Origin of the sequence: Mucilaginibacter flavidus (genome assembly GCF_024055575.1) — a bacterium.
GTDB lineage: Bacteria > Bacteroidota > Bacteroidia > Sphingobacteriales > Sphingobacteriaceae > Mucilaginibacter > Mucilaginibacter flavidus.
In genome coordinates this window covers 1-57671 of the sequence record NZ_JAMXOE010000020.1, presented here as the reverse complement: position 1 = coordinate 57671, position 57671 = coordinate 1, and the positions used below count along the sequence as shown (strand labels likewise).

Below are 57671 nucleotides of genomic sequence, written 5' to 3'. Positions count from 1 at the left end.
TCAACGTAATCCTGTATAACGTTCTGAATTGGCTCCGTCCAGTATTTGTGGAACTGGTAAATCAATTTCGAATCAAATGGCGGACCGAATGGTTTAAAGTTGCTGTCCCACTGTGCACCGCCCAATATCACGATATGGTTTTTATCAACCAGTCGGATGGATTTGGTTATCTTCTGATAAAGCGGCTCAAGATATTGGTTAAATTCGTCAGCCTTAAAATAAGTGGCGATTGGCTCGTTCAGTAAATCATAGCCCATTACGGTTGTCGAGTTAGCGTAGTGAGCAGCTATGCGGTGCCAAATGTCAATGGTTAGCTGCTGGCTGGCCTTACTTTTGAACAGGAAGGGGTAGCCATAGCCATCATCAATATTGTCGCCGGTTTGGCCGCCGGGTGCGGCATGCATATCCAAAATAACATACAGGCTTTCTTTTTTGCACCAGCCAATCACCCTGTCGAGCAATTCAAAGCCACGATTGGGATTGTTTTCGCCCATATAACTTTCGGCAGTAAAAAGCCGGTAATTAAAAGGGATGCGGATGGAGTTCATTCCCGAGGCTTTTAAAAAATGGATATCAGCGGCGGTGATATAGGTATCCTGGTATTTTTTCCAGAAGGCCTTTACATCCTCGGGGCCCATTATTTCGGACAGGGCCTGGTTTATCAGCTTTGGAGAGTTTACGCTTTTAAACTTAAACATATAGCCCTCGGGCACCAGCCAGTTGCCCAGGTTGGTCCCCCGCATTAAAAACGGTTTGTTGTCCGGGCCGATTACCTGCTTGCCTTTAACAGTTATAAATTTCTGTGTTTGGGCTTTTATAACTGCCGGGCCCATTAATACCGAAAGCAACAAAACTAAAACTAACTTTTTCATGGTTTATAACGGTTCTAAAAACTAAGCAAATCCTAAAATTTTCCTTCTCTTGATTCCTATCTCTTGGCTCTTGACTCTCCCTCATCACCATACATAAGTAGCGGCAGCACCGCCCGGCAATGTGCTGGTAACTATCTTATTGTAAAATTGTATATTAAAAGTTGCATTGCTGCTGCCGGTGTTAAATACAATCAGCACCTTGCTGCCATCTCTATTTTTAAAGGCCACGTTAGGCGTTACCGACAGTTCTGATGATGCAATCCGTACTGCGCCCGGCCTTACAAATTTTGATGCATGTGCGATGATGTAATAGCTAACGTTACGGGTTACGCTTGAGCCGCTAATAGTTAAAGCGCCCTGGCAGGTGGTACAGCCGCCATTGGTATGCGGACCATATGATGCATCGGTAGCCATGTTCCATTCCAGCACGTTGCGGCTCCAGTTTTTTGGCGCGCCAATAATCAGGTTTACCAAATGCCAGTTAAGGTCGCCGGCAAAGCTGCCCGTAGACGGTGTGTATTGCTCAGTAAAATATAGGTTTTTGGCAGGGTAAGCATTGTGCACGGTTGTTAAAGCGCTAATGTTGCCGTTATAAAGGTGAAACGCGGAGCCATCAACATAGGGGTTAGCGGCAGGGTCGTTTAAAATAGCTATCGGGTATTCGGGGCGGTCAGCATTGTGGTCCCAAACTATAATCTTGGTGGTTAAGCCAGCGGTATGCAATTGAGGGCCTAAGTTGTTTTTTACAAAATTGGCTTCCTCATCGGCCTGCATTACCATGGCCGGGTTGTTATTGGCGTTTAGCGGTTCATTTTGCGGCGTAATGGCATCTATTGTTATACCTTCGGCTTTCATGGCCTGTATGTATTTGATGAAGTATTTGGCGTAGGCATCATAATACGATGTATTTAAGCTGCCGCCGGTATAGCCATTGTTGCCAAGTGTGTTTATCTTCATCCAAACAGGCGCGGTCCAGGGGCAGGCCAATATCTTTATCTGCGGATTGATAGCCAAAATACTCTTCAGCACAGGAATCAGGTCGGTTTTTTCTTTATCAATGCTGAATTGAGCTAGGCTTTCATCGGTGCCCGATACCACATCGTCATAAGTAAAATCGCCGGCACTCATATCCGAAGCACCGATTGAAATACGGATGTAGCTAACGCCGATGTGTGTATCATCGGTTGCAAAAAGTTCTTTCAGCAAGGCGTCCTTTTTATCAGCAGGCAAGCTGTTTATTACACTGGCGCTGCCGCCGGTTAGGCAAAAGCCAAAACCATCGATACTCTGGTAGGTGGTGGTGGTATCAACTGCGATGGTGGTGTTTGAGTTGGTTGCCGTGCTAAACAAAAGCGCAATATTCTGTTTGGCCAAAAGGGCGCTTTGATCGCCTTTGGTAAGCCACATAGTCACGTCTGTTTTTGCATCGACAGGGGGTATTACGGGTGGATCTACTATTGGGTTGCCAGTTTGGCCTGGCGTATCTTTTTTGCTGCACCCAGTCATTAAAAAAAGGCCTGCTGCTAACGTTAAAATGAGTGCATTTTTTATCCTTGTATTTTTCATAATATTAAAGCAGCGGTATTATAAATTGTTAATAAATTTAGCAACCGGCCGCTGTTGGTTTTTATTGGTGATGGTATATTGCTAATATAATACTAACCAGTACGTTTTGCATACATTTGGTTAATTTAATATCAGTGCTTTTTTAATTTTTTTTGATACGCTTTAATAACAAGTTAAATCAACGTTGTGTTACTTGTACACTATTGAAATGGAACAAGTTCCAACCAATTTAATACCATGCCAATGAAAAAAATAAATTTACTTTTAGTGCTCATCTTGCTTTTTACAGCGCCGATTTTTGCGCAAACCGTAAAAATTGCTGTCGCCGCCAACCTGCAGGCTGTGATAAAAGAGTTGCGCGCCGACTTTAAAAGCAAAACCGGGATTGCGATTGAACCGATTATTGGCTCATCAGGAAACTTAACAACCCAGGTAAAAAACGGGGCGCCTTTTGATGTGTTTTTATCGGCCGATATGAACTTCCCGGAAACGCTTTTTAAAGACGGATTCAGCAGCAAAAAGCCGGTGGTTTACGCGCAAGGAAGTCTGATTATTTGCAGTAACCAGGATATAGGCTTTGAAAACTGGGAGCGTTTATTGCTAACGGAGAGGGTGAAAAAAATTGCTATTGCTAACCATGCCATTGCCCCTTATGGCAAAGCAGCGCAGGAAGCACTGGGTAAAAAGGGTATACTGGGTGATGTAAAATCGAAAATTGTTACGGGCGAAAGCATATCGCAGGTAAATACCTACATAACTACCGGCGTGGTTGATGTTGGTTTTACCACCCAGGCGCTGGTTGATGACCCGGCGAACAAAACTAAACTTTACTGGAAAGTTATCGACTCCAAATTATACGCCCCTATTGAACAGGGAATGGTATTGCTGAAGCATGCCGCAGATAATGCTGATGCAGAGAGGTTTTACCAATATGTGCTGAGTGCGCCTGCGAAGGCGATATTTAAAAAGTTTGGTTATAAGGTGCAGTAGAACAAGACAAAAGAACTTTTTTTAATGGATCTCACTCCCATCTACCTCACTCTAAAATTGGCAGCAATCACCACACTGCTGTTGCTGGTTATCGGTTTGCCGGTGGCGTGGTGGCTATCGAGGGGAAGGTCGTTTTTTAAGATTGCACTGGAGGCTATTATTACCATGCCTTTGGTTTTGCCACCATCGGTGCTGGGCTTTTATTTGTTGCTGGCTTTTAGTCCCCAGCATGGCATAGGGTTGTGGCTGCAAAAAACGTTCGACGTGCAGTTTGTATTCTCCTTTAAAGGACTGGTACTGGCATCTATTATTTATAGTATGCCTTTTATGATAGGGCCCATAAAATCGGCCCTCCAGCAGTTGCCGGCTTCGCTGTCGCAGGCATCGTATAGTTTGGGTAAAAGCAGGTGGCAAACGTTTACAAGAGTGTTGCTGCCCAATATAAAGCCATCCTTGCTGACAGCTATTGTGCTCACATTTGCCCACACACTCGGCGAATTTGGGGTGGTACTAATGATAGGGGGTAATATTCCTGGAGTTACACGCGTAGCTTCAATAGCCGTATACGACTCGGTTGAGCAAATGGATTATCATGCGGCCAATGTTTATTCGCTCATCCTTTTTGCTATTACTTTTGTTTTGGTGATAGCGGTGTTCATCTTCAATAAATACCAGTTAAAAAGCCCGTTGGAATGATTAGCATTGATATTAAAAAAAAGCTAAAAGCCTACAAGGGGCAACACATATTGCAAATAAAACAGCAGTTTGCAGCGGGTAGCGTCACCAAAATTTATGGGCCATCGGGTGGGGGTAAAACCACGTTGCTGAAAACCATTGCAGGCTTTACCGAACCCGAAAGCGGCAAAATTATCGTCAATGATGTCGTTTGGTTTGATACCGAAACCAAAATCAATCTGCCACCTCATAAACGCATGGCCGGTTTTGTTTTCCAGGATTATGCATTGTTCCCGAATATGACAGTACGGGAGCATTTAGCATATGCCACAACCGATACTGAATGGATAACCCGATTACTGGCCATAGGCAAACTTGAGCCCTTTGCAACGCATAAACCCGAATACCTCTCGGGTGGGCAACAACAGCGTTTGGCTATATTAAGAGCTTTGGCCATCAAACCAAAACTTTTACTGATGGATGAACCGTTTTCAGCGCTTGACCCGGAGAGTAAATCAGCTTTAATTAATGAACTGAAGGTGGTTTTTGAAGCGCTTAAAACAACAGTTTTGATAGTTACCCATAACCCGCAGGAGTTGGATGGGTTAACAAAAATGGAAATAAATATTAGCTAAGTATTAATGTATCTCCATCGCCACATTACTGCCGTTAATTGAAAGACTGATGATTTTTGATTTATCGAACATGTTTTGCAGCACGACGTTAGCCTTGGTTTTAACTGCATCAGCAGCACCGTCATCGGTCACCGCAGTCCAGCGGCTGCCTACGCCGTAAGCGAAGTTTACATAATATTTGTTGTACATGGCTATGGCTTTTGCCTTATCGGTGCTTGGTCCGGACAAATCCAACCGCACATAATAATGCCGTGTTTTATCAGTGCTGATGTATGCCCCATACATACCGCGGAACAACACCTTGCTTTTATATCCCTCGGCGCCCATTAATTTCAGCATCTTATTTTCTTCGCCGCGTATTTGTTTATAGCCAGTTGCCCTATACCCATAAAACTCTTTTAATGCTTTGACAAAGGCTTGCAGCTCAATATAATCTGCGCCTGTATTCTCAGTAAACGCGGCATCCTGCATGTGCGCCCATGTGCCCGATTTTATCAAAATGTTATCTTCGTCAAATAAGCTGCCTTTGCCGGTTTCAGCATTTGCCTCTTTTGATGTTTTGTTGATGTAATCCCATTCAAACTCGCCGGAGAGCCTTCCCTTCTTATAGTCGCCAAAAATATAGTCACCCTCCTTGTTAATCAATATTCCTTTGCCGTTGGTTTGGTTGGCTGTAAAATTGCCATAGTAATAGGTTTTATAAAGCACCAGTTCGCCCAGTCCATCCAACAGGCTATTTTTAAAATTCCCCACATAGTAACCACCATCCATAACTTTTAGCCCAAAGCCGTTTTCACAATTTCCAAACTGGCAGCCCTTTTTAGTAGTATCAACAGCCACCACCTGTCCTTTAAAAAATATACCCGATTGAACCAATTCATTTTTTTCGTTGTAAACGCTTCCATAGCCGGCAATTTGATCATCGATAAACGAGCCCTGGTAGGTACTGCCATTGCTATAAAATTTCATGCTGCCCATGCCGCTTACGCCGCCTTCTATAAAAGTGCCGCTGTATACATCTTCATTAAAAAATTGCTTCGCACCAAAGTTGCTATCGCAGTTTCCTAAAATACATTCATCGCCTTTTTTACTATCATTATACAGTTCGACAAAATCATTGTCGTCTGACGCATAAATTTTTATCACCACAAAATCAGCCGGACTTTTTAAATAGTATACGGAGTCGCCGAGCCTGTTAACATCGTTTTTTAAAACCCAGTTGTTACCCAGGCATTTTCTAAATTCGGCAAGCATGCCCCTGGCTTCCCCTTTGCCTGATGTACCTTCGGTCATAACCATAGTGTTGTATGCAAATGTGTGCCGGTCATCATCGTACTTTATAAATTCACTCGAAAATTCATTTGATTTAACCCAAAGGCTAACTAAAGGGGCGTAGTGTTTGGCTTTATCGTATTTATAAGCAACCTCGGCTCCCCTTATGGCGGTTAAAGCTGAGTCGGAAGCAACCACTTTAATAATTCGTTGCAGGTTATCACAACTTAATTGTTGGGCATTGGCTTTAAATATAATAAGAGAAAATACGAACGTTACTGCTAAAGCAACAGGTAAACGATTAGGGGCTATCATAATTACGGCATTTATACAGCCATAAAGTTCCAGAAAAGTTTAGGCAATGAATGTTGCAAAAAGTAGTAAAAAAGTAGTAATCTGGATCGCACGAAAATTCACGAATTGGATTAATAATGATGGAATCCAATTCGTGAAATTAATGGCCATTATAACGCTGCAGCAATAGAGGCAATTGATGCCCGTTTGGTATAATCCTTATCAAATTGTACAAAAACAATTTTGCCCGCGCTATTGATAACATAGGTAGCGGGGACTGGCAGCACGTGGTCTTTATTGCCATTGTTTTTCTCAAGGTCGACGCCGTAATTTTTAAGCTTGGCATTCAGTGCGTCGTCAACCCGGTAATTAACATCATACGCTTTCATTATTTTGTAGCCTTTGTCTTCTATAATTGAAAACGAAGCGTGTGTTTTCTCGATAGTTTTATTGATATTTTCGCCTGTTTCAGAAGTTACACCGATTACATAGGCGCCTTTGGCAGTTAACAGTTGTAACGAATCCTGCAATTGCTGAATGTGCTTGTTGCAATAAGGGCACCACTGGCCCCGGTAGAAAAACAGCACTACCGATTTATGTTGTTTTAGTAATGCAGGCAGGCTAATTGATTTGCCTGCGTTATCTGTAGCTATAAATTTCGGGGCCTTTTCGCCCGCTTTAAGTCCGTTTTGTGCCGAGGCTTGTAGCATAAAAAACAAGGTAACGGTTATGAGTAAGTATCTTTTCATTTTAGTAACGATATAATTTTTTTAGAATAAAAGTAAAAAGGGGGATTACCCCCCTTTTCAATCAAAAACAAAACAACTCACATTTTGCCTGAAGTGTCTTTCTTCATCTTCATTTTCTTTTTGTCCATCTTATCCATTTTGTCCATTTTCTTTTTGTCCATTTTGTCCATCTTCATCTTGTCTTTCTTCATTTTGTCCATTTTGCCGGTATCGCTAAGGGCAACGGTTGTTGAAGATAAATGGATAACCGGTTTTGCCTGGCTGGTTAATGATAAGCAAGCTACAATGGCGGTTGCTAAAACCGCGCCCGAAATAATTGATTTCATACTTTGTTTTTTTAGTTTTTTATGTATTTCCCGGTTAGTCGGGCATAAATTATAAACCTTACAAAGTATTTTAAAAAAGGCACAAATGGGCTCGAATTTTAATGATACGAATGGTCACGAATTATTTCGAATTACACGAATTGAGAAAGCCGTTTTAACCAGGCATGGAAAGTGACGGTCACCTGGCTCATGCGCAACACGTTGAAAACGGGCACGACAAAATGGGCGGGCAGACCGCCTTTTTAGAAATTCGATTTGAATCGTGTTCTTCGACTTACATTCGCGCCAATTCGCCTTAATTCGTGAAATGCGTGTCTCCATTAGTTTTTATTCAGTTCTTCTTCAATCCGGCCCTGTAACTCGTTCTTGAAATTTTCGTCGAGCTTATAGTCCCGGTGCATCGAACTGCGGAACAGTTCCTGCACCATCTGGTTGATGACACGGCTTTGCTTTTTGTAGATGCGGCAAAACGAGCAGCCAAATAAATGCACACGCAACTCGAAAGATTCGCGGAGTGTGATTTTTCCTATGGACTTTTTTTCTATCAGGAAAGTGGCCTGTTTACAGTTATATATAACTTTTTTCAAATAGCTCATAGTTTTAATGTTTAAATCCAGTTTCGTTGCAGGCATGCGCGCAGGTTAACTTTGGCGCGGTGGATAATTACCCAAAAATTTGCCTGGCTAACCTTCAGTTCGGTGCAAATTGTTTCCGTTGGTTCCTCGTCAATGTGCTTCATGGTAAATACCGACATCCACAATGCAGGCAGCTTTTGCAGGCAACGTTTCATTATCTGTTCAAACTCTTTGCTTACCAGCTTGTCGCTGTCTTCTATGCCAAACTCTTTAGGGCCGCTGCTTTTTGTCCAGTGCCCGTCATCGGCGTTAAAGAAATCGTTTTGCTCGTCATCAGCTTCTTTTTCGGTTATGTTCTGCAGTCCCGACGATTTTTTCCGGTACACATCGATTATCTTATTTTTAAGGATAGCTGTAAGCCACGTTCGTTCGGAGCTTTTGCCCTGGAAGCCTGCTGTTTTTTGTAGGGCGGCTAAAAAAGTGTCCTGTACAAGATCGCGGGCAAGTTCGTCGTCATTAATACGGGTTATTGCGAAGCCGTAGAGATAGTCGGCATGGGCGGCAACCCATTGGTGCGGATTTAGTTGATGCTGCATATATTAAAACACAATTTGCGCTAATCAATTCAAATTTAACGAATTGATTAGTGTACAATTGATGCTTAGTCGGTAATATAGCTAAATGCTTACAAAAAAAATAAAAAGGCGGAAACAGGTGCCTGATTTGCGTTTAGCGCAGTACAGCGACCTGCGCCGATGGGGCCGATCCTTGGGGCTGGATGTATAGTATTCGCCCGCAAAGCGTTCCATTTTTCTACGCGGAACACCCGGAACGCTGTGGAACATGCTGATTGTCAGCAATTTAATTTTGTGCAAAAAATATATACCCGATTAACTTAATGACATTGGCTGATGGCTCTTTTGCAAGCAGATTCCCATACAAGTTCATACAAGTTGATACATCTGGAATTCTTAAAATAAAAAAATCTAATTTTATTGTAAGGAATTAAAACCACGTCCGACTAACCCATAAAATCGTAATTAAAAACATCTCATACATCATGAAATCAATTAAAATATTTAGCCTGGTTGCCTTGGTGGCAATAGCCGCAGGGCTAACTGCCTTCGTCCGTTTAAAGGTGTCAACCCCAATAAAAGCCGATGATAAGGGCTTTGCTGTTATAGAATTATTTACTTCAGAAGGCTGCTCCAGTTGCCCGCCTGCTGATGCACTGGTTGCCAAAATTGAGAAAGAAAGCAACGGCAAACCTGTTTATATCCTGGCTTACCATGTTGACTATTGGAACAGGTTGGGCTGGAAGGACCAGTTCAGCAGTGCCGATTTTTCGAAACGGCAAAATGAGTACGCACATTACCTGAACCTGCAGTCGGTTTATACACCTCAGATAGTAGTAAACGGTAAAACCGAGTTTGTGGGTTCGGAAGAAGGAACCTTGCGAAATGCCATTCACGCTGGCCTGCAAAAAACATCAACAACGCAGGTTGAGCTAACTATTGCAGGGATGGAAGCAAAGCAAGCCGTTCTAAAGTACGCTGTTGAAGGGGCCGACAAAAACACAGTGTTGCAGGTTGCCGTGCTGGAGAAAGCCGCCGTATCAAAAGTTGGCGCCGGCGAAAACGGAGGGCGCACGTTGTCGCACGTTCAAATTGTGCGCAAGCTACAGCAGCTTACATTAGCCGGCAACAGCGGCACTGCAAGTATTTCGCTGCCAAACGGTTTTGATTCCAAAAGCTGGGAAATCATCGGCTTTTTGCAGAACCGGGCCAACGGAACTATTACAGGCGCGGCAAGGGTAACATTTGCAAGCGACAATAGCACAGCTGCTGTAAAGTAAGTTACGAGATTCCAGACACCAGGAAGCAAGAAAGAATAGGTTTTCTCCGTTCTCCATCTTGACTCTTGGTCTTTTGGTTCTTGATTCTATCTTTATTATCTTCACGTCACCATTAATCGCAATATGAAAACCATAAAAGAAAAGCACTCCTTAGCCATGCGCTGGTGCCATTGGGTAAACTTTCCCATACTCACTATCATGATATGGAGCGGCATGCTTATTTATTGGGGAAACGATACCTATACGTTCAGCTTGTTCGGGCATACGTTTTTCCGTTTTTTCCCCGATTGGTTTTATAGCGCTTTAAAAATACCGGCGCACCTGGCCGAGGGGATGGCCTTTCACTTTTTATTTATGTGGTTTTTTACACTGAACGGGGTGCTGTATGTTTTGTACACCATTATATCGGGCGAGTGGCGCGAGTTGGTGCCGAAAAGGAACTCGTTTAAAGAAGCCTGGCTGGTGCTGTTGCACGATTTGCATATCCGCAAAATGGCGCCACCGCAAAAAAAATATAATGCTGCGCAACGCATAGCCTACACAGCTATAATTATTATGGGCATAGGCTCGGTAGTTACAGGGTTGGCCATTTATAAACCCGTGCAATTTTATTATTTAACCTGGCTTTGCGGCGGCTACCATTTTGCCCGCATTATCCATTTTATATTGACTTTGGGCTACGTTTTCTTTTTTGTAATACATATTGTACAGGTAATTTTGGCGGGGTGGAAAAACTTCAGCTCCGTTATTTCGGGTTTTGAAGTAGTGAACGAACCTGCAAAACCGGCTATTCAACACACCAACGATGAGCAAGCAAGCTAAAAAACCGAAAAAGGAGCTCACCATTGAGCAAAAGATAAACCGGCGCAATTTTATTTCGTTTGCCAGTTTTACGGTGTTGGCCGGCGGGGCATATGGTGGCTGGCGATGGCTGTATAAGTCGCCGGAGGAAGTTGCCGGTGGCATTACAGGGGGCACCCGTAAACCGTTGCGCAAGGCACTCAACAAGACTGAACTGTTTTTTCGCCGGGTATTCAGTGATAACCACCTGGTTAAAACCTACCCAAAAGAATTGGCAGTAAAAGGCGCGAGGGTGAACAGCGACATCGGGTTGGAAGCCAAAAAGAAATTCGACCCGGCGACGTGGAAGCTGCAGGTAGTAAAAAAAGGTGGCGAAGTATTACAGGTAAGCCTGCAGGAAATTATGGCCCTGCCGAAAACCGAGATCGTTTACGATTTTAAATGTGTTGAAGGTTGGGACGAGATACAGCACTGGGCGGGGGTAAAATTCATCGACTTTATCAAGCATTTCAAATTGGACGAATACATCAAAATGGAGTACCTGGGTATGGAAACACCCGACAAGGCCTATTATGTAGGCCTTGATATGCCGAGTGCGATACATCCGCAAACCCTGCTGGCTTACGAAATGAGCGGCAAACCACTCCAGCTTCAGCACGGGGCCCCGCTGCGTCTTATCATTCCCGTTAAATATGGCATTAAAAATTTAAAACGCATAGGGACTATTACTTTCAGTAACACCCGGCCAAGAGACTATTGGGCCGAGGAAGGGTATGATTATTATTCGGGACTGTAGGAATGAAGTCGGAAGTCTAAGTGCCGACGTCGGAATTTAAAAATGAGCAGTATAACGTGTTTTGATGCGGCGGATATTATCCAACCATCGATGATAACGTTAAAAGCACTCCAAAACCAGCGGCTATCACTATACTTTTCGGGTTGATATTATAAATCTCCCGTACATCTTTTTTAAACATAAAATACAGGCAGCCGGCATTAAAAATGGCCCAGCCAAATAACGAACCAGGCGCTGAAGGCAGCGGTTGTGAAATCCGTCCGCCGGGCTCAAAGGGGTGTTTCAAAGCAAAATAAAGCAGGGCCATGGTGTTAAAGGCCAGATAAATTAAATAGCCTGACAACAAAACCCAACCGTATTTTTCGCGCAGGACAAATAAAATCGCGGCAACCGGCATTACTATCAACGGACGGAAAAAGTACATTACCATCGCAAAATTCCATTGAGCTGCATCGTAAGTAAGCATATACTTCAACAACCCAAATTGCGAATACAGCTGGTACAGGAACAGCATAATCATCAATATACTTACCCATAATATAGCTTTCGGGGCCGATGGTTTTTCTGATAGGATGGGATTTAATGTATCGCTATTGGCCTGGTTATTCATTTGAGATTTATAATTAAATCGAGTGTTTTATTTAAATTGCGGGTATGCTTAAAAAAATAGCCCGAAAGAAATTTCTTCAACAAAACCCTGAATATCCACAATCTAATAATTACAAAAATAAGGACACATTTCCTGAAACATACAATTCCTACATTTTATATATTGAATCTAATTCAACCGTCGGGCTTTGTAATAATCTTTCGATGGCCATTACTAATCTTACTTGTGCCTTAGGGTATAGTTATCTGGCCTTTCTTGGGGACGCTAGTACTCCATGGTTATTCCGAAATCATGATTACAGCCCTGTAATAAGAGGTCTGAACTATCTTGCCGAAAACAAAATCAGCAAAAGTTTTAATGGTGCCATCCAAATAAGCAATGTGGATTTACCCGTTTTTCTAAAACACCTGTTTTGGCTGGTAAGATGCAATGGCGTTTTATTTTATCCTTATTTTAGTGATGAGGGATTCAATATTATAGCCAATATATGCCAATATGGCAACCTGCACTTAAGCACCCTGAATAGGGAAACAGACGAGATGTTTAATAAAGTATTAGTACAAACATCATTTCGCATTTTGGAAAGCAGTAGTTGCGGCGGCGGAATAATTTCAGGCAGAACCGTATCAATATAAAAGCACAGTGCCGCCACTTGTTGAAAACCTCCCCTTGAAAATCCCCTCAATTCTGCTCAACTTCGCAATCCAAATTTGATTATGAGTATCCACTATAAAAAAATTGCCGCCGAGCTTTCCATCGCCGAAAAACAAGTTAGCGCCACCAGTGCCTTGCTTGATGAAGGCGCCACCGTTCCGTTTATTTCGCGTTACCGCAAGGAAGTTACCGGCGAGCTGGACGAAGTAGAGGTAGCCGCCATCCGCGACCGCATGCAGCAACTACGCGATTTGGATAAACGCCGCGAAGCAATCCTTAAATCGCTTACGGATATGGGCAAGCTTACACCCGAACTGGAAAAGCAGGTAAACGAAGCCGAAACCATGGTATCGCTGGAAGATATTTACCTGCCTTACCGCCCAAAACGCAAAACCCGCGCCACCACCGCCCGCGAGAAAGGCCTGCAACCCCTTGCCGACCTGCTGATGGAGCAAAAACGCATCGACCCGGAAACCGAAGCCGCCAAATATATCGACGAAGAGAAAGGTGTAAAGAGCTTTGAGGAAGCACTTGCCGGTGCAAGGGATATCATCGCCGAGTTCATCAGCGAACAGGCCGAAGTTCGTACCCGCATGCGCAGTTTGTTTATTGAAAAGGGAACCTTCCAATCCAAAGTTATTGAGGGAAAAGAACAGGAAGGAATAAAATATAAAGACTATTTCGACTGGACGGAACCGGTAAAAACTGCGCCATCACACCGTATACTGGCCATGCGCCGCGGCGAAAAGGAAGAGATTTTATGGCTCGATATTAAGCCGGTTGAAGAAGAAGCTGTGGCCCTGCTGGAAGATTCCTTCGTCATCGGCAATAACCCCAGCGCCGACCAGGTAAAGCAAGCCATTGCCGACGGCTACAAGCGCCTGCTAAAACCATCCATGGAAACGGAGGTGCGCCTGTTCACCAAAAAGGCAGCCGACGAAGAAGCTATCCGCGTATTTGCCGAGAATGCGCGCCAATTGTTACTGAGTGCCCCACTTGGCCAAAAACGCACCATGGCTATCGACCCTGGTTTCCGTACCGGCTGCAAAGTGGTTTGTTTGGACGAGCAGGGAAAGTTGCTGGAATACACCGCCATATTCCCGCATACCGGCGCCGGTCAGGCAAAAGAGGCGGAGAAAACAACGGAATTCTTATTCAAAAAATATAACATTGAAGCCATTGCCATTGGCAACGGTACGGCCGGTCGCGAAACGGAAGTTTTTGTGCGCAATTTAAATCTGCCCGGTGCAGCCATCGTGATGGTGAATGAAAGCGGCGCGTCAATCTATTCCGCATCGGACGTGGCACGTGAAGAGTTCCCGGATAAGGACGTTACTGTTAGAGGCGCTGTGTCAATCGGTCGCCGCCTAATGGACCCGCTGGCCGAACTGGTGAAGATCGATCCAAAATCAATAGGTGTTGGCCAATACCAGCACGATGTTGACCAAACCAAACTGCAAACGTCGCTGGACGATACCGTGATGAGCTGCGTAAATGCAGTTGGTGTTGAACTGAACACCGCTTCGAAACAAATATTAGCCTATGTATCTGGTCTTGGACCACAGTTGGCGCAAAATATTGTAAGCTACCGCGATGAAAACGGCGCGTTTAAACACCGCAGCGAATTAAAAAAGGTGCCACGCCTTGGCGATAAAGCGTTTGAACAGGCGGCAGGCTTTTTACGCATCCGCGATGCTAAGGATCCTTTAGATACCAGTGGAGTGCACCCCGAAAGGTACGGCCTGGTTGAGCAAATGGCAAAAGATTTAAAATGCTCGGTAAAAGATTTAATGAGCGACGACAAACTGCGCAAAAGCATCCCTTTGCAAAAATATATAACACCTGATGCCGGCTTGCCAACTCTCAATGATATTATGGCTGAACTTGCCAAACCCGGCCGCGACCCGCGTGAGCAGTTTGAAGCCTTCAGCTTTACCGATGGCGTAAACTCCATTAACGATTTGAAGGTAGGCATGAAGCTGCCTGGCATTGTTACCAATATAACCAACTTCGGTGCTTTTGTGGATATCGGCGTTCACCAGGATGGCTTGGTCCACCTAAGCCAGATAACCAATCGCTTTATAAAAGATGCCAACGAGGTGCTTAAAGTGCAGCAAAAGGTTGAGGTAACCGTTACCGAAGTAGATGTTAACCGTAAGCGGATATCACTTTCAATGAAAGAAAACAGCCCCAAACCGGCACCAAACGAGCGCCGCGAACCGGCTAATCAGCAGCGTAATTTTCAAAAACCAACGTATAACAAAAAGCCGGAGCCGCAGCCGGAGAGCGATATTGCTATAAAATTAGCTGCGCTGAAGGATAAGTTTAGATAATATCGTATCTTGCCCGCATTAACCACCATGAGTACAGGTAAAAAAATAAGCACAATTAACCTTCAACTGCCAGCCCTGCTGCAGTTGTCTTTGTTGGTGCTTATTATTGTCATTACCGGCCATTGGAGGGTTAGCTGATTGTATTTGTAAATTTTAAAACATACATAGTAAGCCCTCCGAAAACGGAGGGCTTTTTTTTTGATCAATTTTTTAAATCATGAAAAAACAACCAACAACCGCCGGGCATTGCATCATTGCCATCTATTCCGAAGACAAAAAAGGCTTACTGGGCCAGGTGCTCGTCCTGTTTAACAAATTAAACTACGAGGTGAATAGCCTGAACGTATCGAGAACTGATATTAGCGATGTTGTTTTAATTACCATTGAAGCCTGCGTACCCGAAGCCCGGCTGGGCATCTTGTTGCAAAAGATTGAAAAAATAGTTGAGGTTTATCGTGCCAGCGCCTATCAACCCGGCGAAATGGGATTGGAGAAGGTGGGATTTTTCCGGCTATCGAAACAGATTTTTAGCGCGTCGTTTTGGTCGTTGGTGCAAAAGTACGGGGCGGTGGTAAGCAGTATTGGTGAGGATGCGCTGGTACTACGCAAGTTTGGCAGCGACCGTAACCTCCAGGAACTTTACGGTCAGTTGGATGGCCCGCACCTGCTTGGCTTTTGCAAAAGCGGGTTAATTGCCGAAGAAAGTTTATTGTCGATTGATCAATTTGGCGGCGGGTAGATATTTGTGCACGTAGATACGCCCTGATGAGCCGGGGCGTATCTACAAATGTATCGTGTAAAGTAGAGGTTACTCCAAAGTAATCTGTCTTTTAATGCTTTCTTCTAATGATATAAATGTCTCGGTGCGTTGTATGCCTTTAACACCTTGTATCTGCTCGTTTAAAACTTCGCGCAAATGAGTGGTATCATGGCATACAATTTTGGCGAAAATGCTCCATGCGCCGGTAGTGTAATGCAGTTCTACAATCTCCTTTACGGTTTTTAACTGCTTAACGGCCTCGTTGTATTGCGAGCCTTTCTCCAGGAAAATACCCAAAAAAGCGGTTATGTCATACCCCAATTTCTGCGGATCTACCTCTAAACTGGCCCCTTTTATTACACCCATCTCCTCCAACTTTTTCATCCTCACGTGTATGGTTCCGCCGGAAACAATCAATTCTTTAGCGATTTCCGTGTATGGAGTGGTCGCATTCTTCATCAATATCGATAAAATCTGGATATCGAGATTATCAATTTCTAAATTTTGGGCTTTTCTGTGGGACATATTTTTGGAATTCTTTATTATAATACAAGAATAATTAAAATCTGATAAAAATACAAATATTCTATTGAAATATTTGCAACAAAGTGATTGGTCTGTTAGATTTGTAATAAGCAATTGACATTTGCTTAGCGTTCTTTAAAGTAAAAACATTGTTGGGTGGTGAAATTTTTGGCAGACACACCTCCTTGTCCCGGTGGCGGAGAATATGGGAAATCAGTTTAGGCTGACCAACCACTCTGTGAAGGTTCGATTCCTTCCCCAACAGCTTTTTCTAAGTCGGTAGTGCAAAGTTAAGTCTTTTGTCAGTTTTAGACTACATACCACGAACTATTGACTTAGAATTACAACCCTGTAGGATGGTGAAATTTTTGGCAGACACACCTCCTTGTCGCGGTGGCGAAGGTTTTGGGAAACTCTTAGCAATAAGAATAACCACTTCGTGAAGGTTCGACTCCTTCTCCTACAGCTCTTCTCATAATTTAGGTTTATAATTGGTTAGCAAAGGCCCCTGCCCATCAGGGGCTTTGCTTATATATAAGGTTTTTATTTGTTATTTTGACACATAAAAAAGGGCCGGTTCAAACAATGAACCAGCCCTTTTTTATGCTGAGGTGTTATTAATTTGCAATTTTGCTAAACCTAACATGCGCGTTTTCAGCAGGATTTACACTACTAAGGTAAAAATCAGTGGTGGTTTTTTTGCTGATGAACAGGTTTTTGCTGAGCAGGCTTAATGGTTTTACTGCGCCAAGGTTTATAACAAAGCCATCGGGGCTCGAGCCATAAATGGGTACGCCGTAATAGAAAACAGCATTTTGATATAACCATGTTCCGGTAAGAATTTTGCCGCTTTGGTTTGCAGTAATTTTACCCGATGCATCAAAAGTAAAAGTGTAGGTTGCAAACTTGTCGGTAGCGTTTTGTGTGCCTTCAAAATACGACGTTACTTTCCAGGTGCCGGTGGTTATTAATGAACCTATTGGCAGTTTTGAAGTTACCGTGTCGGTAGCCGGAGCGGTGGTTACCGGCGGCGTTACAGTAACTTTGGTTGATTTTGAGCCGCTGCCACCTAGCGTTGAACCACCGGTCGATGCTGGTTTTAACCCTTGTTCTTTTTGGCAGCTCGCCAATGCGCATGCCATTATTAGCATGGTGCTTGTAATAAATTTTTTCATTTCAGTGATTTTTAAGCGTTAATAGTTTGTTTTAACACCTCTTTGTAAATCACCGAAGACTGAATGTAACCGCCAATTAAAATTAATTTTTAATACTTTTTGAGAGCAGGCACCACGTAAGCGGTTTATAATCAAAAGCCCCACTGTAATAGTGAGGCTTTTGATTATTTATAGACTATAAAGCTGCGGAGTGGAGCTATATTAAAAAAGCCTCTACAACTCTCTTAAAATCTATACAACCCAATTACAGTATTTTAAACCCTACACTCACTGCAAACAGGTTTTGGCGCTGCCCAAAATCAGAATTAATTTTAGTCAGTCCGCCTTCGTAACGCACGTCGGCAGTAATAGCGCCTATGTCAACACCTGCACCTGCCTGGAAACCCAGCGTACTGCTTTTGTAATGGCCAAAGTCGGCATAAGCATTACTTAGGCTTTGCGAAAGGTTTTTACTTAGTATCGACGTGTAAACCGGGCCGGCCATAATCCTGAAGTTGAGATTTTTCTCACCAAACGAGTGGCCTATCAACACCGGAACGTTCAGATTGGTAAAGTGGGCATTGCCGCTTACGCTGTTATCGCTCGAGTGGAACTCACCACCGGTGCCGCTAAGGTACAACTCGGGCTGTAAATACAGTGCACTGCCAAAGCGGGTAAAAATACCGGCCTGGTAACCTGTGCGGGTTGATGAGCTTAAATTGTCGGTGTTAATTTTAGAAAAATTTGCACCGGCTTTAATACCTAACGAAAATTGTGCTTTTGCACTGATGCATGCCGCTACCAGTATTGCTGCACTTAATAGAATCTTTTTCATAGTACTTTTTTTAGTTTAATTGATCGGCGGCCGACAGGGGTAATGTTGCACGGCGCCATTGTTTTTCATAATTAATGTACCAAACGCTTAATTCAATAATTAATTACATTGCCTTAACAATAGCCTTGCCAAAAAATTACTAATAAGCACGTTCTATTTTCATATTTTTGTTGAAAATAAATTTTATATGGCCGAAATCAGCATAAGCAATAAAGAGTGGGAACGGGTGAAAATAAAAATTCAGCGTAAGTATAATCACCTTAGTGATGAGCAATTGCAATATACCGAAGGACAGGAAGAAAGCCTGATAGCTAAAATAATGCAATTGGTTAACCGCGACAGGAACTATGTACTATTTACCCTGAAGAAAGCGTTAGTTAATATCGACAATAACCGTTTGTAAAACAGCGGGTACCGTACAAACTATTATAGTTTTTTGTAGTTTTATATTTTAAATAATTTAGGGGATGAACAAGGGTAAAGTGACAGTGAATAAATATAAAAGGCAACTTTGGATAGGTGCCGTTTTGGTGCTGGCTATAACAACATTTAGCTTTAAGGACGACCTTTTCCAGCTGTCAAAAAACCTGGATGTGTTTGCATCGGTATACAAAGAAGTTAATATTAACTACGTTGATGATATCAATTCATCAAAAATGATAAAGACCGGTGTCGACGCCATGCTCGATGGTTTGGACCCCTATACCGAGTTTGTACCCGAAAACGAAATTGAAGACTATAAGCTACACTATGTTAGTACACAATATGGCGGCATAGGCGCCGGCATTTTTTTGCGCAACAGCAAGGTGTACGTGTCTGACGTGTTTTCGGGCTTTCCGGCTGCTAAGGCCGATATCCGCCCCGGAGACCAGTTGCTAAAAATAAACGACATAGCGCTTGAGGGCAAGAATAACGACCAGGTGAGCCTGCTGCTTAAAGGTGCAAAGGGCGCCAATATTAAGTTACTGGTTAAGCGTGGAACCGATGCAAACCCTGTTGAAAAGAACCTGGTGCGCGATGAAATTAAACAACCAAATGTGTCCTATTCTGGCATGGTCGACGGTAATATGGGGTATATAAAACTGGACAAGTTTTTAGAAAACTCGGCCGACGAAGTTACCAATGCACTTGCCGCTATCAAAAGGAACAACCCTAACGGTATTATACTCGACCTGCGTTCGAACGGTGGCGGCATTTTGCAGGAGGCAGTTAAGATTGTTAACCTTTTTGTGCCGAAAGATGTTGAAGTAGTATCGCAAAAGGGGAAAATAAAAGAGAAGAATTTTACCTATAACACCATGAGTGCGCCAATGGAGCCAAACCTGCCATTGGTTGTATTGGTAAATAATCACTCGGCTTCGGCATCTGAAATTGTTGCTGGCTCATTACAGGATTTGGACCGTGCCATTATCATCGGTCAGCGCAGCTATGGTAAAGGGCTGGTGCAGCAAACGTTTAACCTGCCCTATAATAGCCTCGTAAAAATTACTATTGCCAAATATTATGTGCCATCGGGCCGTTGTATACAGGAAATAGATTACACCCACCGTAAAGATGATGGCAGCGTAGTAAAAGTAGCCGATTCGTTAATCCACGAGTTTAAAACAAAAAATGGCCGTTCTGTTTATGATGGCAGCGGTATTTACCCCGATGTGTTTGTTAAACAGGATCGCTTTGCAAATATTACCCAGGCGCTGGTAGGTAAACTATTTGTGTTTGATTTTGCAAATAACTACCGTAATACGCATCCCACAATTGAACCCAGCAAAAAGTTTTCACTCAGCGATGCCGACTATGCCGACTTCGTGAAGTTTTTAGATGGCAAAAATTACAGCTACAACACGGCATCTGAAAAAATGCTTTCCAGCTTAAAAACAGAGGCCACCAAAGAAAAGCAGTTTGGCGAAATACAAGCCGAATACGATGCCCTGAAAGCTAAGATGGCTGCCAGCAAAAAGAATGACCTGCAATTGCACAAAGAAGAGATAAAGCAAGTACTTGAAAACGAAATAGCCGGTCGCTATTACTACGAAAAAGGCCGGTATGAAACCAATTTTAAGTACGACAAAGAGCTTGGCCAGGCTGTAAAGGTTATGCAGGATAAAGAGATGATTGCCCAGATACTTAAAGGCGAAGGCAGTTACAAAGTAATTGGTAAGCCGGTACTGGCTGCTGTAGGAGTTAAAAAACCTGTTGCGGATCCGGATAGTGATGATGATAAATAGGACGGCTTTTAGCACATGCCTGCGACCTGCGCTGGTGAATTTCGCCCCGTTTTGGCTTCTAAGATATTCTTTAATTTAAAGTGCCGGTACTTAAAAAATAATAGGCACCCCGACCTCGTAACAGAGGCAGACCATCCAGCCCCAACGGGGCGGCATCCGTCAAGGCAGGTCGCAGGCCTGCACTCAAAAACAATGGCACAGTTTCTAAGCCACACGCACATCCTAACCATACAATTTTTCGTAACTTACCATTATGAATTCCTGCCTGTATAAAGCGCGCGTAATGCATAACCGTTTAGCCCCCAAGGTACACCGGTTTCATTACGATGTGTTCATGTTCTACCTGGATTTGGATGAAATTGACACCCTGCACAAACAACTGAAATTTATGAGCCGTAACCGGTTCAACCTCTTTAATTTCAGGGACAGGGACCACCTGCAGTTGCCCCGCGAAAAACCCGATACATCAAAAAATATAAAGCAACATATCACAGACTACCTGCTTGCAAACGACATTGACATTGGCAAAGGCCGGATTATGGTGCTTACTAACCTATGCACCTTTGGCTACCAGTTTAACCCGGTGTCGTTTTATTTTTGTTACGATGAGCAAGAGCAACCGGTATGCTCAATTGTCGAGGTTTGCAATACGTTCCTGGAGATGAAACCTTATTTTTTGGGTGGGGATACGATGCAGGATGACCGGTTTAAACTAAACACGGAAAAGTATTTCTATGTATCGCCGTTTATTGATATGGATACCAATTTTGATTTCGACCTTCACATACCCGGCGAAAGGTTACAAGTAAAAATAGACGATTATGACAAAGCCGGCAACCGGTTTTTTATAAGCACATTAACTGGGGAACGCAAACAATTAAAAGATTCGACGTTACTGCTTTATTTTTTCAGTTTCCCGCTAATCACCTTAAAAGTTATTAGTCTTATTCACTGGCAGGCATTAAAGCTGTGGTTAAAGAAAATACCTTTTCACAAAAAAGAGGATGACCCTGAACTACAAAAAGAAGTTTATAGGCCATACAATTAATTGAAATTTGTTATCTTGATAAAACTTTTATCCGGTTAGTTTACGTAAATATTACAATCGCTGAAATTTGGAGATACTTGAACTATGGCCAACACAATTACACTCGTTAAAAAAAGCACTTTTTACCAGGATTTGGTTTTAAAGATCCTTGGTAAAATGGAGAAAGGTAACCTGTACCTCACCTTAACGGATGGAGAACAAATTACTATTGGCAATGGCGAAGGCAGCATAGCCGCAAGCATCGTTGTAAACAGCAATGAGTTTTATAAACGCATTATTTTGTTTGGCGATATTGGTTTTGGCGAGGCTTATGTTGATGGTCTTTGGGATACCGATAATATCACAAATGTGATAAAATGGGTGCTGCTGAATATCGAAAACGCCCCGGGCATATCGGGTAGTAAAATTCAAGCCTTATCGCTTAACCTGTTAAAAGCATACAATAAGCTGTCGCACTTCAAGCGCGCCAATACCATTGAGGGCTCGCGTAAAAACATCTCTGAGCACTACGATTTAAATAACGATTTTTTCGCCAGCTTCCTGGATCCGACCATGACTTACTCCGCCGCATACTTTTACCGCGATGGCTTAAGCCTGCAGGAAGCGCAACTGGCCAAATACGAGCGATTGTGCCGCCAATTGCATTTAAGGGCTACCGACCATGTGCTGGAGATTGGTAGCGGCTGGGGCGGCAACGCAATTTATATGGCCAAGACCTACGGCTGCAGGGTGACGTCCTTAACTATATCAGAAGAGCAGCACAAGCTGGCCGTTGAGCGCGTGGAAGCCGAAGGCCTCGGCGATAGGGTGAAAATCCTTTTGCAGGACTACAGGCTGATGGAAGGTGTTTTTGACAAGATAGTATCTGTGGAGATGCTGGAAGCCGTGGGCCATAAGTTTATGGATGTTTACTTTAAAAAATGCCACGAACTGCTAAAAAAGAATGGCATTCTCGCTATACAAGTAATAACTTCGCCCGATTCGAGATACGAAAGCTTAAAAAAAGGTGTCGACTGGATTCAGAAACATATTTTCCCTGGCTCGTTACTTCCTTCTGTCGGCGCTATTAACAGTTCAATAAACCGAACCGGAGATTTGACGATGGTTGATTTGAAAGATATCGGGCTTGACTACGCAAAAACCCTGAAACTTTGGTACGATTCATTCAACGCCAATCTTTCGAAAGTAAAAACACTGGGATTTGACGATACGTTCATCCGCAAATGGAATTATTACCTATGCTACTGCGAAGCAGCCTTTGCCATGCGCAATATCAACGTAATGCATTTGGTTTACTCAAGGCCGAATAATGTAGGGCGTTAAATAGTTTACAGTTACCGGTTTGCAGTTTGCAGCGGGATTTCTGAACTGTGAACTGATTACTGCCTACTGCCAGCTTTTTTAAAACGCGGTTTCTTCTCCCTGAAGCGGGTAAAAAACAAGAATGCTATCAGGCACAGGGCAAACCCGCAAATTCCATTGAGGCGGAGGCCGAAGTCATGACCGGGGTCTTTGCCATAAACGGTGAGGAAGGCAAACAGCGCAATGCCCAGCGTTTGGCCAAGTTTTACAAACAAATATTTTACGGCAAAAAACATCCCTTCTCGGTTCTCGCCGGTTTCGGCGGAATCCTTTTCAGCAATTTCGGCCAGGATGGCGTTTGGTAAGATGCCCAGTGATGCAAGCGGGAACGAGGCGCAAATTACCAGCGAGTATACTTGTACTTTCGGAGGCAGTGGTATTTTCCCTAAAAAAAATATCATGGCAAATATCAAGCTAAGCAGGGCGAAGGAGAACAGCACGATCGGCTTTTTCCCTTTTTTTTTCGAAAGGTAGTTTATCAGCGGATAAAACAACAACGAAACCATCACCATTATACCCATTAGCAATCCGCCCATTGATTCGGGAAGGTGCAGCAGCACAGTAATAAAAAAAAGCAGCCCGCTTGATATGATACTAAGCGCCATGTAAAACGAGAAATCTGAAATGAGATAGTATTTAAAATTACGCTGGCTGAACGTTTTACGAACAGCCTGGATAATAGGCAAGTGCGACGGTTTGCTTTCTGAATATCGTTTCTCGTCTATAGCAAATATCGGCACCAACATTATCGCCCCTGCAAAAACGCAAAGCGCCCAAATGGTATATTGCACGGCGGTGTCGCGGTTGGTAATGTGAAAACCGCTTTGCACCAAATCGGCAAAGTTATTTACCAGGGCGCCAATTATTATCCCTATCACAAAGCCTACCTGCTGAAATGAAGATAACTTAACCTTTTCGGCTGCCGTGCTGGTTAACTCAGGCAGCAGGGCGTTATATGGTATAATGTAGGTAGTTACACTCATAAAAAAGAAGATGAGCGTAAAGGTTAGCCATACTGCGTTGCTGGTGCTTTCGCCTTTTACTATAGGGCAAAAAGTTAAGCCGCAAAAAATAATTGCCGGCAATATCGCCCATTTCATAAAAGGGATGCGGCGCCCTTTTTTGTGAGTACTCTTATCGCTCAACGACGCAATAAACGGGTCGAACAACGCATCAACCAACCTGCCGGATGCTAAAATTACCGAAAGGATATTAAGCACACCAAAAAAAAGCAATTGCGGCACAAACGGCATCAACCCCGAGTTTGAAGGTGGCAGGTAAAAGTAGGGCAGCATCACGATAATAATATTAGTCATGATACTCCAGCCTATCATTCCGCAGGCGTAAGCAATCTGTTTTGAAAAAGGCAGTTTCTCGGCGGGCATATTGTAATGCAAATTAACATAAAAATTGAGTGTATCTGTAATATGGGGACAAATCGAATTGTTAAATCATTCAATGTGTCCCGGCGGCCATGATAAAGCGGGTAAAATGCAAATGGCAACTAACTTATCATTAGTCGCCATTTAGCTTAAATTTTATAGACTACTTCGCTTGTTTTTGAAGCTTGGATTAACTTATGCCGCCAATTCCTTTGCCATACGTCTTTTTTCAACAATGCCGGCTACCACAATACTCAATTCAAATAAAATGAATAAAGGTACCGCAACTACAGTCATGGTTAACGCATCGGGCGTTGGCGTTACTATTGCCGCAATTATCAATATAATAACAATAGCATAACGGCGGCTGCTTCGCATCAGCTTGGGTGTCAAAAAGCCGAGACTTGCCACAATATAAACCAAAATGGGCAACTGAAAAACTACACCGGTTGCCAGCGTTAACGTAGATACAGAAGATAAATAAGAATCTACATCGAAATAGTTTTTAATGTCAGGACTAACAATAAAGCCTGCTAAAAATCGGATAGATAACGGTGTGATTATAAAATAACCGAACATTACCCCTAAAAGGAACAATAAAGACGCGTACATTACGAAGCCACTGGCGGCCTTCCGCTCTTTTTCGTGAAGAGCTGGCTTAATAAACCGCCACAGTTCCCAAAAAAAATAGGGGATACCTAATACCAGGCCTATCATTAATGATGAATTAATCTTCAACGTAAATTGCCCCGCCATTTCGGTGTTAATAAGCGTTACGTGGATACTATCAACGCAAAAATCTTTAGCGCTAAACCATGCCGGAATTAATCGTTGAAACAACTCGCCCATATCGCACATCATACGGTACGCCCAAAAATCAGTACGCGTAGGGGCCATTATTACATACTTGAAAATTTCATCGTAGTAGGCATATGCTGCAATAGCAAATGCAACTACAGCCAGCGAGGCGCGGATAAGGTGCCACCTTAACGCTTCCAAATGCTCGAAGAAGGACATTTCGCCCTCTAATTTGTTTCCTTTATCCTTGATCGCCTGGATCAACTTACTACCAAATCTGGCCATTTTTATATATAAAAGCCCGGCTACTTGCCGGGATGGGGTATCTGCGTCAAATGTAATACACGGTTTTGATTATTCCGAATATTCGAAGGTTTCCATAAACTTGGTAGTAAAATTACCCGCACGGAAGTTAGGGTCTTTTAAAAGTTTTAAATGGAAAGGGATGGTTGTTTTTACACCTTCAATCACAAATTCGCTTAACGCACGCTCCATGGTAGCTAAAGCTTCTTCGCGGGTTTGCGCCACGCAAATTACCTTTGCAATCATTGAGTCGTAATTCGGTGGGATAACATAGCCGGCATAAACATGTGTGTCTATACGTACCCCATGGCCGCCCGGCGAATGGAAGTTAGTGATCCTGCCTGGTGATGGGCGGAAGTTATTGAAAGGGTCCTCAGCATTAATACGGCACTCAATTGCATGCAATATTGGCTCGTAGTTTTTGCCCGATATTGGAATACCCGCGGCAACTTTAATCTGCTCTTTTATCAGGTCGAAATTGATAACTTCTTCGGTAACCGGGTGCTCCACCTGTATACGGGTGTTCATTTCCATAAAGTAGAAGTTGCGGTCTTTATCAACCAAAAATTCTACTGTCCCGGCGCCTTCATATTTAACGGCCTTGGCGCCTTTTATAGCGGCCTCGCCCATTTTTTTACGCAGTTTCTCAGTCATAAATGGCGACGGAGATTCCTCAACCAGTTTTTGGTGACGGCGCTGTATCGAGCAATCGCGTTCGCTCAAATGGCAAACTTTGCCGTATTGATCGCCTACTACCTGTATTTCGATGTGGCGCGGGTCCTGTACATATTTTTCGAGGTACATACCATCGTTACCGAAGGCTGCTCCTGATTCGGCGCGTGCGCTGTCCCAGGCGTTTTCAAACTCTTCGTCCTTCCATACGATGCGCATACCACGGCCACCACCACCGGCAGTAGCTTTTAATATAACAGGGTAACCTATTTTTTTTGCTATGCTGATGCCTTCCTGTACACTGGCTAACAAACCTTCAGAACCTGGGATACAAGGTACGCCGGCTTTTTTCATGGTTTCTTTAGCTGAGGCTTTGTCGCCCATGGCATTTATTTGCGCAGCGGTAGCGCCAATAAATTTGATGCCGTATTCGGCACATATAGATGAGAACTTTGCGTTTTCTGATAAAAATCCATAACCAGGATGTATGGCATCAGCATTGGTAAGCTCGGCTGCCGATATCAGGTTCGGAATATTTAAATATGAGTCGCGACTGGGAGGGGGGCCTATACAAACAGCTTCATCAGCAAAACGCACGTGAAGGCTGTCGCGGTCGGCAGTTGAATATACAGCTACGGTTTTTATGCCCATTTCTTTACAGGTGCGAATAATTCGCAAGGCAATTTCTCCCCGGTTAGCTATTAATATTTTTTTAAACATGTTTTTGATTTGAAAATTTGGCGATTTGAAAATTTGAAGATGAAAAGGTCATTTTCAAATCTTCAAATTAACTTATCTTCAAATTGAGTTTACATCGGTTCAACCAAAAATAACGGCTGGTCGTATTCAACCGGCGATGCGTTATCAACCAGTATTTTTACGATACGGCCCGAAACTTCCGATTCAATTTCGTTAAATAATTTCATTGCCTCGATAATGCAAAGCACACCACCTGGCTTTATCTCGTCGCCCACGTTTACAAACAATGGTTTATCCGGACTTGCCGAGCGGTAAAAAGTGCCAATCATTGGCGATTTTACGGTTATGTAATGCGATGTATCGGCTACCGGAGCAGCGGCGGGTGCAGGTGCAGCAGCCGGAAGAGCAGCGGCAGGTGCGGCCTGGTGCACATGGCCAAAGCTTGCGTCAGGTACGGTTGCGTTCACAATTGTAGCAGCAGTGTTGGTTTTAATTGTGATTTTAAAATTTTCCTGCTCTATTGAAACTTCGTTTACTCCTGATTTAGAGACAAAGCGTATAAGATCCTGAATTTGTTTAATATCCATGCCCGGGGGTTAATTGGTTTTGATAAAGTTATATGTTAATGTGCAGATGTGCAAACTCCAAATATGCATAATTGATGTGCGAATTTTAAATGTGCAGATGTGCGGATTTTCTTAATTAGGGTTAACAGTCAGTTGTAAGCAAATAAACAAAACATATTTGATAATGTTCGAAATTGATGTGCAAATGTGTGGATTTTTAGTGTGCGGATGACAATCAATTTATGATTTTCGCAGCATCACATTCACACATTAATAAGCCCATTTCAAATATATCGAGCCCCATGTAAAGCCACCGCCAAAGGCTGCTAAAATAAGGTTGTCGCCTTTTTTAAATTTGTTTTCCCACTCCCAAAGGCATAAAGGTATAGTGCCATTAGTGGTGTTGCCATATTTCTCAATGTTTACGATTACCTTATCGGCGGTAACACCGGTACGGTTGGCTGTAGCATCAATAATGCGTTTGTTGGCCTGGTGCGGTACCAGCCATGCAATGTCGTCACTGCTGAGGTTATTGCGTTCCATAACTTCGGCGGCAACATCGGCCATTTTTGTTACGGCAAATTTAAACACTGCCTGGCCTTCCTGGTAGGCAAAATGCTCCAGGGCATCAACAGTTTCGTGGGTTGCCGGCCTCACAGAGCCACCAGCTTTTTGATGCAGGTAGGCTACGCCAGAGCCGTCGCTACGTGTTATAGTATCAATAATGCCATTACCTTCATCATTTGGTTCAAGCAAGACTGCGCCGCAGCCATCGCCAAAAATAATACAGGTTGCGCGGTCTTTATAATTGGTGATCGACGACATTTTATCGCCGCCAACAACTAAAACTTTTTTGTGTTTCCCGCTTTCAATAAACTGGGAGCCGGTTGCAAGGCCGAATAAAAAGCCTGAACAGGCCGCCTGCAAATCCCATCCCCATGCATTTTTTGCGCCGATTTTATCGGCAAGTATATTGGCCGTAGCCGGAAAAACACGATCAGGGGTGGTGGTGCAAAAAATAATTAAATCAAGTTCGTCTGCACCAATTCCGCGTTTTTTTAACAGGCCCTCAACAGCAGGCACCGCCATATCCGAAGTGCCAAGTCCTTCGCCTTTTAATATTCTGCGTTCTTTGATACCTGTACGGGTGGTTATCCACTCATCATTAGTATCTACCATGGTTTCAAGTTCATGGTTGGTTAATACATATTCAGGTACGTAACCGTTTACAGCAGTAATAGCTGCATGAATTTTACTCATTTTTATTTTTTTACTGTAAAGTACAAATTATGCCAATGCGCAAACTTTAAAATACAAGGGACTAAAAGTATAAATTTTTTTCGTTTCCCGTTCGCACATTAAAATCTGCAAATCAATATGCCCATTTTAAATAAAGCGCGCCCCAGGTAAAACCGCCGCCAAAGGCTGCCAAAATAATGTTATCACCTTTTTTGAATTTGTTTTCCCACTCCCACAAACATAAGGGCAAAGTTCCGTTTGTTGTGTTGCCATAGCGTTCAATGTTTATAACCACCTTATCGGGGCTAACGCCGGTACGCACAGCTGTTGCGTCAATTATACGTTTGTTGGCTTGGTGTGGTACCAGCCAGGCAATATCATCGGATGTAAGATTGTTGCGTTCCATAACCTCGGCAGCAACCTCGGCCATATTGGTGACAGCAAATTTAAAAACAGACTGCCCTTCCTGGTATAAATAGTGTTCGCGATTGTCAACAGTCTCATGTGTGGTTGGCCTCATCGAGCCGCCTGCTTTTTGGTGCAGGAAAGGAACACCCGATCCATCGCTTTTCAATACAGAATCGATAATACCGTTTCCTTCGGTATTCGGTTCCAGTAATGCGGCACCGCAGCCATCGCCAAAAATAATGCAGGTTGCACGGTCCCGGTAATCAATCATCGACGACATTTTGTCGCCGCCAACAACTAAAACTTTTTTATGCTTGCCGCTTTCAATAAATTGTGAGCCGGTAGCAAGGCCGAACAGGAACCCTGAGCAGGTAGCCTGCAGGTCGTAGCCCCATGCGTTTTTTGCGCCAATTTTATCCGCCAGTATATTTGCTGTAGCCGGGAAAACCCGATCGGGAGTAGATGTGCAGAATATGATCAGGTCAATTTCGTCGGCTGTGATGCCGCGCTTTTCAAGCAGACCATTAACAGCCGGAACTGCCATGTCTGATGTGCCTAACCCTTCTCCCTTTAATATCCTTCGTTCTTTAATACCCGTGCGGGTGGTTATCCACTCGTCGTTGGTATCTACCATTGTTTCCAGCTCGTGGTTAGTTAGTACGTAGTCGGGTACATAACCATTCACAGCCGTAATGGCAGCATGAATTTTAGCCATTCTAATTTTTTTTACTGGAAAGCCAGTTTTATTTTTTCTGTGAGGCCACTTTCAACCATGTCTCTACACAGCACTACCATATTCTTAATCGCCTCGGCGTTTGATATGCCGTGGCCAACCACAACCGGAGCGTTAACCCCTAAAATGGGGCTGCCGCCATATTGCTCGTAATTGAACTTATCAAAAAAATCGTCTTTAATTTTTTTCTTGCGCGATATCACGTAGAATGATTCGGCAAACTTTAACATCACATTGCCGGTAAAACCATCGCAAACAAATACATCCGCCAGATCGCTGAACATATCGCGGCCTTCGGCGTTGCCCACAAAATTAAATTGTGTGCTCTCCTTCATCAACGGGTAAGCTGCCTGGCAAAGCAGGTTACCTTTTTCCTCTTCCTCGCCAATATTTACCAGGGCAACACGCGGGTTGGAAATGTTGTAAACATATTGTGCAAACAAACTGCCGAAAACACCAAACTGAAAAAGGTATTCAGGCTTGCAATCGGCGTTGGCGCCTACATCAACCAAAATGCCCAAACCTTCTTCAAGTTTAGGCATAACGCTTGTTATGGCAGGGCGTAATACGCCCGGAATTGCTTTAACGCTAAACATAGCGCCCACCAGCATAGCACCGCTATTACCGGCGGACGAAAATGCATCGATACCGCCCTCTTTAAGCAACTTAAACCCCAGCGATATGCTTGAATTTGGCTTTTGAACAACGGCTTTGGTGGGATGCTCGCCCATGCCAATTACCTCTGTAGTATGTACAAAGTCGAAATTGTCGGGGCTGAAATTATTTTCGTGAAGAATGCTTAAGGCTTGTTCCTTGTCACCTATAAGCACCAGTTTCTGATTAGCTGATAAAACTTTATACGCTTCAATTGCCCCTAAAACGGTTGCTTTGGGAGCGAAATCACCGCCCATAATATCTAAGCCAATCTTCATTTCAGAAAATTAAAACTTAAGCTACTGCTGCTTTCTCAATCAGTAATTTACCGTTGTAGTAAACGTTACCGTCAACAGTATAAGCTCTGTGTGGCAAATGTACGGCACCTGTAGTTTTGCAGGTAGTTAAAGTTGGCGCAACTGCATTGTCATGCGTTCTGCGTTTATCTCTCCTCGATTTGGATATTTTGCGTTTTGGATGTGGCATAAAACCTGGTATTTATATTATTTAATATTTTTGAGCGCGTCCCACCGCGGGTCGGCCTGCTCATTTTGTTCGTTATTTGCGGTAAGCTTATTCAGCTTGTCCAGCATTTCTTTATCACAATAGGGTGTATTACCCTCGTTATCGCAAACAGTTATAAACGGCAATGCAACGTTTATATATTCATAAATCAGCCCTGCTATATTGATCTCGTGATCGTTTTTAGTAAGGGTGATAATCTCTTCATCTTCATCAACCGCCTCTTCGCTAAACTTCGCAATAGCCTGTTCGTGTATATCCACCTGTTGCGGATATTGCGCCAGGCACCTGTCGCAGTTTGCATCAATTGTACCGGCAATGTCAAACGTTAGTATTAACATTGTCTCCTGCTTTTCCAGTTCAACGCGACACTTTAAGTCAGCTTTTTTAACCAGCGAGTATTCAAACTCATTTAAAAAGGCGTCATTAACATCGTATTCAAACTGGTGCTTCCCCAGTTTAAGGCCGGTAAAAGGAATCGAATAATTTCTTAGCGATTTCAATGAGCAACAATTAGCCCGCAAATGTAAGGATAAATATGAGAATTGAAAAGTGTTTTTTTAAATAGGGGAATGGCGGTTAATTTGTGGGTCCTGAAAATAAAATACAGATAAAACCGCAGCGGAGTTTTGGTCTATGAGGCCAGCGGCTACGACAACCAGGCTAAAGTATTTGACGGCCACTCAAGCGTCGATGGTAAACTGCAACAAGCGGGCACTTATTTTTATTCGCTGGAATACAAGGATGGGAAAGAGACCAAGCGAAAACCGGGTTTATTGTGCTGAAACGTTAATAATATGCAGACCACTAAGCCGGGAACGGGGATGTTTTTTTCCTGGTTCCCGGCTTTTTTGTTAAGCGGAGGTTGAACGCAGGTATAGCGGGCAATAAGTTTTTAACAAGCGGAATGCTATGTTTTGCTGTTTAACTACCAGCTTTGATATTTAAAGTATATCTTATTATAATAGTAATGATTAGCCGATTTGCATGGCTTGATATTGATAACCAACTGTATATGTTAAATATTTTTGATTTATTAAATATTTTAATTTACATTTATTATCTGATCTTCTGCTATTTAATTGTTTTTAACCGGCAGCAAACCTTCGTGGTTATTTAAAAATATAGCTTTTTACCGATTTTTAGAGAAGAATATGCCTTTATCCGCTCGGCTTTAACAGCGGCTTAAAAAATGGATGGGATTGCAGCGTAGATTATAGTATGCTTATAAAAAAACAAGGTGTCCGCCTTTATAAAGTATTATTTGAAAACAAAGTATATGCGAAAAGCCTGCCCCTTACCCCTCACGTTGCAATTAAAGCGAATTATTTTGCTGGCCTCGTTATTTTTTGCAGTTATAGTTCCTTTTAAATTATTTGCCCAGGTGCCAACCATTAGCTATAACAGCCCGCAAACCTATACGGCAGGCGCTGTCATCTCTCCGTTATCGCCCACAAGCACCGGCGTAGCCGGATTGCTATATAGCGGCACCCGCCTAACTTTAGGGTCGGGTTTCAATTCTCCTTACGGGGTAGCGCTTGATGCTACCGGGAATATATACGTGGCCGACTTTGGCCATCACCTGGTGAAAAAAATGTCGGCGGGTGGAGGTGCAACGGTTACCTTAGGTTCGGGTTATGAGGGGCCTTACGGGGTAGCTGTTGACGCTGCCGGAAATATATATGTGGCCGACGGCGGCAACGGTTTAAAGATGATTCCTGCCGCTGGGGGCAGTCAGGTAAGCGTAGGCGCTGGGTTAATTAGCTCGCATGGTGTGGCGACCGACCCGGCGGGGAATGTTTATGTGGCCGATAACGGAGCCATTTTAAAAATAAAGAAAGGCGGCAAACAGGTTACTTTAGCCACAGTTAGCGTGGCATTCGGCCTGGCGGTTGATGCAGCAGGTAATGTGTACGTTGCAAACGGAAGTGCCACCATACAGAAGATCCCGGCAAACGGTGGCGGCGCCCCGGTAAGTATTGGTTCGGGCTTTAGTAATGCCGAAGGAGTGGCCGTAGATGCTGCAGGCAATATTTACATTGCCGACTATGGCCATAACGCAATAAAACGGATGCCGGCGGGCGGCGGCGCACCAGTTAGCCTGGGGACGGGATTTACAAGTCCTTATGGCCTGGCGCTCGACGGCGCAGGCAACGTATTTGTTGCAGCAACCGGCAACAACGCAGTTAAAGAAATGAAACCTGTTGGCGGCTATTTCATCAGTTCGTCTTTACCGGCAGGCTTAAATTTTGATGGCACTACGGGAATTTTTAGCGGTACGCCATCAGCAGAAAGCCCTATGGCAAATTATACAGTTACTGCTTATAACAGTACCGGCAGTGCTGCTGCTATAGTTAATATAAAGGTTAATCCATCATCGCCACCGGCGTTATCCATTAGCTACAACAGCCCTCAAATCTACTCAACAGGTATTAAAATAACACCACTTGTTCCTGTAACTACCGGAGTGGTTGCGGCACCCGGATACAGTAACAATATGGCGAGCCTTGGTTCGGGCCTTAGCAATCCGGCCGGCGTTGCGGCCGACCCGGCAGGTAATATATACGTGGCCGACTTAAACAACGGGCAGGTTAAAAAGATACCTGTGGATGGCGGCTCTCCCGTTGTTATAGGTACGTTCGCCCAGCCGAACGGCGTAGCCGTTGACGCGGCGGGTAACGTATATGTTGCCGATGGCGCAACAGGCATCCAAAAAATACCGGCGGGCGGTGGCAGCCCGGTAGTGATAGGTTCGGGCATTACAAATCCTTATAGCGTGGCTGTTGATGCTGCCCGCAATGTCTATTTGTCGGACCTTGGCGATCATAAGGTAAAGGAAATTCCGGCAGCCGGCGGCCCAATTATTGTTTTAGGGACAAGCGGCGAGTTGCTTAGCCCCTATGGCGTAGCAGTTGACCCTGCCGGGAATATTTACGTTGCCGATTTGGAGGACAACGCGGTGAAAAAATTCCCGCATGGTGGCGGCAGTTGGGTGCCCGTAGGAGGCGTGTTTAGCGTTCCGTTTGGCGTAACAACCGATGGGGCAGGCAACGTTTACGTAACCGACTCGGGCAATAAACAAATAAGGTAAATTCCTGCGGGTGGTGGCAGCACCATTACTATAGGAACAGGTTTCCTGAACCCGTACGGTATTGCGGCAGATGGCAAGGGAAATATCTACGTGTCTGACCAGATAAATAATACCATAAGGGAAATTAAGCCCGTTGGCGGTTATTTCATAACCCCATTTTTACCCGCCGGCCTCAGTTTTGATAATAGCACCGGTATCATCAGCGGCACCTCGGTTGCGGTTTCGCCCGCAAACAACTATACCGTTACAGCATATAACAGCTTGGCTGGTAATTTCACAATGGTAAATATAACTGTTAACAGTTTATTGGTTAATGCCGACCTTACCGCCCTTGCAACAAATGCAGGCAGTTTATCGCCCGTGTTTGCGCCGTCAATTACCAGCTACACTGAAGTCCTGCCTGCTACTACTTCGTCGGTAACCGTTACCCCAGTAGCCGCCGCACCCGGGGCCACTATAAAAGTAAACGGAACGGTAGTAATGTCAGGGGCTGCATCAGCAGCATTGCCGCTGGTTGTCGGGGCCAATGCAATCAACGCGGTAGTAACCGCTCAGGATGGAACCACCACTAAAACCTATACGTTAACAGTAACCCGGCTATCAAATAACGCTGCGTTAACCACCTTGAAAATAAGCCCGTCAACATCACTTATGTTAGTGAGCGGCGCCGATTACAAAGATTACACAACTACAGTGCCTAACAGCGAAACCAGCGTTAAAATAACGCCCACAGCACAGGATGCTACTGCATCCATAAAAGTAAACGGTGTAGCCACGGTCAGTGGCACAGCCTCAGCAGCCATACCATTAAGCGTTGGCGACAATGTAGTTAATACGGTCGTAACCGCACAGGATGGCGTAACCACCAAAACCTATTCGATAAAATTCACCCGCTTACCCTCATCCAACGCTAATCTGACCAGTTTAGCACTAAGCAGCGGCACGCTTACACCTGTATTTGCGGCGGGCACAATCAGTTACACGGCATCGGTAAGTAATACTACGGCCTCGATAAAAGTAACGCCAACTGTACAGGACGCAGGTGCAACCGTAAAGGTTAATGGAACAACAGTAGTCTCTGGAACAGCATCAGCAGCATTGCCGCTGGTTGTTGGGCCCAATACCATAACAACGGTAGTAACTGCTCAGGATGGTGTAACCACCAAAACCTATACCGTAACGGTAACCCGGGTTTCGAATAACGCGTTATTAACCCAGCTAAAGGTAATCCCCGCAACAGCGCTGACGATAGTAAGCGGCCCTGATTATGTAGATTATACAGCAACGGTACCAAATACAACATCGAGCGTTCAAATAATGCCTACCTCACAAAGTACCACTTCAACCATAAAGGTAAACGGTGTTACGGTGGCCAGCGGCACAGCCTCTGCAGCCATACCATTAAGCGTTGGCGACAATGTAGTTAATACGGTTGTAACAGCGCAGGATGGCGTAACCACCAAAACTTATTCGATAAAATTTACGCGTCAGATTTCGGTTAATGCTAACCTGGCCGGCCTGAAATTAAGCAGCGGCACGCTTACACCAGTTTTTGCGGCGGGCACAATCAGCTATACCGCAATGGTAACCAATGCTACTAATTCGATAACAGTAACCCCTGCAACCAGCGATGCAGGTGCTACGGTAAAGGTAAACGGAACAACAGTAGCCTCTGGAACAGCATCAGCAGCCTTGCCGCTGGTTATTGGCCCCAATACCGTAACAACGGTAGTAACCGCACCTGATGGGGTAACCACGAAGACCTATACCTTAACGGTAACTCGCCCGGCATCAAACAATGCGTTATTAACCCAGCTAAAGGTAATCCCTGCAACGACGCTGACGATAGTAAGCGGCCCCGATTATGTAGATTATACAGCAACGGTACCTAATACTACATCGAGTGTTCAAATAATGCCTACATCACAAAGTGCTACTTCAACCATAAAGGTAAATGGGGTAACGGTGGCCAGCGGAACAGCCTCGGGGGCGATAGCTTTAAATGTGGGAACTACCGTAGTTAATACGGTGGTAACCGCACAGGATGATGTAACGACTAAAACATACAGCATAACCTTTACACGGCCGGGGCCGGTAGCGGCTATAATGAAGTATGACCAGCAGGAGTCGCCAATCACCGCCAATAGCCTGACTGTACACCAAAACGTATCTCCCAATGGTGATGGCAACAGCGATGTTTTGGTTATAGACGGGATAACAGCATACCCTGAAAACAAGTTGCAGATAATGAGCCGCAGCGGCGCTTTAGTGTATGAGGCAAAAGGCTACGATAATGAAACCAAAGCATTTGACGGCCATTCAAGCATCAATGGTAAACTGCAACAAGTGGGCACTTATTTTTATTCGCTTGAGTATAAGGATGGGAAAGAGACCAAGCACAAAACCGGGTTTATTGTGCTTAAATATTAGGGGTGGTTAATTAGAGGTTAGAGACCGGGGATTAGTTAAAAACGCACAAGGATTCACACTCAAGCCTTATGGAGTTGAGATTAGAGACCAGTTCATAGAACGCCTTGGTTTGGAAGTCTATGATTGTTGGGTGAAGTGCGGTGTTAAATGCCTGTTATTGAATGTGATAAATTCAATAGCAATTAAAGCTATTGTTGCTGAAAAGCATACTAAATGTGCAGCTTTGATGTTTAACAATGAGATTCGTATCTTTATTAATTATGGCGAAGTACCTGTTATTCATACTCGTGGTTTCTTCCTCGTGTTTAGCGCTTAAATACCAGGGTCAAAAAATATGGTTGTTTTCTAAAACGCAATACATGGGCAATGCGCCTGTAGACAGGGACGGCAAAGCGGTTAAAGGTTACACCGAAACCCTTTTATGTTTCATAGAGATCAGCAAAAATAAACAATCGCCTGCCTGGCAAACAGCCTGGTACAAAGGCGTAAAGTACTCGGTGAATATTTTACAGGTAAACCAGGACTCAGTTATAATCGGCCGAATTAAAAACGCAAAAACCACCTTTGTGATCAAACCCGGGTTAGAAACAAAACTAATCCGATTGGAACTCACTGAGCAGGGCAATTTTAATGCTCCCAAGGCAAACGGTTTTGTGTTGGAAGGTATACTCAACAATAAACAAGTTTACGTAACATCCGACGAGCCAGCGGTTGAGCTGGCCCCGGTGTTAATGCAATAAAAATCACGGGTATTACTATAAACTAATTTTTCCCGCTCCTGCCCGGGCCAATTGCTCGTTTAAAGCTTTTAATCCGTTTCCGGTAAGCTCGTTATATTTTATATTTAAGTTGTTAAAATAACTATCAGCCTGGTTGACCGCAGCCGCCGCTTGTGTGGTAATTGGCATTTCGCTTTCCTGCAATAAGTTCATCAGCCCGCCAAGGCTGCCGCGTAAACCATTAAAACTTTCAGCCTTATTTGCCGGTGCACCATTTTCAATTTTCAGCGCATCCGCGTCTGTTTTTTTAAGTGTAGCTGCCAATTCGCCGCTTGCATTCGGCAATAATTTACCGATCTGCTCATGCAGACTATTTAGCTTTGCTGACGCCGTTATCACAGTTTTTAAATGCCGGTAGCATTTGTCCGACAGGTCATATTGCCTTTGCAATTCCAACTGCGGTGTTTTTACCCTGGGATCAATTTTAACAGTTAGTGGCTGGGTGTATGATTTGCCGTCGACTGTTAATTTTATGGTGTAATTCCCGGGCATTACCCATGGTGATGTTGGCACAGGTGCTGTTTGCCCATAAATTGCTGCAATTGGATAACCCGCAGGTAAGTCAAGTGGCTGGGTGTGCAGGTCCCATATAAACCTATGCGAGCCTTTTTCGGTAGAAAGTACCTGTTGCGGCCTGATCCAGTATAATGGAATATTTACAGGGGGGACGTCATACGGCTTGTCATCACTTTTATAAACCCGCATTAATTTCCCTGTAGCATCCAATATCTCGAGGCTGATTACGGCCTTTGCATTATCCTTTAAATAATAATCAATAATAGCCCCATCAGGCGGATTTTGCCCGGCAGGTTCTTCCTGCGGCAGGGGGGTATCGGTATTCATGTTCCATCGCACCCGGTAAAACTGCCCGGTTTGGTATAAAGTTGTCTGGCTGGCGTCCTTAATTTTAGCAAGGTTCCGCAGGGCTGCGATATCATCCAGTATCCAAAAAGAGCGCCCGTGGGTAGCCACAACGAGGTCATTGCCTTTTATTACCAGGTCGCGGATTGAGCTGGCAGGCATGTTCAGCCTTAAGGGTTGCCAGTTTTCGCCATCGTTGAACGAAACATAAACCATTCTTTCTGTCCCGGCAAATAACAAACCCTTGCAAAGCGGGTCTTCCCGTACCGCGTTAACAGGGTCGGCAGGCAAACCATTAACAATCTTTTTCCAGGTTTTACCGCCATCGTGCGTTTTGTAGATGTAAGGGTTCATGTCATCCAGCCTGATTTTATTGATAGCCGCATAGCCGGTCTGATCATCAAAATGCCCGGCATCAATTAACGAAACCTTGTTCCACGATGTAACCTCGGGCGGAGTAATGTTTTTCCAGGTTTTACCGCCGTCATTGGTAAGCTGGATAAGCCCATCGTCGGTACCTGCCCAAATGGTGTTTATATTTTTATTCGACGGCGCTACGGTGTAGATTACTCCACGCTGCGGCATTTGTTTCAATTTGTCACTGGTATAGATGCCCACACTTGCCGGAACATCCCAGGTTTTGCGGGTAAGGTCGGGGCTGATAACCTGCCAGGAGTTACCGCCGGTTAAGGTCTTGAACAATACGTTCCCGGCAAAAAACAACGTTTTCTGATCTACCGGCGAAAAGATAACAGGCGCCGTGCGCACAAAACGATATTTTCCTCTTCTGCCAAATTCGGGTGCTATGTTTTGAACCTGGCCTGTGCGCTTGTCGAACTTTGTAATCTTACCCCCGTAAATAATATTAGGATCGAGCGGGTCAGCGGCCACGTAACCGTATTCCTCCGCACCCACAGTATGCCATTCCCTGAAAGTAATCTGGCCGTCGTTTCCCCGGCTGGCAATGCCTACCGAGCCGCTTTCCTGCTGGCCGCCGTAAACATTGTATGGAAAAGCATTGTCGGTACTTACATGATAAAACTGCGCTGTTGGCTGGTTATACCACGAACTCCATGTTTGGCCGCCGTTTACCGTAATTTCGGCACCCTGGTCGCTTGCCAGCAAAATTATTTCGGGATGCTGCGGATTGATCCACAAACGATGGTAATCATCGCCTCCGGGTGCACCCCTTATGGCTTTCCAGTTTTTGCCGCCATCGAGCGATTTCCAGGTAACTACGTTTGCTATATAAACAATATCCTCATTTTTCGGGTCAACTTTACACTCCGCGAAATCATCACCGCGCTCCCATAAACGGATATCCGTACTTTGCTCCGTCCATGTTTCGCCACCATTATCCGATCTGTATAAGCCGCCACCCTTTGCTGCATCAACGCAGGCATACAAACGCTTTGAGTTACTTGCGGCAATGCAAAAACCAATCCGCCCCAAACCATCGGCAATGGTTGGCAATCCTGCGGTTAATTTTTTCCAGGTGTTGCCACCATCGGTAGATTTAAACAAACCACTTTCTGTTCCTTCCCACTCCCCGTTTTCCCATGGCCCCTGCCTGCCTGCCCACATATCGGCGTAAATAATGTCTGAATTGTTGGGGTCGATAGTTACTTGTATGGCGCCCGTATTTTCGTCTCGGTATAAAACTCTTTCCCAGGTTTTGCCGCCGTCAGTTGTGCGATACACGCCTCTTTCTGAATTCGGGCCATAGGGATGCCCCAAAGCTGCCACAAAAACCTTGTTTTCATTTCGCGGGTCTATTGCCAGCCCGCCAATTTGTTGTGCATCCTTTAGTCCGGTATTTACCCATGTTTTACCGGCGTCAGTCGATTTATAGACGCCATCGCCTACCGAAAGATCAGGCCTTTGAATACCTTCACCGCTACCGGCATATAGCACATCGGGGTTTGACGGCGCAACGGCTACGTCGCCGATGGAGCCGGTGGGCTGCTCATCAAACACAGGTTGCCAGGTGCGGCCAAAATCATTGGTTTTCCAAACGCCGCCATTGTTTACACCAATGTAAAAAACATTTGGTTGTTGAACAACGCCCGTTGCGCCTACGGTCCGGCCGCCACGATGCGGCCCTATCATCCGCCATTGCAGCATATTGAACGCTGATGGGTCGATGGTTTGTGCATCGGCTGTACGAGCGCAGTACAGGGAAAATAAAAGCGTCGCAGCCAGCAAAAAGCGTTTAGGGGAGTTTGGTAACCTCATAAGCCTGTAAATTAATTGACGGGTAAGCGTGATATTTAAATATATCTGTTTGTTTATCAACCAAATTTAGTAAAAACAACCATATACAGCCCTGATATAGCAGCGTTAAAAAAAGTTCAGGCCAGATAAAAAATTTCTGCAAAAAATAAAGGGCATCCCAGCCTGGTGGAATGCCCTTTTGGGTGGCTTGTGTGATTAATAAATACAAGCCCAAAAAATAATTTTAAATGTGACTACCTGAAAAATTCAAAGGGATCAGCAGCTTTATACTTAAATTCCTGCCCATGTTATAAACGCCAACCCTGCCGGTGGTATAATTTACCGGGAGATATTTAAAGCGACTCATATAATCGATATAGGCGGTATTGAAGATGTTATTGCAAATGATGTATAAACTGCAAATGGTTTTGCCTTTTGAAACTATATCACCGCCCGCTCCGGCATTAAACAACACATAGCCTTTAGTTGCCGATGTACTGGCAGCATATTCATAAGGTGTTAATTCGGTATTTAACCCGCTGTAAATAGCATACTGGCGATACACATCATTTTGCTGGAAACAGGTCAACATGCCAGCTTTAAAATACGCATTCTTTATAATACTGCCTATTTTGCTGACCGGGAATTTCAGGTCGGCGGTAATCCTCGTTGGTGGCACAAACGGCAGGTATTTGGTTGAATCGGGCGCGTTAAGCAAATGGCCATATACATAGCTGAACGTGGTGTTTAGCTCAACCCACGGTACGGAAGACGGGTGTATGTTAAAAGCTACCTCGCCGCCGTACAGCTGCGCCCCTCCGTTAGTATATTTATAAACTGGCGCGGCACCTAAACCAACTGCGTTTAAGGAATTGTTGATGGAGTCGGCACCCATGGCATCTTTAAGTCCCCTTGCGTAAATAAAATTGCTTATCCTGTTATTGAACAGATCAATTTCGAAGTCGACATCTTTTGAATTTACACCGAAGGCGATATCTTCTTCCAAACTCGTTTCCGGCTTGATGTCATGATCGCCTATTTCGTAAACTACTGTACCATCGTGCACGCCGTTTGCTGCAGCTTCGGCAACGTTCGGTGCACGCCATCCCCTTGATAAATTAGCCTTTAAAAATACATTTTTTGAAAAGTTGTAGGCACCACCAACGCTAAAGGATATCCCGTTGAAATGTGATTTAAAGCCCTGGAACTCGTGAAACGCGTTTTCTGCATTCGGTGCCACAGGTGCCTGCGTAGTGGAATCAACCCAATGGTCGAGGCCGTTAAAACTTCGGGTATCGTAGCGAATACCACCGCTAAGGTTAAGGTTGCCTATTTTTTTATTGGCAATGGCAAAGGCGCCAATTTCGAAAAAGTTATAATTTGGTATCAGCAACAGCGTGCCCAGGCTTTGGGACGATTGGTAAACCCCGTTTACACCCCCGGTATAATTAAATGTACCCTCCTGTGAAGAAACATAACGCATATCGTATGTGGCCGCGTTTGAACTATAGTAGATATCGGAAACATCGGGGATGGTTGGGTCGTTATTTTCCTGGCGCTGGTTTTTTTGCCATGAAAATATCCCCTTAATGCGACCGCTGCCGGCAGCTATATTATTGTCCCACACAACTTTTGTGTGCCGTATTTTTTGGTTGATGACAAATGGCGTATAAGTTACTTTTTCCTGGTGGGTTGGCAATACATAGGTGGGTTCGCCATCATTCAGGTCGGGATAAGATACTGGCCTGACCATTTGGCCGCTAACCGAATCCCTGGTTCCGTCGACTATGCCGGTCCGCAAATCAAAATAGCTTGCATGCAGTTGTGAATACCCCCATTTACGGTGGATGCCAATAGTTGCATCAGCGTTAAAATTGCTGAATTGCGAATTTAAGACATATCCATCGTACTTATTGCGGTAAGCATGCGCCATGGTATTGTCTACACGGGCGCTCCAGGCAATTCCGTTTTTTGTACCCGCAAGGTGAAACGCATTATTTATAAGTCCGTTATTGGTCTGATAGTTAAAGAGGATATCGCCTTTTGTTTGGCCTTCGGGCAGGATAGCCTCCGGGATAAGGTTTATTACACCGGCAATAGCGTCAGAACCGTAAGCCAGTGAGCCAGGGCCCTTTAAAATTTCATAACGGTTTACAGCGTTTCCGTCGGCCTCAATGCCAAATTCATCAAACCAGGCCTGGTCAACCTGTTGCACACCATCATTTATGGTAAGTACGCGGTTATATCCTAAACCGCGGATAACGGGTTTTGAAATACTCGGACCGTTTGTCATGCCTGAAACACCGGGTGTTTTGGCAATAGCATCAATTACGTTGGTTGATGAATTTTGAAGCAATTCTGCATTACTTACTGTGGCGAGTGGTATGGGTGTTTTTTGTTTGTCGGTGGCAGAACTAACGCCGGTTACCACAACTTCATTCAGCACCGTTGCAGAAGCAACGAGTTCGTGATTTTTTGTTACATCGCCGTTTATGTCAATCGTTTCGATGTGGGTGGCGTATCCTATGCTGCTAACTTCGAGCAGGTAAGCACCTTTGCTTATGTTTTTTATGCGATAGTTTCCGAGCGAATCGGAAATGGCCGAAATATTTAGATCGGGAATACGCACGGTTGCGCCGGCCAGCCTTGAGTGACTTTTGCCATTGGTTATTTTCCCACTGATGGAATTTTGAGCCTCAGCAGATGTATGAGCCATCAAAAACAGGAAAACAAATAGGATATATTTAAAAGTAAGAGGTATTTTCATTCTTTAAAATTTAGAAGAAATTGTATTGATAAAATTAAATTACGATAAAGCCCATTTACAGGAAATGAGCGCCAGTGTTTATTAAAGAAAACACTTCAGAAATTTAAAACAGGAAAATAATCAGGAGGCCAAATAATCTGGCGGGGGAGCGTATATGTCTTTAAAAAGAGCGTTATACAACAACGTGTTTTCCAGGGTGATTGCCCCTGGCGGAAGGTCTAATGAAAAACAGTCAGGATATAGGTTTTTCTTTGCAGCGAAATATTTTGCCTCATATAGTTTAATAGTTTTTCCGGGCGACGATTTTTCTGCAGCATTGCCCTTTTCAATCTCTGTTAGCTTACTTACATATTCGTCCTCGTCGGCGTCTGCGCGTGCATAATATGATGTTATTCCGTTACTTGTACGGGTTTTAACAATGTCGTACATTTTGCCGTTGGCAATTATCTCATCATCATCAACCAGCTTGAACCCTTTACTATCCGACGAAAATAAAACGAGCTTTTTGCCTGCTGCCCCGCTGTCGCGTTCAGCATGTTCTTCAGCCTTTATTTTACAGCCTTGAATTTCAAGCAAATAAAACAAGGATGCTCCAAATGAGTAATACCCGATTAACGCGATTAAAAATATGGAAAAGCTGTTTTTGATAAAATTGGGGTTAATGGTACATGCTGCATGGTAAATATAGCATTATGATTTTAAAAATCAGGTTTAATGTAACAGCCGTATTATCAAATATTATATTGTGACCAATATTCATGAGTTTTTTTATGGGCTGCTATGGGTTGATAAACTAATCCGTTGTGTTACATCGACGAAGTCAATTGTAGTCTTGCCATTTTTTCGATCAATCTTTATTTAAACATGTTGTTTTTAAAATTAATATCTATATTTAGAAACGAAATCAGCGTAGGCCTAATACTAGCGATTAAGACACTCTTTTATTTTTTTGCCGAAAGCAAATTCAATATTTGGTTGTGCCTGTAAACAAATAATCACAATTCAATACCCGTCACATGAAAACACTTTACTTAAGATCATTTGGTAAAATCTTAATGGTTTTATTGTTTGCCGCATTTTTTCAAAATGCCACCGCCTTAAACCGGGAAGTTTTGTTGGAAAAAACATTGCCTGTAAAAAGCAATTTCGGTATTGCTGATACCCCGCGGCAGGTTTCAAAAGCAAAAAAAGTAGTTGTAGACCGCGACCGGGACAAAGCCAAAATAAAAGACAAAGACCTTGATAAGGATAAAAAACACCCGGAAGATGGCATTGACGACGATGTAAGCGCCCGCCAGGAGCAAGAGACCGCCCGGACCAAGGACCCTGTAACTCAAGCGGTACCAACCGAAAGGCTGATACAAGCAAGGCGAATTAAAGACCGGTTAGTATCCGAGCGTGCAAATTTCATTAAGTCGGCAAACAAACCGGGCGCTGTTCCTCCAGTAGCTTCAATAGGTGACATAGCCTGGAATGAAAGAGGCCCGAGCAACGTAGGTGGACGTACCAGGGCTTTAATGTTTGATTTAGCCGATGCCGGAAATGGCTATAAAAAAGTATTTGCCGGCGGTGTAGGCGGCGGTTTATGGGTTACCAACGATATTACAGCTTCGCCTGTGTCATGGACTAAGATAAATGATTTCTTTGAAAATATAGCCATCAGTTGTATCGCTCAAAACCCGGTTAACCTCAAGGAGATTTATGCTGGTACTGGTGAAGGATTCTACAACGGCGATGCTATTCAGGGCCTCGGCGTTTGGAAAAGCACTGACGGCGGCGTTAACTGGACCCGGCTAATCAGCACTTCATTTTATACAAATATAAATGCTATAGCAGTTGATAAAAATGGCAGTGTGTATTTAGCTGCACGGGACTTCGGTATAATGAAATCGGGCGATGGTGGTTCTTCTTGGAGCACTGCAGTATCCACTACAGGAGCGGCCGATGTTCAGATGGCTACCAATGGCGATGTGTATGCGAGCGATGGTGTATTTAGTGCCGGGCATATTTACGTTTCTGATTTTACAGTCAATGGAGCAAATACCGGAAATGCGGGGACCTGGACCAATATAACGCCAAACACAGCAGGTGCCATTACGCCGTCGAGCACCGATTGGTGGCGTATTAAGCTCGCCCTCGCGCCCGGAGACGCTAATACAGTTTATGCATTATTTGAAGGGACTAATAGTTACGGTCTCGGTTCTTTTCAGCGATATAACAGAGCCACTAACACCTGGACTGTTAAGACTGTGCCAACCGGAAGCACCTTTAACAATGACCAGGCATGGTACTCCATAGCAGCAGCTGTCGACCCAACCAACGCCAATGTTATACGTGCCGGCAGTTTGGATGGCGGACAGTCGATTGATGGCGGCACTACCTGGACGGTTCAGACGCAGTGGTACGTCGGCGAAGTGGCCGGGTTAAACGCCGACCAGTATGTACATGCCGACCATCATGCTTATGCATACGCTCCAGGCTCGGCGACCAGGTTTTTGATGGGCTGCGATGGTGGTATTTTTTACACTTCAACAGCTACCGCGGCACATCCTTCATTTGCCGATAAGAACAATGGGTATGACGTAACCCAATTTTATTCTGTTGCGTTGCACCCAACCAGCACCAATTATGCTCTGGCAGGAGCACAGGACAATGGCACGCAGCAATTTACCGCTGCCGGTATAAATCCAACAAATGAGGTAACAGGCGGTGATGGTGCAAATGCGTTTATCGACCAGGCAAACGGCAATATCCAGCTAACGTCATATGTTTATAACAACTTTTGGGTGGCTACCGATGGTGTGAATTTCGTAGAGCATTTTTTTGGAAATACCGGGTCGTTTATTAATCCGTCGGATTATGATTCCAGTTCAAAAAATCTGTATTCAGGCTACTCAGGCGGACAATATTTCCGGTGGAACAACATCACTGCGGGAACCAGCACTTCGGTAGTAAATGTTACCGCATTTAGTGGAGCAAATATAACATCAGTTACAGTTGCTCCACTAACAGCCAACCGGGTATATTTTGGGCTTGATAATGGTAAAGTGGCTGTTGTTAATACTGCAAATACCGGTACAAGTATTGCCGGTACTGTTTTATCGCCAAGCGGATCGGGTACCGGTTCGGTATCGTGCGTTGCTGTTGACCCGGCTTCGGAAGATCATATCCTGGTGTCTTATTTTAATTATGGCTATCCAAGTGTTTTTGAGACAAAAAATGCTACTGCTGCTACGCCAGTTTGGACATTAGTTGAAGGCAATTTGCCCGATATGCCAGTTCGCTGGGCCATGTTTTACCCGGGTGCAAACACCAAAGCAATAATTGCCACCGAATTAGGAGTTTGGTCGACAGACCTGCTCAATGGCACTTCAACAGTTTGGTCACCTACCAACTCCGGGCTGGCAAATGTTCAGGTCGACATGTTAAAATACCGCGCCTCAGATCGTACACTGGCAGCAGCCACCCATGGCCGGGGGTTATTTACCACTATTTTACCTGTGCTGAGCAACAGTTCAAGCGATGCAGGCCTGTCACATTTAACACTTAGCGCAGGCACCCTTACCCCGGTATTTGCTACAGGTACAATCAATTATACTGCATCGGTAAGCAATGCCACTGCATCTGTAACTATAACACCTACCGCCAGCAATGCCGGTGCTACGGTAAAAGTTAATGGAACAACGGTTGCGTCCGGAAGTGCATCAGCGGCGTTGCCGCTGGTTGTTGGGCAGAATGTTATCAGCACAGTGGTAACTGCGCAGGATGGCACAACTACCAAAACCTATACGGTAACGGTAACCCGGGTTTCAACCAATGCGTTATTAACCCAGCTAAAGGTAATCCCCGCAACAACGCTGACGATAGTAAGCGGCCCGGACTATGTGGATTATACAGCAACGGTACCAAATACAACATCGAGTGTTCAAATAATGCCTACCTCACAAAGTACCACTTCAACCATAAAGGTAAACGGGGTAACGGTGGCCAGTGGCACAGCCTCAGCAGCCATACCATTAAGCGTTGGCGACAATGTAGTTAATACGGTCGTAACCGCACAGGATGGCGTAACCACCAAAACCTATTCGATAAAATTCACCCGCTTACCCTCATCCAACGCTAATCTGACCAGTTTAGCACTAAGCAGCGGCACGCTTACACCTGTATTTGCGGCGGGCACAATCAGTTACACGGCATCGGTAAGTAATACTACGGCCTCGATAAAAGTAACGCCAACTGTACAGGACGCAGGTGCAACCGTAAAGGTTAATGGAACAACAGTAGTCTCTGGAACAGCATCAGCAGCATTGCCGCTGGTTGTTGGGCCCAATACCATAACAACGGTAGTAACTGCTCAGGATGGTGTAACCACCAAAACCTATACCGTAACGGTAACCCGGGTTTCGAATAACGCGTTATTAACCCAGCTAAAGGTAATCCCCGCAACAGCGCTGACGATAGTAAGCGGCCCTGATTATGTAGATTATACAGCAACGGTACCAAATACAACATCGAGCGTTCAAATAATGCCTACCTCACAAAGTACCACTTCAACCATAAAGGTAAACGGTGTTACGGTGGCCAGCGGCACAGCCTCTGCAGCCATACCATTAAGCGTTGGCGACAATGTAGTTAATACGGTTGTAACAGCGCAGGATGGCGTAACCACCAAAACTTATTCGATAAAATTTACGCGTCAGATTTCGGTTAATGCTAACCTGGCCGGCCTGAAATTAAGCAGCGGCACGCTTACACCAGTTTTTGCGGCGGGCACAATCAGCTATACCGCAATGGTAACCAATGCTACTAATTCGATAACAGTAACCCCTGCAACCAGCGATGCAGGTGCTACGGTAAAGGTAAACGGAACAACAGTAGCCTCTGGAACAGCATCAGCAGCCTTGCCGCTGGTTATTGGCCCCAATACCGTAACAACGGTAGTAACCGCACCTGATGGGGTAACCACGAAGACCTATACCTTAACGGTAACTCGCCCGGCATCAAACAATGCGTTATTAACCCAGCTAAAGGTAATCCCTGCAACGACGCTGACGATAGTAAGCGGCCCCGATTATGTAGATTATACAGCAACGGTACCTAATACTACATCGAGTGTTCAAATAATGCCTACATCACAAAGTGCTACTTCAACCATAAAGGTAAATGGGGTAACGGTGGCCAGCGGAACAGCCTCGGGGGCGATAGCTTTAAATGTGGGAACTACCGTAGTTAATACGGTGGTAACGGCACAGGATGGTGTAACGACTAAAACATACAGCATAACGTTTACAAGGCCGGGACCGATAGCAGCCATAATGAAGTACGACCAGCAAGAGCAGCCAATTGGTAGTAACAGCATTGCCGTGCACCGAAGCGTATCGCCCAATGGCGACGGAATAAGTGATGTGCTGATTATAGATGGCATAACAACTTATCCTGAAAATAAACTTCAGATTATGAGCCGGAGCGGCGTATTGATATACGAAGCAAAGGGCTATGATAATGACACGAAGGTATTTGATGGACATAGCACCAATGGCAAGCTGCAAAAAGCCGGCACTTATTTTTACTCACTTGAATATAAAGACGGTAATGAAACTAAGCACAAAGCGGGATTTATTGTGCTGAAATATTAGCAGGGTGGAAAAGTAGGTGTTGAATAATGGAATATAATTGTTCGACACCTACAATAACCCATTCTCGTGGGCGTACTTAATAAGCATCGCGGTATTTTTTGTATTTAATTTCGTCATGATGCTTTTGCGGTGACTGTCAACCGTCCAATGGCTTACAAAAAGCTTTTCCGACATTTGGGTGTTAGTTAAACCGTCCGCAATTAAGGCGAGAATTTCTTTTTCGCGCCGGGTAAGTATGGGTTTGCCGCCCGGATTATTGGAGCTGTTTTTTACTACTTCCAGTGCTTCAATACACAGGTGAGTTTTTCCGCCTGCAACATCTTTAATAGCACTCAACAGCTCTTCTTTGTCGGCATTTTTCAGGATATATCCGCTTGCTCCATTTTCAATCATCTTGTGGATATACGACGGCTGGTTGAGGGTGCTTAATGCCAGTACCTGTGTTTTAGGTTTTTTTTTTTTTTTGTTTCGGCGCACAAATCAATACCGTTTTTGTCGGGTAAATTAATATCCATTAAAATTACGTCGGCACTATTGCTGTTAAACCATGCACTGCAGGCAGCAGCAGTTAAGGCGTGCCCTGCCCAATAAATACCGTCTTCGTTAATTAATAACGAACGTATGCCTTCAACTACCACGGGGTGGTCATCTACAATAAAAACGCTGATCATGTTTGAGTGATTTTTATTTCAATATTTACAGAGGTGCCGGTTCCCGCCTGCGATTTTAAGTCGATATTGCCGTTAAGGTAATCTACCCGGCTTTTAATATTGCTCCAGCCACAGCCGGTTGACTGCTTTAGCCCATTTACGTCAAAGCCCTTACCGTTATCTTCAACACTTAAGGTTATCCAGTCGTCTCCTTTTACAAGCTGTACCATTACCTGGCTCGCTGCCGAATGTTTTTGTGCATTGTTTACCAATTCCTGGATAATACGGTAAATGATTATCCCGGCTGCAGCATCTATCTGTTGATCGCTGCCAAATGATTGAAAAATTACCTGGCATGATGCGGTGCATGAAGAGGCGCAATAGTCTTTCAATGCTTCCGTGAGACCGAACTTTGCCAATGCCTCGGGCATCATATTTTGTGCTACCCGCCGCAATTCTTTTATCGCGGTATCTATCATGTTAAGCGACTTTTCAAATACAGGGACGTTACCGATGCCTGCAATTAAATTTTCTTTCATATTTATAATCGAATGCTTAACCCCGGCCAGCAAGCCGCCAAGCCCATCGTGTAAGTCTTTCGCGAGCCGGCTACGCTCTTCTTCTTGCCCCTTTAACACCGCTTGTGATGCCAGCAGTTGTTTTTCGTTTTCCAGCTCCTTTATTTTTTGCGACTGCATGGTAAAGTTTTGCTGGGCCATAATATTTTGTTTTTGCAACAATTTACTACGGCTATACCATATTACCGCAAGTAAGGCAGCAACTAGCAGTAACGAAAGCGAAATGTTAAACCGGTTCCGCGATGCCGCGGCCTTTTTTTCACTTTCGTTTATATGTGACTGGAAGACCAGGCTATCTTTTAATTTTTTCTGCTTGTATTCATATTCAAAAGCAATTTTTTCATTCTGTATATTTATTTTCTGCTTAAATATCGAATCATCAACAGCTTTTAGTTTTTGGAGATAGTCAAATGCTTTTGGTGTGTTTGCTGTTGCTTTAAAATATCGGTACATCAGGTTGTAATGCTCCTGCAAAAAATCGTTATCTGTTATTTGCGGAACATATGAAGCAGCCATCGAAGCATATTTCCAGGTATTTTTAAAGTCGTGCCGCTGCATGTAACTCTCGGCGAGGTAATCTTCAATATTGGCAGTATTTTCAACATAGCTTAATTTTTGGGCGATATTGACAGCCCTGAGCAGGTAACTTATGGCCGAATCAGTCATGTGTTTTTTTCGGTACATGTTGCCAATATCACCTAAGGCTATAGATATACCCACCTTATCATGTGCTAAAAAATACAATTTATATGAGCGTTGCTCATATATAATGGCGCTATCGGGCATTTCCTTGTTTGCAAACGCATCGCCTATGTTGCCATAGGTACGCGCTAATGATAGTGAATCATGCGCTGCAAGTTTATATGCCAGCGATTTCTTTTCATAAAATATAGCATTGTCAGGGTCATTAATGCTTTCGTAAACCAATCCTATATTATTTAATACTTTGCCTGTTAGTCTCTTATCATTTACATATTTATTCATGCCCATGCATTCGAAAAAGGCTAACAGGGCTTTGTGGTATTCCGAGTTAAACATTAATGCGGTTGCCTTGTCATTTACGGCTTTAAAATAATTAAGGCGGTTATACTTTCTCCACAAATAGGCCGAACTGTCAAACGTTAACGCAGATCTTTTATAGTTGCCTGCATAAAAATTACAAAAGCCCTCTTCGTTATAAACCTTGGCTGTTAAGGTGTCAACTTTGGCAATTGCGCATAGTTTTTTTGCTTCGGCAATCAGCACAAAAGCTGTTTTTGTATCCGTATCCTCTACCGTTTTTATCCTTAAAAGCAGCCGGTCTATTTGCCTGATATTATTGGCGGGCGTTATTTGCGAAGGTTGCGCATGCAAGCTATTAATGCCACTTATAACCAGTGCGGCCATTAATAAACAACTCAACACCAGGCGGCCTTTGTAATATCTCATGCTTATGATATGCAAATCAATTATTTAAAGTTGACCTTTTATTTTACAGTATAAAAATTTATTTTAAAAACCCCCTTTTTAGGGGATTGCCCAGTTTGCATTCATCCTTTAATTTTACATCGTGACAAAGTCGGTTGTTTTGATTATCAATAGTTTAACTTGTTTAATAATTGCACTGTTTATTTTTCTTAACAGTTAATTATTGATATTTGAGTACTTATTATTTAATAAAAATATTGTATTGTAGAATGATTTATTTTATTTTTAATAAATACTTTTTTAGTTTAAATCTGACTATAGCAAAAGCCAAAACCTCAATCATGGTTTTTAAGATTGAGATCTGCCCTTGTTTGTCTCTATCGTCTATACATTACTAAGCCCTGGTTTAATTAGCGCGCTGAAGGCACTCCTTTTTAGCCGGATTTAACCCAGTTTATGTCATTATAAGAATCACATGGTCTATCTATAACTATTAACTATTTAAATTCAGTAAAATGAAAAACCTAATACCCCTGTCAAAGTTTAACTTGCCCGCCAAGCTATTAAAACAAGGTGCTTTAGCGCTGGGCGCCATATTTTTTATGGCAGTAATGCCCGCTAAATTATCGGCCCAGGCGCCATATGTGACTTACTCAGGCCCTAAAACCTATGTTGCTGGTACGGCAATTACGCCGCTCTCTCCAGGTGGAGGGTTGGTCGCAGCGCCTGCTTATAGCAGTAGTACAACTACACTGGGTTCGGGCTTCAATATTCCGGCGGGTATCGCGGTTGATGCAGCCGGAAATATTTACATAGGTGATCAAAACAACAATGTTGTGAAAAAAATCCCGGTGGGCACCAATACGCCTATAGTAATAGCATCGGGTTTTAATACCCCGGATGGCGTTGCAGTAGATGCCGCAGGCAATGTGTTTGTGGCCGATGACGGTAATAACCTGGTAAAGGAAATTCCTGTTGGCGGCGGGCCCGTCATTACCCTTGGAACGGGTTTCCTGCAGCCATTTAATGTGGCGGTAGACGCGGCCGGCAACGTTTACGTGGCTGATAGGGGCAACAACGCTATTAAAAAAATTCCTGTTGGCGGCGGGGCGGTAGTTACCCTGGGTTCGGGATTTACCACTCCTACGGGGGTGGCTGTAGACGCCTATGGCAATGTTTATGTGGCCGATTTTGGCAATAGCGCTATTAAAAAAATATCAGTAGCCGGCGGCGCCCCGGTTACCATCGGGTCCGGGTTCAGTACCCCGTTCGGGGTGGCCGTTGATGGCTCGGGCAATGTGTTTGTTACCGATTATGGCAATAAGTTGGTTAAGGAAATACCTGCCAGCGGCGGCGCCATTACCACTATTGGTTCCGGCTACAGTTTCCTGTTCGGGGTAACCACCGATGCAGCTAACAATGTATTTGTGACCGACTACGGCAACAATGCCGTTAAAAAGATAAAACCTATAGGCGGTTATTATATCAACCCGGCTTTACCTGCGGGTTTAAATTTTGACAATACAACGGGGACCATTAGCGGTACACCGCTCGCTGCCAAACCTGCAACTAATTACACGGTTACGGCTTATAACAGCTCTGGCAGTACTTCAACCGTGGTGAACATCACGGTTAACGCGGTAACTATGAGTTACGTCAGCCCGAAAATCTATACAGCCGGTGCTGCAATTACACCGCTTACGCCAACTGGCAGCGGCGCAGCACTGCCTGCATATAGCAGCAGTACAACAACATTGGGGTCGGGTTTCAATATCCCGGCCGGTGTTGCAGTTGACGCCGCGGGCAATATTTATATAGGCGATCAGAACAATAATGTGGTTAAAAAGATCCCGGGGGGGACAGGTACGCCAATAGTTATTGGCACAGGGTTTAATACACCTGATGGTGTTGCCGTAGATGCTTACGGAAATGTGTTTGTAGCTGATGACGGCAATAACCTGGTAAAAGAGATACCTGTTGGCGGCGGCCCTATTATCACCCTGGGCTCCGGTTTTCTGCAGCCTTTTAACGTAGCAGTGGATGCAGCAGGTAACGTATATGTGGCCGACAGGGGCAACAATGCCGTGAAAAAAATTCCGGTGGGCGGAGGTGCAGTGGTTACCATGGGGTCGGGATTTACCACTCCTACGGGGGTAGCTGTAGATGCCTATGGCAATGTTTATGTAGCCGATTTCGGCAATAGCGCCATTAAAAAAATTCCGGTTGGTGGTGGTGCCCCGGTTACCATCGGCTCCGGGTTCAGCACGCCGTTCGGCGTGGCCGTTGATGGCACGGGCAATGTGTTTGTGACTGATTACGGCAATAAACAGGTAAAAGAGATAGTGGCCGGTAACCCGCTTGGCGCGCCGGTTGTCATCGGCTCAGGTTTTAGCTTCCTGTTCGGAATAACCGTGGATGCGGCCAACAATGTGTTTGTGACCGATTATGGCAACAACGCGGTGAAAAAGATACAACCGATAGGCGGTTACTACATTAGCCCTGCATTACCTGCCGGCTTAAGTTTTAATAATACAACTGGCACCATCAGCGGAACACCAACAGCTGGCAGCCCGGCAACTAACTATACCATTACCGCATACAATAGTTACGGCGGTAACTCTACAACCGTGAATATTACGGTAAACGCGGCCACCTTTAGTTACGTAAGCCCCAAAGTTTACTCCGCAGGCACAGCTATTACGGCCTTAACGCCAACAAATACAGGTAACCCGGTTGCGGCACCTGCATATAGCAGCACTACAACAACGCTGGGGTCGGGTTTCAATATCCCGGCAGGTATTGCAGTTGATGCCGCGGGCAACATATACATAGGCGACCAAAACAACAATGTGGTTAAAAAGATTCCGGGAGGTACTGGCACACCGATAGTAATAGGAACAGGTTTTAACACACCGGATGGTGTTGCCGTAGATGCTTACGGAAATGTGTTTGTAGCCGATGATGGCAATAACCTGGTAAAAGAGATACCTGTTGGCGGCGGCCCTATTATTACACTTGGTTCGGGCTTTTTACAACCGTTTAACGTTGCCGTAGATGCGGCGGGGAACGTATATGTGGCCGACAGGGGCAATAATGCCATAAAAGAAATACCTGTGGGGGGTGGGGCCGTAATTACTCTTGGCTCCGGGTTTACCACTCCTACTGGGGTAGCCGTAGACGCATATGGTAATGTTTATGTAGCCGATTTTGGCAACAGCGCCATAAAAAAGATTCCAGTTGGAGGTGGCGCGCCGGTTACTATAGGCTCTGGTTTTAGCACTCCTTTTGGAGTAGCTGTTGATGGCTCGGGCAACGTTTTTGTAACCGACTATGGCAACAAGCAGGTTAAAGAGATACCTGTTAACGGTGGTGCGCCGGTAGTAATTGGCTCCGGTTTCAGCTTCCTGTTCGGGATAACTGTGGATGCGGCCAACAATGTATTTGTGACCGACTATGGCAATAATGCAGTTAAAGAGATCAAACCCATCGGTGGTTATTACATTAACCCTGCGTTACCAGCCGGATTAACTTTTAATAATACAACTGGCACTATTAGCGGAACGCCAACCATGAGCAGTCCGGCAACCAACTACACAGTTACTGCTTATAACGGTTTTGGCAGTACTTCGGCTATGGTCAACATCACGGTAAATGCAGCCACCTTTAGTTACGCAAGCCCCAAAGTTTATACTGCAGGAACGGCTATTGCGGCCTTAACGCCAACCAGCACAGGTAACCCGGTTGCGGCACCTGCATATAGCAGCACTACAACAACGCTGGGGTCGGGTTTCAATATCCCGGCAGGTATTGCAGTTGATGCCGCGGGCAACATATACATAGGCGACCAAAACAACAATGTGGTTAAAAAGATTCCGGGAGGTACTGGCACACCGATAGTAATAGGAACAGGTTTTAACACACCGGATGGTGTTGCCGTAGATGCTTACGGAAATGTGTTTGTAGCCGATGATGGCAATAACCTGGTAAAAGAAATACCTGTTGGCGGCGGCCCTATTATTACACTTGGTTCCGGCTTTTTACAACCGTTTAACGTTGCCGTAGATGCGGCGGGGAACGTATATGTGGCCGACAGGGGCAATAATGCCATAAAAGAAATACCTGTGGGGGGTGGGGCCGTAATTACTCTTGGCTCCGGGTTTACCACTCCTACTGGGGTAGCCGTAGACGCATATGGTAATGTTTATGTAGCCGATTTTGGCAACAGCGCCATAAAAAAGATTCCAGTTGGAGGTGGCGCGCCGGTTACTATAGGCTCTGGTTTTAGCACTCCTTTTGGAGTAGCTGTTGATGGCTCGGGCAACGTTTTTGTAACCGACTATGGCAACAAGCAGGTTAAAGAGATACCTGTTAACGGTGGTGCGCCGGTAGTAATTGGCTCCGGTTTCAGCTTCCTGTTCGGAATAACAGTGGATGCGGCCAACAATGTATTTGTGACCGATTACGGCAATAATGCGGTAAAAGAGATAAAACCAACAGGCGGTTATTATATTAACCCGGCTTTGCCCGCAGGTTTAAGCTTTAATAATACAACAGGCACCATAAGTGGTACCCCTACAGCCTCCAAACCGGCAACTGATTATACAGTTACTGCTTATAATGGTTTTGGCAGCACTTCGGCAACCGTCAATATCAAGGTTAACGCAGTAACAATGAGTTATGCTGGGCCGCAGACCTACATGGCCGGTGTTGCAATTGCACCGCTCACGCCAACCGGCAGCGGAGCAGCGGCAGCTGCATACAGCAGCACCACAACAACACTGGGCTCCGGTTTCAATATCCCGGCAGGTATTGCAGTTGATGCAACAGGAAATATTTATATAGGCGACCAGAATAACAATGTGGTGAAGAAGATTCCCGGAGGTACAGGTACGCCAATAGTTATTGGTACAGGCTTTAATACACCGGATGGTGTTGCCGTGGATGCTTACGGAAATGTGTTTGTAGCCGATGACGGCAATAACCTGGTAAAAGAAATACCTGTTGGCGGCGGTCCTATTATTACACTTGGTTCAGGCTTTTTGCAGCCCTTTAATGTGGCTGTTGATGCGGCAGGTAATGTTTATGTTGCTGATCGTGGTAACAACGCCGTGAAAATGATACCTTACGGCAACTTACCTGTTGTAACCTTAGGATCAGGGTTTGTGACGCCTACCGGGGTAGCTGTTGATGCTTATGGCAATGTTTATGTGGCCGATTTTGGCAATAGCGCCATTAAAAAGATACCAGTTGGGGGGGGCGCGCCGGTTACCATAGGTTCCGGTTTCAGTACGCCGTTTGGGGTTGCTGTGGATGGCACCGGTAATGTATTTGTAACCGATTACGGCAATAAACAGGTGAAAGAGATTCCCGCAGCCGGCGGCGCACCGGTGGTCATCGGTTCAGGGTTTAGCTTCCTGTTTGGGATAACTGTGGACGCAGCCAACAATGTGTTTGTGACCGATTATGGGAACAATGCGGTTAAGGAAATAAAACCCATCGGCGGCTATTATATCAACCCTGCATTGCCTGCCGGTTTAAACTTTAATAATACCACCGGTACCATCAGCGGAACTCCTGTCACTTCCGCGCCGCCAGCAAATTATACGATTACCGCTTATAACGGGTCGGGTAGTAATTCTACCACAGTTAATATTAAGGTAATAAATAGCGCCCTTTTAACCAGTATAAAAGTAAACCCAGTGACAACGTTAACGGTAGTAAGCGGGCCGGACTACAGGGATTATACAACTACAGTCCCCAATTCCGAAACCAGCGTTAAAATTACGCCTACTGCACAAAGTTCATTGGCCTCAATAACCGTAAATGGGGTTGCGGTAACCAGTGGAACAGCATCCGCCGCAATACCTCTAAACTTAGGCGACAATGTAATTAACACCGTAGTAAACGCAGTAGATGGGTTAACGTCAAAAACCTATTCGATAAAATTTACCCGCTTACCTTCATCCAATGCCGGCCTGGCCAATTTAACGCTAAGCAGCGGTACGCTTACGCCTGTGTTTGCTACGGGCACAACCAGTTACACCGCTTCGGTGAGTAATGCTACAGCTTCGATAACTGTAACGCCTACAACAAGCGATGCCGGTGCAACGGTAAAGGTAAATGGTACAACTGTTGCTTCAGGAGCAGCTTCAGGAGCCCTGCCACTGGTTGTCGGGCCAAATGTTATAAGCACGGTGATAACTGCGCAGGAGGGGTAACTACCAAAACCTATACGGTAACGGTAACCCGGGTTTCAAACAATGCGTTATTAACCCAGCTAAAGGTAATCCCCGTTACAACGCTGACGATAGTAAGTGGACCCGACTATGTGGATTATACAGCAACGGTACCAAATACCATATCGAGTGTT

Annotated in this window: 44 protein-coding genes, 1 tRNA gene and 1 pseudogene (1 of these 46 running past the window's edge); 20 read left to right on the top strand and 26 right to left on the bottom strand. The window is 44.5% G+C overall.

What is annotated here, in order from left to right; all coding sequences use genetic code 11:
• Together NAF19_RS23150 and NAF19_RS23145 are read right to left on the bottom strand one after the other, a co-directional pair.
• On the bottom strand, positions 1-872 hold the 5' portion of the coding sequence (locus NAF19_RS23150) for a glycoside hydrolase family 5 protein (protein WP_252792726.1). It extends 358 nt beyond the left edge of the window; 872 of the gene's 1230 nt are visible here — the first part of the coding sequence; the start codon lies at positions 870-872; its stop codon lies beyond the left edge, outside the window.
• Between the two features lie 84 nt (positions 873-956).
• Entirely contained in the window at positions 957-2438 is a 1482-nt protein-coding gene (locus NAF19_RS23145; RefSeq protein ID WP_252792725.1) for a glycoside hydrolase family 30 protein, read from the bottom strand.
• Between the two features lie 243 nt (positions 2439-2681).
• Here NAF19_RS23145 and modA point away from each other — a divergent pair, with 243 nt between their 5' ends.
• The 3 genes from modA to NAF19_RS23130 are packed head-to-tail and all read left to right on the top strand — an operon-like array spanning position 2682 to position 4738.
• Positions 2682-3428 carry a molybdate ABC transporter substrate-binding protein gene (gene modA, locus NAF19_RS23140; RefSeq protein WP_252792724.1) on the top strand — a complete coding sequence of 249 codons (747 nt, stop codon included), beginning with the start codon at positions 2682-2684 and terminating at the stop codon, positions 3426-3428.
• A 57-nt stretch (positions 3429-3485) separates the two neighbouring features.
• Positions 3486-4124, top strand: a complete 639-nt coding sequence (gene modB, locus NAF19_RS23135; protein WP_252792723.1) for a molybdate ABC transporter permease subunit — start codon at positions 3486-3488, stop codon at positions 4122-4124.
• The gene (locus tag NAF19_RS23130; protein WP_252792722.1) at positions 4121-4738 is read left to right on the top strand and encodes an ATP-binding cassette domain-containing protein; all 618 of its coding nucleotides are present in this window, start codon (positions 4121-4123) and stop codon (positions 4736-4738) included. The genes modB and NAF19_RS23130 overlap by 4 nt, the downstream gene beginning before the upstream one ends.
• 3 nt (positions 4739-4741) lie before the next feature.
• Here the strand turns inward: NAF19_RS23130 and NAF19_RS23125 are convergent, their stop codons facing one another.
• The 5 genes from NAF19_RS23125 to NAF19_RS23105 all read right to left on the bottom strand — a co-directional run bounded on the left by NAF19_RS23125 (position 4742) and on the right by NAF19_RS23105 (position 8550).
• On the bottom strand, positions 4742-6325 hold the full coding sequence (locus NAF19_RS23125) for an MORN repeat-containing protein (protein ID WP_252792721.1): 1584 nt from the start codon (positions 6323-6325) through the stop codon (positions 4742-4744).
• Between the two features lie 149 nt (positions 6326-6474).
• Positions 6475-7053 (bottom strand): peroxiredoxin family protein, encoded by a 579-nt coding sequence (locus NAF19_RS23120; RefSeq protein WP_252792720.1) that lies wholly within the window; start codon positions 7051-7053, stop codon positions 6475-6477.
• Positions 7054-7130: 77 nt separating this feature from the next.
• Positions 7131-7379 (bottom strand): hypothetical protein, encoded by a 249-nt coding sequence (locus NAF19_RS23115; RefSeq protein ID WP_252792719.1) that lies wholly within the window; start codon positions 7377-7379, stop codon positions 7131-7133.
• Between the two features lie 320 nt (positions 7380-7699).
• Positions 7700-7975 (bottom strand): hypothetical protein, encoded by a 276-nt coding sequence (locus tag NAF19_RS23110; RefSeq protein ID WP_252792718.1) that lies wholly within the window; start codon positions 7973-7975, stop codon positions 7700-7702.
• An 11-nt stretch (positions 7976-7986) separates the two neighbouring features.
• Complete coding sequence (locus NAF19_RS23105; RefSeq protein WP_252792717.1) at positions 7987-8550, bottom strand: sigma-70 family RNA polymerase sigma factor; 564 nt, start codon at positions 8548-8550, stop codon at positions 7987-7989.
• Positions 8551-9014: 464 nt separating this feature from the next.
• On the opposite strand from NAF19_RS23105, the gene NAF19_RS23100 reads away from it, so the two are divergent.
• The 3 genes from NAF19_RS23100 to NAF19_RS23090 all read left to right on the top strand — a co-directional run bounded on the left by NAF19_RS23100 (position 9015) and on the right by NAF19_RS23090 (position 11406).
• Positions 9015-9809: a DUF1223 domain-containing protein gene (locus NAF19_RS23100; RefSeq protein ID WP_252792716.1), complete on the top strand. Its 795-nt coding sequence runs from the start codon at positions 9015-9017 to the stop codon at positions 9807-9809.
• A gap of 123 nt (positions 9810-9932) precedes the next feature.
• The gene (locus tag NAF19_RS23095; protein WP_252792715.1) at positions 9933-10631 is read left to right on the top strand and encodes a cytochrome b/b6 domain-containing protein; all 699 of its coding nucleotides are present in this window, start codon (positions 9933-9935) and stop codon (positions 10629-10631) included.
• Positions 10615-11406 carry a molybdopterin-dependent oxidoreductase gene (locus NAF19_RS23090; protein ID WP_252792714.1) on the top strand — a complete coding sequence of 264 codons (792 nt, stop codon included), beginning with the start codon at positions 10615-10617 and terminating at the stop codon, positions 11404-11406. The genes NAF19_RS23095 and NAF19_RS23090 overlap by 17 nt, the downstream gene beginning before the upstream one ends.
• A gap of 76 nt (positions 11407-11482) precedes the next feature.
• On the opposite strand, the gene NAF19_RS23085 is transcribed toward NAF19_RS23090, so the two are convergent.
• Complete coding sequence (locus tag NAF19_RS23085) at positions 11483-12016, bottom strand: hypothetical protein (RefSeq protein ID WP_252792713.1); 534 nt, start codon at positions 12014-12016, stop codon at positions 11483-11485.
• 44 nt (positions 12017-12060) lie between these two features.
• On the opposite strand from NAF19_RS23085, the gene NAF19_RS23080 reads away from it, so the two are divergent.
• The 3 genes from NAF19_RS23080 (at position 12061) to NAF19_RS23070 (ending at position 15742) form a co-directional block, all read left to right on the top strand.
• Positions 12061-12651 (top strand): hypothetical protein, encoded by a 591-nt coding sequence (locus NAF19_RS23080; protein WP_252792712.1) that lies wholly within the window; start codon positions 12061-12063, stop codon positions 12649-12651.
• An 81-nt stretch (positions 12652-12732) separates the two neighbouring features.
• Positions 12733-15003 carry a Tex family protein gene (locus NAF19_RS23075; protein WP_252792711.1) on the top strand — a complete coding sequence of 757 codons (2271 nt, stop codon included), beginning with the start codon at positions 12733-12735 and terminating at the stop codon, positions 15001-15003.
• Between the two features lie 217 nt (positions 15004-15220).
• Complete coding sequence (locus NAF19_RS23070) at positions 15221-15742, top strand: ACT domain-containing protein (RefSeq protein WP_252792710.1); 522 nt, start codon at positions 15221-15223, stop codon at positions 15740-15742.
• A 69-nt stretch (positions 15743-15811) separates the two neighbouring features.
• On the opposite strand, the gene NAF19_RS23065 is transcribed toward NAF19_RS23070, so the two are convergent.
• Complete coding sequence (locus tag NAF19_RS23065) at positions 15812-16288, bottom strand: Lrp/AsnC ligand binding domain-containing protein (RefSeq protein WP_252792709.1); 477 nt, start codon at positions 16286-16288, stop codon at positions 15812-15814.
• A 150-nt stretch (positions 16289-16438) separates the two neighbouring features.
• Here NAF19_RS23065 and NAF19_RS23060 point away from each other — a divergent pair.
• Positions 16439-16553 (top strand) — tRNA-Asp (locus NAF19_RS23060).
• A gap of 352 nt (positions 16554-16905) precedes the next feature.
• On the opposite strand, the gene NAF19_RS23055 is transcribed toward NAF19_RS23060, so the two are convergent.
• Together NAF19_RS23055 and NAF19_RS23050 are read right to left on the bottom strand one after the other, a co-directional pair.
• Complete coding sequence (locus tag NAF19_RS23055; protein ID WP_252792708.1) at positions 16906-17463, bottom strand: hypothetical protein; 558 nt, start codon at positions 17461-17463, stop codon at positions 16906-16908.
• 244 nt (positions 17464-17707) lie between these two features.
• Positions 17708-18277, bottom strand: coding sequence for a porin family protein (locus NAF19_RS23050; protein WP_252792707.1), 570 nt, complete (start codon positions 18275-18277; stop codon positions 17708-17710).
• Between the two features lie 187 nt (positions 18278-18464).
• On the opposite strand from NAF19_RS23050, the gene NAF19_RS23045 reads away from it, so the two are divergent.
• The 4 genes from NAF19_RS23045 (at position 18465) to NAF19_RS23030 (ending at position 22873) form a co-directional block, all read left to right on the top strand.
• Complete coding sequence (locus NAF19_RS23045) at positions 18465-18680, top strand: hypothetical protein (RefSeq protein ID WP_252792706.1); 216 nt, start codon at positions 18465-18467, stop codon at positions 18678-18680.
• A gap of 64 nt (positions 18681-18744) precedes the next feature.
• Positions 18745-20502: a S41 family peptidase gene (locus NAF19_RS23040; protein ID WP_252792705.1), complete on the top strand. Its 1758-nt coding sequence runs from the start codon at positions 18745-18747 to the stop codon at positions 20500-20502.
• A 253-nt stretch (positions 20503-20755) separates the two neighbouring features.
• The gene (locus NAF19_RS23035) at positions 20756-21550 is read left to right on the top strand and encodes a DUF1365 domain-containing protein (RefSeq protein ID WP_252792704.1); all 795 of its coding nucleotides are present in this window, start codon (positions 20756-20758) and stop codon (positions 21548-21550) included.
• 84 nt (positions 21551-21634) lie between these two features.
• Positions 21635-22873, top strand: a complete 1239-nt coding sequence (locus tag NAF19_RS23030; RefSeq protein WP_252792703.1) for an SAM-dependent methyltransferase — start codon at positions 21635-21637, stop codon at positions 22871-22873.
• A gap of 56 nt (positions 22874-22929) precedes the next feature.
• Here NAF19_RS23030 and NAF19_RS23025 read toward each other — a convergent pair whose 3' ends face one another.
• From NAF19_RS23025 to NAF19_RS22985, 9 genes are all read right to left on the bottom strand, one after another.
• Positions 22930-24297 carry an MFS transporter gene (locus tag NAF19_RS23025; RefSeq protein ID WP_252792702.1) on the bottom strand — a complete coding sequence of 456 codons (1368 nt, stop codon included), beginning with the start codon at positions 24295-24297 and terminating at the stop codon, positions 22930-22932.
• 192 nt (positions 24298-24489) lie between these two features.
• A complete protein-coding gene (gene tatC / locus NAF19_RS23020) occupies positions 24490-25377 on the bottom strand; it encodes a twin-arginine translocase subunit TatC (protein ID WP_252792701.1) in 888 nt (295 codons plus the stop codon).
• Positions 25378-25446: 69 nt separating this feature from the next.
• Positions 25447-26787, bottom strand: coding sequence for an acetyl-CoA carboxylase biotin carboxylase subunit (gene accC / locus NAF19_RS23015; protein ID WP_252792700.1), 1341 nt, complete (start codon positions 26785-26787; stop codon positions 25447-25449).
• 89 nt (positions 26788-26876) lie between these two features.
• Positions 26877-27353 carry an acetyl-CoA carboxylase biotin carboxyl carrier protein gene (accB, locus tag NAF19_RS23010; protein WP_252792699.1) on the bottom strand — a complete coding sequence of 159 codons (477 nt, stop codon included), beginning with the start codon at positions 27351-27353 and terminating at the stop codon, positions 26877-26879.
• 249 nt (positions 27354-27602) lie between these two features.
• Positions 27603-28592, bottom strand: coding sequence for a beta-ketoacyl-ACP synthase III (locus tag NAF19_RS23005; protein WP_252792698.1), 990 nt, complete (start codon positions 28590-28592; stop codon positions 27603-27605).
• 112 nt (positions 28593-28704) lie between these two features.
• On the bottom strand, positions 28705-29694 hold the full coding sequence (locus NAF19_RS23000; protein WP_252792697.1) for a beta-ketoacyl-ACP synthase III: 990 nt from the start codon (positions 29692-29694) through the stop codon (positions 28705-28707).
• Between the two features lie 11 nt (positions 29695-29705).
• A complete protein-coding gene (plsX, locus tag NAF19_RS22995; RefSeq protein WP_252792696.1) occupies positions 29706-30644 on the bottom strand; it encodes a phosphate acyltransferase PlsX in 939 nt (312 codons plus the stop codon).
• A gap of 16 nt (positions 30645-30660) precedes the next feature.
• Positions 30661-30852: a 50S ribosomal protein L32 gene (gene rpmF, locus NAF19_RS22990; RefSeq protein WP_073407314.1), complete on the bottom strand. Its 192-nt coding sequence runs from the start codon at positions 30850-30852 to the stop codon at positions 30661-30663.
• A gap of 17 nt (positions 30853-30869) precedes the next feature.
• Positions 30870-31391, bottom strand: coding sequence for a YceD family protein (locus tag NAF19_RS22985; RefSeq protein WP_252792695.1), 522 nt, complete (start codon positions 31389-31391; stop codon positions 30870-30872).
• A 123-nt stretch (positions 31392-31514) separates the two neighbouring features.
• Between NAF19_RS22985 and NAF19_RS22980 the strand changes: the two are divergent.
• From NAF19_RS22980 to NAF19_RS22965, 4 genes and pseudogenes are all read left to right on the top strand, one after another.
• Positions 31515-31673, top strand: a pseudogene (locus NAF19_RS22980) (T9SS type B sorting domain-containing protein); the annotation flags it as partial.
• A 494-nt stretch (positions 31674-32167) separates the two neighbouring features.
• Entirely contained in the window at positions 32168-33979 is a 1812-nt protein-coding gene (locus NAF19_RS22975) for an SBBP repeat-containing protein (RefSeq protein WP_252792693.1), read from the top strand.
• A 90-nt stretch (positions 33980-34069) separates the two neighbouring features.
• Positions 34070-36409, top strand: a complete 2340-nt coding sequence (locus NAF19_RS22970) for a cadherin-like beta sandwich domain-containing protein (RefSeq protein ID WP_252792692.1) — start codon at positions 34070-34072, stop codon at positions 36407-36409.
• A 236-nt stretch (positions 36410-36645) separates the two neighbouring features.
• Entirely contained in the window at positions 36646-37149 is a 504-nt protein-coding gene (locus tag NAF19_RS22965) for a hypothetical protein (RefSeq protein WP_252792691.1), read from the top strand.
• 15 nt (positions 37150-37164) lie between these two features.
• Here the strand turns inward: NAF19_RS22965 and NAF19_RS22960 are convergent, their stop codons facing one another.
• The 3 genes from NAF19_RS22960 to NAF19_RS22950 all read right to left on the bottom strand — a co-directional run bounded on the left by NAF19_RS22960 (position 37165) and on the right by NAF19_RS22950 (position 43606).
• Positions 37165-40284 carry a WD40/YVTN/BNR-like repeat-containing protein gene (locus NAF19_RS22960; RefSeq protein WP_252792690.1) on the bottom strand — a complete coding sequence of 1040 codons (3120 nt, stop codon included), beginning with the start codon at positions 40282-40284 and terminating at the stop codon, positions 37165-37167.
• A gap of 223 nt (positions 40285-40507) precedes the next feature.
• Positions 40508-43030, bottom strand: coding sequence for a TonB-dependent receptor (locus tag NAF19_RS22955; protein WP_252792689.1), 2523 nt, complete (start codon positions 43028-43030; stop codon positions 40508-40510).
• 120 nt (positions 43031-43150) lie between these two features.
• Positions 43151-43606: a hypothetical protein gene (locus NAF19_RS22950; RefSeq protein WP_252792688.1), complete on the bottom strand. Its 456-nt coding sequence runs from the start codon at positions 43604-43606 to the stop codon at positions 43151-43153.
• Between the two features lie 440 nt (positions 43607-44046).
• Between NAF19_RS22950 and NAF19_RS22945 the strand changes: the two genes are divergently transcribed.
• A complete protein-coding gene (locus NAF19_RS22945) occupies positions 44047-48666 on the top strand; it encodes a cadherin-like beta sandwich domain-containing protein (protein WP_252792687.1) in 4620 nt (1539 codons plus the stop codon).
• Between the two features lie 48 nt (positions 48667-48714).
• On the opposite strand, the gene NAF19_RS22940 is transcribed toward NAF19_RS22945, so the two are convergent.
• From NAF19_RS22940 to NAF19_RS22930, 3 genes are read right to left on the bottom strand one after another with little or no spacing between them, the layout of a single operon-like run.
• Positions 48715-49143, bottom strand: coding sequence for a LuxR C-terminal-related transcriptional regulator (locus NAF19_RS22940; RefSeq protein ID WP_252792686.1), 429 nt, complete (start codon positions 49141-49143; stop codon positions 48715-48717).
• Positions 49092-49337 carry a response regulator transcription factor gene (locus NAF19_RS22935; RefSeq protein ID WP_252792685.1) on the bottom strand — a complete coding sequence of 82 codons (246 nt, stop codon included), beginning with the start codon at positions 49335-49337 and terminating at the stop codon, positions 49092-49094. Before NAF19_RS22935 ends, NAF19_RS22940 begins: the two co-directional genes overlap by 52 nt.
• On the bottom strand, positions 49334-51322 hold the full coding sequence (locus NAF19_RS22930) for an ATP-binding protein (protein WP_252792684.1): 1989 nt from the start codon (positions 51320-51322) through the stop codon (positions 49334-49336). Before NAF19_RS22930 ends, NAF19_RS22935 begins: the two co-directional genes overlap by 4 nt.
• 494 nt (positions 51323-51816) lie before the next feature.
• Between NAF19_RS22930 and NAF19_RS22925 the strand changes: the two genes are divergently transcribed.
• A complete protein-coding gene (locus tag NAF19_RS22925) occupies positions 51817-57519 on the top strand; it encodes a putative Ig domain-containing protein (RefSeq protein ID WP_252792683.1) in 5703 nt (1900 codons plus the stop codon).
• Positions 57520-57671: the final 152 nt, after the last annotated feature.

Coding starts and splice junctions, on each gene's coding strand:
- NAF19_RS23145 (WP_252792725.1), bottom strand. CDS start 2,438: ATGAAAAATACAAGGATAAAAAATGCACTCATTTTAACGTTAGCAGCA.
- modA (WP_252792724.1), top strand. CDS start 2,682: ATGAAAAAAATAAATTTACTTTTAGTGCTCATCTTGCTTTTTACAGCG.
- NAF19_RS23130 (WP_252792722.1), top strand. CDS start 4,121: ATGATTAGCATTGATATTAAAAAAAAGCTAAAAGCCTACAAGGGGCAA.
- NAF19_RS23125 (WP_252792721.1), bottom strand. CDS start 6,325: ATGATAGCCCCTAATCGTTTACCTGTTGCTTTAGCAGTAACGTTCGTA.
- NAF19_RS23120 (WP_252792720.1), bottom strand. CDS start 7,053: ATGAAAAGATACTTACTCATAACCGTTACCTTGTTTTTTATGCTACAA.
- NAF19_RS23115 (WP_252792719.1), bottom strand. CDS start 7,379: ATGAAATCAATTATTTCGGGCGCGGTTTTAGCAACCGCCATTGTAGCT.
- NAF19_RS23110 (WP_252792718.1), bottom strand. CDS start 7,975: ATGAGCTATTTGAAAAAAGTTATATATAACTGTAAACAGGCCACTTTC.
- NAF19_RS23105 (WP_252792717.1), bottom strand. CDS start 8,550: ATGCAGCATCAACTAAATCCGCACCAATGGGTTGCCGCCCATGCCGAC.
- NAF19_RS23100 (WP_252792716.1), top strand. CDS start 9,015: ATGAAATCAATTAAAATATTTAGCCTGGTTGCCTTGGTGGCAATAGCC.
- NAF19_RS23095 (WP_252792715.1), top strand. CDS start 9,933: ATGAAAACCATAAAAGAAAAGCACTCCTTAGCCATGCGCTGGTGCCAT.
- NAF19_RS23090 (WP_252792714.1), top strand. CDS start 10,615: ATGAGCAAGCAAGCTAAAAAACCGAAAAAGGAGCTCACCATTGAGCAA.
- NAF19_RS23085 (WP_252792713.1), bottom strand. CDS start 12,016: ATGAATAACCAGGCCAATAGCGATACATTAAATCCCATCCTATCAGAA.
- NAF19_RS23080 (WP_252792712.1), top strand. CDS start 12,061: ATGCTTAAAAAAATAGCCCGAAAGAAATTTCTTCAACAAAACCCTGAA.
- NAF19_RS23075 (WP_252792711.1), top strand. CDS start 12,733: ATGAGTATCCACTATAAAAAAATTGCCGCCGAGCTTTCCATCGCCGAA.
- NAF19_RS23070 (WP_252792710.1), top strand. CDS start 15,221: ATGAAAAAACAACCAACAACCGCCGGGCATTGCATCATTGCCATCTAT.
- NAF19_RS23065 (WP_252792709.1), bottom strand. CDS start 16,288: ATGTCCCACAGAAAAGCCCAAAATTTAGAAATTGATAATCTCGATATC.
- NAF19_RS23055 (WP_252792708.1), bottom strand. CDS start 17,463: ATGAAAAAATTTATTACAAGCACCATGCTAATAATGGCATGCGCATTG.
- NAF19_RS23050 (WP_252792707.1), bottom strand. CDS start 18,277: ATGAAAAAGATTCTATTAAGTGCAGCAATACTGGTAGCGGCATGCATC.
- NAF19_RS23045 (WP_252792706.1), top strand. CDS start 18,465: ATGGCCGAAATCAGCATAAGCAATAAAGAGTGGGAACGGGTGAAAATA.
- NAF19_RS23040 (WP_252792705.1), top strand. CDS start 18,745: ATGAACAAGGGTAAAGTGACAGTGAATAAATATAAAAGGCAACTTTGG.
- NAF19_RS23035 (WP_252792704.1), top strand. CDS start 20,756: ATGAATTCCTGCCTGTATAAAGCGCGCGTAATGCATAACCGTTTAGCC.
- NAF19_RS23030 (WP_252792703.1), top strand. CDS start 21,635: ATGGCCAACACAATTACACTCGTTAAAAAAAGCACTTTTTACCAGGAT.
- NAF19_RS23025 (WP_252792702.1), bottom strand. CDS start 24,297: ATGCCCGCCGAGAAACTGCCTTTTTCAAAACAGATTGCTTACGCCTGC.
- tatC (WP_252792701.1), bottom strand. CDS start 25,377: ATGGCCAGATTTGGTAGTAAGTTGATCCAGGCGATCAAGGATAAAGGA.
- accC (WP_252792700.1), bottom strand. CDS start 26,787: ATGTTTAAAAAAATATTAATAGCTAACCGGGGAGAAATTGCCTTGCGA.
- accB (WP_252792699.1), bottom strand. CDS start 27,353: ATGGATATTAAACAAATTCAGGATCTTATACGCTTTGTCTCTAAATCA.
- NAF19_RS23005 (WP_252792698.1), bottom strand. CDS start 28,592: ATGAGTAAAATTCATGCAGCTATTACTGCTGTAAACGGTTACGTACCT.
- NAF19_RS23000 (WP_252792697.1), bottom strand. CDS start 29,694: ATGGCTAAAATTCATGCTGCCATTACGGCTGTGAATGGTTATGTACCC.
- plsX (WP_252792696.1), bottom strand. CDS start 30,644: ATGAAGATTGGCTTAGATATTATGGGCGGTGATTTCGCTCCCAAAGCA.
- rpmF (WP_073407314.1), bottom strand. CDS start 30,852: ATGCCACATCCAAAACGCAAAATATCCAAATCGAGGAGAGATAAACGC.
- NAF19_RS22975 (WP_252792693.1), top strand. CDS start 32,168: ATGCGAAAAGCCTGCCCCTTACCCCTCACGTTGCAATTAAAGCGAATT.
- NAF19_RS22965 (WP_252792691.1), top strand. CDS start 36,646: ATGAGATTCGTATCTTTATTAATTATGGCGAAGTACCTGTTATTCATA.
- NAF19_RS22960 (WP_252792690.1), bottom strand. CDS start 40,284: ATGAGGTTACCAAACTCCCCTAAACGCTTTTTGCTGGCTGCGACGCTT.
- NAF19_RS22955 (WP_252792689.1), bottom strand. CDS start 43,030: ATGAAAATACCTCTTACTTTTAAATATATCCTATTTGTTTTCCTGTTT.
- NAF19_RS22945 (WP_252792687.1), top strand. CDS start 44,047: ATGAAAACACTTTACTTAAGATCATTTGGTAAAATCTTAATGGTTTTA.
- NAF19_RS22935 (WP_252792685.1), bottom strand. CDS start 49,337: ATGATCAGCGTTTTTATTGTAGATGACCACCCCGTGGTAGTTGAAGGC.
- NAF19_RS22930 (WP_252792684.1), bottom strand. CDS start 51,322: ATGAGATATTACAAAGGCCGCCTGGTGTTGAGTTGTTTATTAATGGCC.
- NAF19_RS22925 (WP_252792683.1), top strand. CDS start 51,817: ATGAAAAACCTAATACCCCTGTCAAAGTTTAACTTGCCCGCCAAGCTA.